54 protein-coding genes, 2 tRNA genes, 1 other RNA gene and 1 other annotated feature (1 of these 58 running past the window's edge) are annotated in these 57,671 nt (G+C 54.7%); of the genes, 48 read left to right on the top strand and 9 right to left on the bottom strand.

Annotated features, from left to right (window positions below):
• Nucleotides 1-48: 48 nt before the first annotated feature.
• The 3 genes from ACTUHY_RS06790 to rlmD form a co-directional block, all read right to left on the bottom strand.
• Nucleotides 49-591, bottom strand: coding sequence for an SLC13 family permease (locus ACTUHY_RS06790; RefSeq protein ID WP_442827110.1), 543 nt, complete (start codon nt 589-591; stop codon nt 49-51).
• 275 nt (nt 592-866) lie between these two features.
• The gene (locus ACTUHY_RS06795; RefSeq protein WP_442827111.1) at nt 867-1,790 is read right to left on the bottom strand and encodes an AraC family transcriptional regulator; all 924 of its coding nucleotides are present in this window, start codon (nt 1,788-1,790) and stop codon (nt 867-869) included.
• 15 nt (nt 1,791-1,805) lie between these two features.
• The gene (rlmD, locus tag ACTUHY_RS06800; protein WP_442827112.1) at nt 1,806-3,182 is read right to left on the bottom strand and encodes a 23S rRNA (uracil(1939)-C(5))-methyltransferase RlmD; all 1,377 of its coding nucleotides are present in this window, start codon (nt 3,180-3,182) and stop codon (nt 1,806-1,808) included.
• 267 nt (nt 3,183-3,449) lie between these two features.
• Between rlmD and ACTUHY_RS06805 the strand changes: the two genes are divergently transcribed.
• Nucleotides 3,450-3,842, top strand: a complete 393-nt coding sequence (locus ACTUHY_RS06805; protein ID WP_278673845.1) for a fluoride efflux transporter FluC — start codon at nt 3,450-3,452, stop codon at nt 3,840-3,842.
• A 30-nt stretch (nt 3,843-3,872) separates the two neighbouring features.
• A complete protein-coding gene (locus ACTUHY_RS06810) occupies nt 3,873-4,940 on the top strand; it encodes a metallophosphoesterase (RefSeq protein WP_442827113.1) in 1,068 nt (355 codons plus the stop codon).
• A gap of 9 nt (nt 4,941-4,949) precedes the next feature.
• Here ACTUHY_RS06810 and ACTUHY_RS06815 read toward each other — a convergent pair whose 3' ends face one another.
• Both ACTUHY_RS06815 and ACTUHY_RS06820 read right to left on the bottom strand, forming a co-directional pair.
• Complete coding sequence (locus ACTUHY_RS06815) at nt 4,950-5,618, bottom strand: uracil-DNA glycosylase family protein (RefSeq protein ID WP_442827114.1); 669 nt, start codon at nt 5,616-5,618, stop codon at nt 4,950-4,952.
• Between the two features lie 85 nt (nt 5,619-5,703).
• The gene (locus ACTUHY_RS06820; RefSeq protein ID WP_278673842.1) at nt 5,704-6,366 is read right to left on the bottom strand and encodes a Crp/Fnr family transcriptional regulator; all 663 of its coding nucleotides are present in this window, start codon (nt 6,364-6,366) and stop codon (nt 5,704-5,706) included.
• 129 nt (nt 6,367-6,495) lie between these two features.
• Nucleotides 6,496-6,727 (top strand) — a binding site (T-box leader).
• 44 nt (nt 6,728-6,771) lie between these two features.
• On the opposite strand from ACTUHY_RS06820, the gene ACTUHY_RS06825 reads away from it, so the two are divergent.
• The 4 genes from ACTUHY_RS06825 (at nt 6,772) to ACTUHY_RS06840 (ending at nt 9,783) form a co-directional block, all read left to right on the top strand.
• On the top strand, nt 6,772-7,695 hold the full coding sequence (locus ACTUHY_RS06825; protein WP_278673841.1) for a homoserine O-succinyltransferase: 924 nt from the start codon (nt 6,772-6,774) through the stop codon (nt 7,693-7,695).
• Between the two features lie 11 nt (nt 7,696-7,706).
• Nucleotides 7,707-8,186, top strand: coding sequence for a tRNA adenosine(34) deaminase TadA (gene tadA / locus ACTUHY_RS06830; RefSeq protein ID WP_278673840.1), 480 nt, complete (start codon nt 7,707-7,709; stop codon nt 8,184-8,186).
• Nucleotides 8,187-8,209: 23 nt separating this feature from the next.
• Nucleotides 8,210-8,297, top strand: a tRNA-Ser gene (locus ACTUHY_RS06835).
• An 85-nt stretch (nt 8,298-8,382) separates the two neighbouring features.
• Nucleotides 8,383-9,783 carry an FAD-binding oxidoreductase gene (locus tag ACTUHY_RS06840; RefSeq protein ID WP_442827115.1) on the top strand — a complete coding sequence of 467 codons (1,401 nt, stop codon included), beginning with the start codon at nt 8,383-8,385 and terminating at the stop codon, nt 9,781-9,783.
• A 233-nt stretch (nt 9,784-10,016) separates the two neighbouring features.
• Here ACTUHY_RS06840 and ffs read toward each other — a convergent pair.
• An RNA gene (gene ffs / locus ACTUHY_RS06845) (signal recognition particle sRNA small type) lies at nt 10,017-10,116 on the bottom strand.
• Between the two features lie 52 nt (nt 10,117-10,168).
• A tRNA-Ser gene (locus ACTUHY_RS06850) sits at nt 10,169-10,259 on the bottom strand.
• Between the two features lie 186 nt (nt 10,260-10,445).
• Here ACTUHY_RS06850 and dnaX point away from each other — a divergent pair.
• From dnaX to ACTUHY_RS06890, 8 genes are read left to right on the top strand one after another with little or no spacing between them, the layout of a single operon-like run.
• The gene (dnaX, locus tag ACTUHY_RS06855) at nt 10,446-12,431 is read left to right on the top strand and encodes a DNA polymerase III subunit gamma/tau (protein ID WP_442827116.1); all 1,986 of its coding nucleotides are present in this window, start codon (nt 10,446-10,448) and stop codon (nt 12,429-12,431) included.
• A 34-nt stretch (nt 12,432-12,465) separates the two neighbouring features.
• Nucleotides 12,466-12,798, top strand: a complete 333-nt coding sequence (locus ACTUHY_RS06860) for a YbaB/EbfC family nucleoid-associated protein (RefSeq protein WP_022487406.1) — start codon at nt 12,466-12,468, stop codon at nt 12,796-12,798.
• Between the two features lie 15 nt (nt 12,799-12,813).
• Nucleotides 12,814-13,410, top strand: coding sequence for a recombination mediator RecR (recR, locus tag ACTUHY_RS06865; protein WP_442827117.1), 597 nt, complete (start codon nt 12,814-12,816; stop codon nt 13,408-13,410).
• A 52-nt stretch (nt 13,411-13,462) separates the two neighbouring features.
• Entirely contained in the window at nt 13,463-13,708 is a 246-nt protein-coding gene (locus ACTUHY_RS06870) for a pro-sigmaK processing inhibitor BofA family protein (RefSeq protein WP_442827118.1), read from the top strand.
• Nucleotide 13,709: 1 nt separating this feature from the next.
• Nucleotides 13,710-14,108 (top strand): GtrA family protein, encoded by a 399-nt coding sequence (locus ACTUHY_RS06875; protein WP_278673834.1) that lies wholly within the window; start codon nt 13,710-13,712, stop codon nt 14,106-14,108.
• Between the two features lie 22 nt (nt 14,109-14,130).
• Nucleotides 14,131-15,075: a diacylglycerol/lipid kinase family protein gene (locus ACTUHY_RS06880; protein WP_442827119.1), complete on the top strand. Its 945-nt coding sequence runs from the start codon at nt 14,131-14,133 to the stop codon at nt 15,073-15,075.
• Nucleotides 15,076-15,085: 10 nt separating this feature from the next.
• Nucleotides 15,086-17,116: an LTA synthase family protein gene (locus ACTUHY_RS06885; RefSeq protein WP_442827120.1), complete on the top strand. Its 2,031-nt coding sequence runs from the start codon at nt 15,086-15,088 to the stop codon at nt 17,114-17,116.
• 20 nt (nt 17,117-17,136) lie between these two features.
• Entirely contained in the window at nt 17,137-18,495 is a 1,359-nt protein-coding gene (locus ACTUHY_RS06890) for an MATE family efflux transporter (protein ID WP_442827167.1), read from the top strand.
• An 83-nt stretch (nt 18,496-18,578) separates the two neighbouring features.
• Here ACTUHY_RS06890 and ACTUHY_RS06895 read toward each other — a convergent pair whose 3' ends face one another.
• Together ACTUHY_RS06895 and ACTUHY_RS06900 are read right to left on the bottom strand one after the other, a co-directional pair.
• The gene (locus tag ACTUHY_RS06895) at nt 18,579-19,151 is read right to left on the bottom strand and encodes a chromate transporter (RefSeq protein ID WP_442827121.1); all 573 of its coding nucleotides are present in this window, start codon (nt 19,149-19,151) and stop codon (nt 18,579-18,581) included.
• Complete coding sequence (locus ACTUHY_RS06900) at nt 19,151-19,690, bottom strand: chromate transporter (RefSeq protein ID WP_442827122.1); 540 nt, start codon at nt 19,688-19,690, stop codon at nt 19,151-19,153. The genes ACTUHY_RS06895 and ACTUHY_RS06900 overlap by 1 nt, the downstream gene beginning before the upstream one ends.
• Before the next feature lie 236 nt (nt 19,691-19,926).
• On the opposite strand from ACTUHY_RS06900, the gene ACTUHY_RS06905 reads away from it, so the two are divergent.
• From ACTUHY_RS06905 to msbA, 34 genes are all read left to right on the top strand, one after another.
• Nucleotides 19,927-20,940 carry a glycosyltransferase family 4 protein gene (locus tag ACTUHY_RS06905; protein WP_442827123.1) on the top strand — a complete coding sequence of 338 codons (1,014 nt, stop codon included), beginning with the start codon at nt 19,927-19,929 and terminating at the stop codon, nt 20,938-20,940.
• Between the two features lie 17 nt (nt 20,941-20,957).
• Nucleotides 20,958-22,124, top strand: coding sequence for a non-hydrolyzing UDP-N-acetylglucosamine 2-epimerase (gene wecB / locus ACTUHY_RS06910; RefSeq protein ID WP_347567761.1), 1,167 nt, complete (start codon nt 20,958-20,960; stop codon nt 22,122-22,124).
• A 6-nt stretch (nt 22,125-22,130) separates the two neighbouring features.
• Nucleotides 22,131-22,571 (top strand): hypothetical protein, encoded by a 441-nt coding sequence (locus ACTUHY_RS06915; protein WP_442827124.1) that lies wholly within the window; start codon nt 22,131-22,133, stop codon nt 22,569-22,571.
• A gap of 27 nt (nt 22,572-22,598) precedes the next feature.
• Nucleotides 22,599-23,306 (top strand): F0F1 ATP synthase subunit A, encoded by a 708-nt coding sequence (gene atpB / locus ACTUHY_RS06920; protein ID WP_442827125.1) that lies wholly within the window; start codon nt 22,599-22,601, stop codon nt 23,304-23,306.
• A 28-nt stretch (nt 23,307-23,334) separates the two neighbouring features.
• On the top strand, nt 23,335-23,592 hold the full coding sequence (gene atpE, locus ACTUHY_RS06925; RefSeq protein ID WP_276690976.1) for an ATP synthase F0 subunit C: 258 nt from the start codon (nt 23,335-23,337) through the stop codon (nt 23,590-23,592).
• Between the two features lie 41 nt (nt 23,593-23,633).
• Nucleotides 23,634-24,125 (top strand): F0F1 ATP synthase subunit B, encoded by a 492-nt coding sequence (atpF, locus tag ACTUHY_RS06930; protein WP_442827126.1) that lies wholly within the window; start codon nt 23,634-23,636, stop codon nt 24,123-24,125.
• Between the two features lie 39 nt (nt 24,126-24,164).
• Nucleotides 24,165-26,021, top strand: coding sequence for a F0F1 ATP synthase subunit alpha (atpA, locus tag ACTUHY_RS06935; protein ID WP_442827127.1), 1,857 nt, complete (start codon nt 24,165-24,167; stop codon nt 26,019-26,021).
• A 15-nt stretch (nt 26,022-26,036) separates the two neighbouring features.
• On the top strand, nt 26,037-26,945 hold the full coding sequence (gene atpG / locus ACTUHY_RS06940; protein WP_442827128.1) for an ATP synthase F1 subunit gamma: 909 nt from the start codon (nt 26,037-26,039) through the stop codon (nt 26,943-26,945).
• A 38-nt stretch (nt 26,946-26,983) separates the two neighbouring features.
• Nucleotides 26,984-28,435 (top strand): F0F1 ATP synthase subunit beta, encoded by a 1,452-nt coding sequence (gene atpD, locus ACTUHY_RS06945; protein ID WP_347567752.1) that lies wholly within the window; start codon nt 26,984-26,986, stop codon nt 28,433-28,435.
• Nucleotide 28,436: 1 nt separating this feature from the next.
• Complete coding sequence (gene atpC, locus ACTUHY_RS06950) at nt 28,437-28,877, top strand: ATP synthase F1 subunit epsilon (protein ID WP_442827129.1); 441 nt, start codon at nt 28,437-28,439, stop codon at nt 28,875-28,877.
• Nucleotides 28,878-28,898: 21 nt separating this feature from the next.
• Nucleotides 28,899-29,117, top strand: a complete 219-nt coding sequence (locus ACTUHY_RS06955) for a hypothetical protein (RefSeq protein WP_442827130.1) — start codon at nt 28,899-28,901, stop codon at nt 29,115-29,117.
• 165 nt (nt 29,118-29,282) lie between these two features.
• A complete protein-coding gene (locus ACTUHY_RS06960) occupies nt 29,283-29,702 on the top strand; it encodes a hypothetical protein (protein WP_442827131.1) in 420 nt (139 codons plus the stop codon).
• A 59-nt stretch (nt 29,703-29,761) separates the two neighbouring features.
• Entirely contained in the window at nt 29,762-31,021 is a 1,260-nt protein-coding gene (gene murA, locus ACTUHY_RS06965) for a UDP-N-acetylglucosamine 1-carboxyvinyltransferase (protein ID WP_442827168.1), read from the top strand.
• A 6-nt stretch (nt 31,022-31,027) separates the two neighbouring features.
• Nucleotides 31,028-32,059, top strand: a complete 1,032-nt coding sequence (gene mreB, locus ACTUHY_RS06970) for a rod shape-determining protein (RefSeq protein WP_442827132.1) — start codon at nt 31,028-31,030, stop codon at nt 32,057-32,059.
• Nucleotides 32,060-32,155: 96 nt separating this feature from the next.
• Nucleotides 32,156-33,550: a phosphodiester glycosidase family protein gene (locus tag ACTUHY_RS06975; RefSeq protein ID WP_442827133.1), complete on the top strand. Its 1,395-nt coding sequence runs from the start codon at nt 32,156-32,158 to the stop codon at nt 33,548-33,550.
• A gap of 126 nt (nt 33,551-33,676) precedes the next feature.
• Nucleotides 33,677-33,967: a biotin/lipoyl attachment domain-containing protein gene (locus ACTUHY_RS06980; RefSeq protein WP_442827134.1), complete on the top strand. Its 291-nt coding sequence runs from the start codon at nt 33,677-33,679 to the stop codon at nt 33,965-33,967.
• Between the two features lie 84 nt (nt 33,968-34,051).
• Nucleotides 34,052-35,791 carry a SpoIVB peptidase S55 domain-containing protein gene (locus ACTUHY_RS06985; protein ID WP_442827135.1) on the top strand — a complete coding sequence of 580 codons (1,740 nt, stop codon included), beginning with the start codon at nt 34,052-34,054 and terminating at the stop codon, nt 35,789-35,791.
• 120 nt (nt 35,792-35,911) lie between these two features.
• Nucleotides 35,912-36,694, top strand: coding sequence for an MlaE family ABC transporter permease (locus ACTUHY_RS06990; protein ID WP_278673511.1), 783 nt, complete (start codon nt 35,912-35,914; stop codon nt 36,692-36,694).
• A 1-nt stretch (nt 36,695) separates the two neighbouring features.
• Entirely contained in the window at nt 36,696-37,448 is a 753-nt protein-coding gene (locus tag ACTUHY_RS06995; protein WP_442827136.1) for an ABC transporter ATP-binding protein, read from the top strand.
• 4 nt (nt 37,449-37,452) lie between these two features.
• Complete coding sequence (locus ACTUHY_RS07000) at nt 37,453-38,706, top strand: MlaD family protein (RefSeq protein ID WP_442827137.1); 1,254 nt, start codon at nt 37,453-37,455, stop codon at nt 38,704-38,706.
• A gap of 98 nt (nt 38,707-38,804) precedes the next feature.
• Nucleotides 38,805-40,097 (top strand): TolC family protein, encoded by a 1,293-nt coding sequence (locus ACTUHY_RS07005; protein WP_442827138.1) that lies wholly within the window; start codon nt 38,805-38,807, stop codon nt 40,095-40,097.
• A gap of 203 nt (nt 40,098-40,300) precedes the next feature.
• Nucleotides 40,301-44,626: a translocation/assembly module TamB domain-containing protein gene (locus ACTUHY_RS07010; protein ID WP_442827139.1), complete on the top strand. Its 4,326-nt coding sequence runs from the start codon at nt 40,301-40,303 to the stop codon at nt 44,624-44,626.
• A gap of 407 nt (nt 44,627-45,033) precedes the next feature.
• Nucleotides 45,034-47,250 (top strand): BamA/OMP85 family outer membrane protein, encoded by a 2,217-nt coding sequence (locus ACTUHY_RS07015; protein ID WP_442827140.1) that lies wholly within the window; start codon nt 45,034-45,036, stop codon nt 47,248-47,250.
• A 37-nt stretch (nt 47,251-47,287) separates the two neighbouring features.
• Nucleotides 47,288-47,767 (top strand): OmpH/Skp family outer membrane protein, encoded by a 480-nt coding sequence (locus ACTUHY_RS07020; protein ID WP_442827141.1) that lies wholly within the window; start codon nt 47,288-47,290, stop codon nt 47,765-47,767.
• 30 nt (nt 47,768-47,797) lie between these two features.
• Nucleotides 47,798-48,730 (top strand): coiled-coil domain-containing protein, encoded by a 933-nt coding sequence (locus tag ACTUHY_RS07025; protein WP_442827142.1) that lies wholly within the window; start codon nt 47,798-47,800, stop codon nt 48,728-48,730.
• A gap of 16 nt (nt 48,731-48,746) precedes the next feature.
• On the top strand, nt 48,747-49,151 hold the full coding sequence (locus tag ACTUHY_RS07030) for an OmpH/Skp family outer membrane protein (RefSeq protein ID WP_442827143.1): 405 nt from the start codon (nt 48,747-48,749) through the stop codon (nt 49,149-49,151).
• A gap of 69 nt (nt 49,152-49,220) precedes the next feature.
• Nucleotides 49,221-50,261 (top strand): UDP-3-O-(3-hydroxymyristoyl)glucosamine N-acyltransferase, encoded by a 1,041-nt coding sequence (gene lpxD, locus ACTUHY_RS07035; protein WP_442827144.1) that lies wholly within the window; start codon nt 49,221-49,223, stop codon nt 50,259-50,261.
• Nucleotides 50,258-50,866, top strand: coding sequence for a YjbH domain-containing protein (locus ACTUHY_RS07040; protein WP_442827145.1), 609 nt, complete (start codon nt 50,258-50,260; stop codon nt 50,864-50,866). The genes lpxD and ACTUHY_RS07040 overlap by 4 nt, the downstream gene beginning before the upstream one ends.
• A gap of 12 nt (nt 50,867-50,878) precedes the next feature.
• Nucleotides 50,879-51,778, top strand: coding sequence for a lysophospholipid acyltransferase family protein (locus ACTUHY_RS07045; protein WP_442827146.1), 900 nt, complete (start codon nt 50,879-50,881; stop codon nt 51,776-51,778).
• 3 nt (nt 51,779-51,781) lie between these two features.
• Nucleotides 51,782-53,119 carry a UDP-3-O-acyl-N-acetylglucosamine deacetylase gene (gene lpxC, locus ACTUHY_RS07050; protein WP_442827147.1) on the top strand — a complete coding sequence of 446 codons (1,338 nt, stop codon included), beginning with the start codon at nt 51,782-51,784 and terminating at the stop codon, nt 53,117-53,119.
• A gap of 15 nt (nt 53,120-53,134) precedes the next feature.
• Nucleotides 53,135-53,944, top strand: coding sequence for an acyl-ACP--UDP-N-acetylglucosamine O-acyltransferase (lpxA, locus tag ACTUHY_RS07055; RefSeq protein ID WP_278673498.1), 810 nt, complete (start codon nt 53,135-53,137; stop codon nt 53,942-53,944).
• 4 nt (nt 53,945-53,948) lie between these two features.
• Entirely contained in the window at nt 53,949-54,773 is an 825-nt protein-coding gene (locus ACTUHY_RS07060) for an LpxI family protein (protein ID WP_442827148.1), read from the top strand.
• Between the two features lie 220 nt (nt 54,774-54,993).
• Nucleotides 54,994-56,130: a lipid-A-disaccharide synthase gene (lpxB, locus tag ACTUHY_RS07065; protein WP_442827149.1), complete on the top strand. Its 1,137-nt coding sequence runs from the start codon at nt 54,994-54,996 to the stop codon at nt 56,128-56,130.
• On the top strand, nt 56,127-57,671 hold the 5' portion of the coding sequence (gene msbA / locus ACTUHY_RS07070) for a lipid A export permease/ATP-binding protein MsbA (RefSeq protein WP_442827150.1). The gene runs 240 nt beyond the window's last position; 1,545 of the gene's 1,785 nt are visible here — the first part of the coding sequence; it begins with the start codon at nt 56,127-56,129; the stop codon falls past the right edge of the window. The genes lpxB and msbA overlap by 4 nt, the downstream gene beginning before the upstream one ends.

The raw sequence follows: 57,671 nt of genomic DNA on the forward strand, positions 1-57,671 counted from the left end.
ATGCGGAGATGATGGCATCTAATACGCCGTCTGAACTGAGAAGAGCCGCTATCCGGCAGCAAAATATGGCGGCAGCATAGTGTTTTGAATACCTAAAGGAAATTTACACACAAATATGGACTTGACTGCACTCAATGGTAGGGCGCAGCAGCAGACTATGCAGACTACAGACAGAGGATACATAGTTTTTGAGGGACTGATGTGAAAAGATTCCGACATTACATAGCACATAGGAAAGACAATACTGAAAACCGCCAGAGGACTGTTGAGAAAATTAGTAAGCAAAAAGGCAATTAGCAAATAGCCTAGATAAGCTTTTTTAAAAGAACCACCGGAAATGCGAACAATATAAGCAGATAGACTATCAATGAAGCGGGTGCGGTTTAACCCAGCTGCTACAATGAACATTGTGATGATAACGATATTGTTGGCATTGCCAAAACCGGCCAGAGCATCTTTTGCTTTCAAGCAGCCGGTGAAGACTAGTATCATCATAGTGCTGAGGGCCGTGACACCCATAGGAAATTTATTCCAAGCAAAACATAACATGGACAGCACGAAGATGATGACACAGATAACTAGACTACTCATAGAAGACACCTCCCTGTTGATTGATGCTTCTATTATGCAAGGAAAGAACAAAAAATTCTTTTCATAACTTTACAAATTTATCAGAAATCATAGAAGATTATACTCAGCTCTTTAGTAAAAGATAAAGAAAAAAACTAAAAAATATACCACTTATTAGATAAAAATCCCAGCAAAAATAAAAGTTTGTCTGCTTTTGTTTTGAAAAAACAGACAAACTTTATCTAAAATATCGACTGGTATATTTTTTAGATTTTCTGAAATAATTTGTTTGCAGATTATTTATAACTTCGGAGTTTTTCCATGATTTCTAGGTCCGTATCTTCTACGTATTTTTTTTGATAGTTTTCTGTGTCTCGGAAAGTGACGTGCTGGAGAAAGTTACGGTAGTCAGAAGGGGAACGACCGAAAATTTCCCGGAAATAATTGTTGAAGGATTTTAGATTCTGAAAACCGTTGTCATAGGCGATTTCCATAATCTTTTTATCTGTCCGATCCAATTCTCGAGTAGCCTCCCGCAGTCGTTTACGGCGAAGGTAATCGTAAAAATTGAGCCCGATTGTCTTCTTGAAAAGCTGAGATACGTAACTAGGATTGTAGCCCCAAAATCGGGCTGCGCTTTCCAAGGAAATGTTTTCCCTGTAATGGGTGTTCAGATATTCCGTGAATTGGTGGAGTCTAGTCATATTACGAGATGTTATAGAAACGTTCTCTTTTGTATTGAAAGTGATAAAATGCTTGACTAGAAGTAGCATCAGATAGAAAAAATATCCGTCAAAATACAAGGAGAATGTGTTTGGTTCCTTATACTGGTGAAGTAGCATCTCTGCTAAAATTTTTCGGATTTCCAGAAATTTTTTTTTGTTTCTATTGGTGCTGTCCGTATAAAGGGCAAAAACCAAATGCTGAAATTCTGTTCCGTATTGGGTAAAAAAATCCGGATTGATATGGAGTAAAAGCGCAGTACTGTTCAAATCTCGAGCTAGCGTGGCGTGACCGGCTAAGGAATTGATAAGAAGAAGGTCATCTTCTTCCAAGGTATATAAATGACCGTTGCTACTCACATCTACTCGACCCTTTAAAATCAGCAACAGTTCGATTTCTTTATGCCAATTGTAGTGAAAAGAACCAATACGGTAAACGTATTCGCTACAGACTAGATTTCGTGAAGGAATTCTGTAGTCACAACAGAGAAGTGGCATAGCGGATTCCTCCCTTTACCGCAGCGTCAGCAGACAGACAGTTTCCACATGGCTGGTGTGGGGGAACATGTCCACGGGCTGGACCTTCCGGACCACAAAGCCTTTGTCCCGGAGAATGGCTGCATCCCGGGCCAGGGAGGCCGGATTGCAGGAAACGTACACCACCCGCTGGGGGCGGACTTTGGCAATGGCTTCCAACACCCGTTGTTCACAGCCGGCCCGGGGCGGATCCAGGACCACTACATCGGGACGGCTGCCCTGGCGGACCAGTTCCGGCATCTCTTTGGCTGCATCGCCACATAAAAAGTCCACATTGGCTACCTGATTGTCCCGGGCATTCTGCCGGGCATCCCGGATGGCCGGTTCCACGATTTCGATGCCCAGGGCCCGCTGGGCCTTCTGGGCCAGGAACAGAGTGATGGTGCCTGTGCCGCAGTAGGCGTCGATGACCTTCTCCTTTCCGGTAAGGGCTGCATACTGGAGGGCAGTTTCGTAAAGCTTTTCCGCCTGGAGGGTATTCACCTGGAAGAAGGAATGGGGCGAGATGGTGAAGGTGAATTTCCCCAGTTTGTCGTGGATCACTCCAGGACCCCAGATGATTTTGTTTTTCGGTCCCATGATCACATTGGTGTGGCGGGTATTGATGTTCTGGACCAGGGTGGTGAAGCCGGGGATTTCTTGGCGGAGCAAGGAGGTCAAGTCTTTCAGATGGGGGACCTGGGGTTCGTTGGTCACCAGTACGGCCATCACTTCCCCGGTCTGGACGCCGACCCGGCCCATGATGTGGCGGACGATGCCTCGGCGGGCATCTTCTTCCAATGCCGGGATCCGGTATTTTTCCATCCAGGACCGGACCGTTTGGACGATCCGGTTGTTGGCCTGCTGCTGGATCAGGCAGTCCTTCACATCGATGACCCGATGGGTGCCCTGGGCATAGCAGCCGATGGCCAAGGTATGGTTCCGTCCCTGGGCGGCTGGTACCTGCATTTTATTCCGGTAATGCCAAGGGTCTTCTGCCCCTAAGGTTTCCTGGACACTGAGCTTGGTGAAATGGCCGATCCGTTCCAGAGCATCTACTACGGTCTGGCGTTTCAGGGCCAGCTGGGCTGGATAGGACAGATGCTGGAGCTGGCAGCCGCCACACTGGGCATAAACGGGACAAGGGGGCTTTACCCGATCAGGAGAGGGGACCAGCAGCTTCAGCAGCTTAGCCTGGCCGTAACTCTTTTTCAGCAGGGTCACCTGAGCTTGGATCCGTTCCCCGGGAAGAGCGCCGGGGACAAAGAAGGTAAAGCCGCTGACTTTGCCCACTCCTTCCCCTGAGCTGCCCAATCCGGTGACGGTCAGTTCGATATTTTCTTTGAGTTTGAAGGGTATCTTATTTTCTTTCATAATACTGTCATTATACCGTTGTCCCCGGTCAGGCGCAATGTTTCCAGGGGAAAAGTCCTTAAATAGCAGGAAAGAACAGGAAAAGTCAGAAAGTCAATCAATCCTGCAGATAATCAAATGAATTGACAAAATACATCGTTTTTACTATCATAATAATATAGAAGGACGCTGGGAATGGATTCAGCGCCCGTTTTTTCAAATCAGGGGAAAAAGGGTGCAGCTGGGAGGCGTGATTTTTACTGGTATTTTTATGAGGGGGACAAGTTTATGATGTGGAAACAAGATGCACTGCTGCTGCTTTATGTGGCCCTGGGGGGTGCCCTGGGGTCTGTGGCCAGATACCTGGTGGCCGCAGCCCTGAAAGGAGTCTGGAGCAATCATTTTCCTTGGGAAATGGTCTTCGTGAATACCTTCGGCTGTATCCTGGTGGGGTTCTTTGCCGCCTTTCTGTATACTAAATTCCCGCATCCTCGGTGGGCCATGCTGCTGTATTGGGGATTCATCGGCGGCTTCACGGCCTTTTCTTCCTTTATCAAGGAAGGACTGCATTTCTTTCTCCACGGGGATCATATGACGGGGTTCTTGTATCTGCTGCTCCAGAACACCTTGGGCCTTGTGGCAGCCAGTGTGTCTTTCTGGGCAGGGAAAACTTTTTTCTAAAGGGATGATCGTAGGGTGAAATCTTTTTTCATGACGCTGCTCCTTATAGGCCTGGGCGGTTCGGCGGCTATTTGGGCCATGTACCGGACAGGCCTGTCTTTTTTGCGTCCCTTCTGGACTCTTGGGGTATTCCTGCTGATGCCACTATGTTTCGTCCTCAGCAATGTATATCTCCATGCCCTGCCTCGGCCAGCTATCCGTTTCCTGGCCTGGACCGGCGGCCTTTGGATGGGCTTCCTCTATTATTCGGTGCTGGGGCTGTGTCTGTTCCTGCCGGCTCTGCTGCTGGGGAAACTGGGCCGCTGGCCGCTGTTGGCCCCTCGGGTGGTGCAGGTCCTTTCTGTAGGCATAGTCTGCCTGATCCTGGGAGGCTGCTGGCAGGCTCTCCATCCAGTGGTCAGGAATTTGGAGTATGTGACGGATAAACCCATTCCGGATCCTTACCGGATCGTCTTTGTGTCGGACCTCCATTTCGGCGGTCTTTTCGGGACATCCTATGGAGAAACCCTGGTCCGGAGGATCAACGGCCTGGAGCCTGACCTGGTCCTTTTGGGAGGGGATATGGTGGACGGCGACCTTCCTTTTCTCCAGCAGGAAGGCAGCCTGGCTCCTTTGGCCCGGCTCCAGAGCCGGGACGGGGTGTACGCTGTTTATGGCAACCATGATAAGAGGATGGGGACGGAAATGGTGGAGCGGGTTCTTCTGGAATCGGAAGGCATCCGTTTTGCCGTGGATGAGAACCGGGCGGTGAATCCTTGGCTCAGCCTGACTGGGATGGATGATTATCTGTTCGGGGACCGAAAGGCTGCTTTCCAGCCGGAAAAGGGCAAATTCAATGTCTTTATGGAACATGAACCCCGGCGGATCCAGGACGCGGCCGACCAGGGATATGACCTGTATTTCGCCGGCCATACCCATGCAGGGCAGATGGCTCCCAATCGGCTGATCACCCGGAAAATGTACTTCCTGGATTACGGTTCCGAAATGGTAGGACGGATGCTGGCTACGGTGTCCAGCGGCTATGGCCTCTGGGGCGTCCCCATCCGCATCGGTCCCAAACCGGAAATCGTCGTTGTGGACATCAAAAAAGCAGATTGAGCGGCATGCTCAATCTGCTTTTTTCTTTTGGCCGCTGACAGTTGACCATTGACTGCTGACCGGCGGTGCTGCCTGGAGCAGCACCGCCCCATACATCTCCGCCTTCTTCTCCAGCTTCATGGGATAGGCCCGGGAGGTGGAAGGCAGGCGGGTCAGGAGCAGTTCCCGTCCATCCAGGACAATGGGAAGGGAGGTCCCGGTCCGGGGCAGTTTAGGGGGATTGATGCATTGGTGGAGGACGATTTCTGTGGCTTTTTCTCCGGTGGTGATCAGCTGATGGCAGCTGGAAATCTGCTGGAGCATGGCGGCCAGCGGCGCTTCTTCCACCACATGGAGGAATTTATCCGAGGCATTGCCCTTTTGCCGCTGGGCCCGGAGCACAGTGGGCCCCAGGGCGATCCCGGCTTGGCTTAGGAAGGCCTTGATCTTTGCGGCATCAAAAGCCTTGGCCTGCCCTTTCCGGAAGTGGTCCGGGTCTTTGAAATACACCATTCCTATGATCCGCCATATGTCATTCTGGAAATTGGGGTAATAGAAATCCATAGCCCGTTTTTCCGCTGCAGGAGGAAAAGTCCCCAGGATCAGCACCCGGGCCCCTGCCGGCAGGAAAGGCGGAAAAGGATGCACCTCCACCGGGATCCCCGGCAGGATTTCTCCTGTAAGCTCCATTTGTTTCATGACAATATCGCTCCTTTTCATTCAGCGCCGGCAGAACAGAAAGCCGGCATCCAGCGGCCATTGATCATTGACCATTGACAGCATTTTACTCCTCTTTCAGCAGCTTGAAGCTTTCCTTGTGGTATTCCAGGATGCCCTCTTTCTGCATCTTGCTCAGTTCGTTGCTGAGAGCACTCCGGTCTACGCTCAGATAGTCCGCCATCTGCTGCCGGTTGAAGGGGACCGTGATGATTTTTTTCTTCTGCTGGGCAGCTAGGAAAGACAGGTAGGAAAGCACCCGTCCCCGGATGGATTTGGAAGAAGTATGGAGGATCCGCCGGGAAAGGGACAGATTCTTCCGGGCCAGGATGTGGAGCAGGTTGTCGCTGATCTGCTGGTGCTGGGGACAGCTGCGGGAACAGGTGTGGAACACCTTGGAAAGGTCCATCATCAGGACAGTGGTATCTTCTGCTGCCAGCACATTGATCAGCAGAGGTTCGTTTTCTGCGCAGGCATAGGCTTCCGCAAAGAGCTCACCGGGGCCGATCTGTCCTAGGAGATTCCGGTTGCCCCATAGATCATCGTTTTCAATGATGACTTTCCCGGAAAGGACCATACTGACCGTATGGACTACATCTCCCGCATAGTGGATGTAGGAACCTTTTTGATAAGAACGGACCGTACCGCCCAGACAGTGCATCCGGACTTCGATCTCTGTGGGGGGGACATTTTTAAATAAGGCCGTTTGGGCCAGGAATGCAGTATCCATCATTTTCCTCCGTTGTTATAACAACATAAATACTACCCTCAGTATACGGCTGATCCTCTGGAAATGCAAGGGGAGGAAAAACTTGACGAATGGATTTTTCTGTGATAAATTGAAAGCAATTTAACAGACAGACCTGCGATGAAAAGAAGAGTACCTTTTGCAAGCCGGCACAGAGAGCTTCCACCTGGGTGCAAGGAAGAGCGGCGGAAAAGGGGAACATGGCCTTGGAGCAGATGATTGAACAGCAGTAGGTCATCCGGGAGTGCCCGTTACCGCACTGGAGCATCCGAATCTTCGTGTGCTCGAGAGGCCTGGTTCGCCAGGCGAAGCCGGGTGGTACCACGATGCTTTCGTCCCTGCAGGGGCGGGAGCTTTTTTTTATGGATGAATAAAGGAGTGAGCGCAATGCCAATCAAAATCGACAGCCACCTTTCCGCTAAGGAAAAACTGCGGGAAGAGAATATCATCACCATTGATAACGACCGGGCCATGACCCAGGACATCCGTCCTTTGAAAATCCTGATCCTGAACCTGATGCCCTTGAAAAAGCCTACGGAACTGCAGCTGCTGCGCCTTTTGGGCAACTCTCCCCTGCAGCTGGAAATCGACTTCTGCCGGCCGGTGAGCCGGGTGGGGACCCATACGGATAATTCCTACCTGGAATCCGCCTATCTGGAATTCAGCGATGTCCAGGATCGGTATTACGATGGTCTCATCGTTACCGGGGCCCCTGTGGAAAAAATGGAATTCGAAGAGGTGGAATACTGGGGAGAAATCGAAGAATACCTGGAATGGGCCCGGACTCATGTGTATTCCGTGCTCCATTACTGTTGGGGCGCCCAGGCCGGCTTGTACTATTATTATGACGTACCAAAGATCATGTTCCCCCAGAAACTCTGTGGTATCTATCCCTATGGCCTGACTGTCCGGAACCATCCGTTGCTCCGGGGCTTCGATGACCGCTATTTCATTCCTCAATCCCGGTATACCACGGTGGACGACGCCAAAGTGTACAGCACCTCGGATCTCCAGGTGCTCAGCCGCAGCGTGGAAAACGGCATCAACATCTGTGCTACAGCCGATCTGCGCCGGATCTTCGTCATGGGTCATTTCGAATACGATCGGATGACTCTGCGGGATGAATACGTCCGGGATCGGGAGAAAGGACTGGAACCGTCTCTGCCCAAACATTACTATCCCACCGACGATACCACCCAGGAACCTCTGTTCAAATGGTGCAGCTATGCCCATCTGTTCTACCTGAACTGGCTGAACGTGGTGTACCAGGATACGCCTTATGACCTGCACAAGCTGACCAAGAGGGAGTAGGAGGGATTAGGATGGACCGGATCACAGGGAGCTGCCTAGCTGCGCGCTCAGATGTGCACTTCATGGAAATGGCTCTGGAAGAAGCCCGGCAGGCGGCCCGGGAAGGAGAAATCCCCGTGGGGGCCGTCTTGGTCCGGGAGGGGCAGGTGCTGGCCCAGGATCACAACCGCAGGGAACAGGACCGGGATGCCACGGCCCATGCAGAGATCCTGGTAATCCGGCAAGCCTGCCAGCTGCTCCAGCGCTGGCGGCTCAGTGATGTCACTCTGTATGTGACCTTGGAACCCTGTCCCATGTGCGCCGGAGCCATCTGGAATGCCCGCCTGGGACGGGTGGTATATGGGGCCTGGGACAGTGCAGCAGGGGCTTGCGGGTCCCAGTTCAACCTGCCGGCCCATGGGTCCCTGAATTTCCGGACGGAGGTCACGGCAGGGGTTCTGGAATCGGATTGCCGAAAAATTTTACAGGATTTTTTGAAAGCACGGCGCTAAGTATGGTATAATAAAACTCTCATGGATGGGTGTCCGAGTGGTCGAAGGTGCTTGACTCGAAATCAAGTGTACCGCAAGGTACCGAGGGTTCGAATCCCTCCCCATCCGCCAGCCATGGGGGCTGCTGCGCATGCAGCAGCCCCTTTTTACTATAAAAAATGCAGGGGCCATTGGCTCGCAAAGGAAGGAAAGAAGCATGAAAACGTATCAACCCATTACCGGGGAAGTCCTGGCTGAACTGCGCAGCATTGTAGGAGAGAAGTATGTCTGGACGGATCCGGAACATCTGGAACAATATAAAACCGACGAAGAGACCGATCCCCGGAAGTTCCATCTGCCAGAAGCGGTGGTTTCCCCTGGCTCCACAGAAGAAATCGCTGAAATCCTGAAACTGGCCAACCGGGAACAGTTCCCGGTAACGCCTCGGAGCGGAGGGACCAGCGTGTCCGACGGAGCCATCCCCGTGTGTGGAGGACTGGTGCTCCTGATGGAACGGATGGATAAGATCCTCAAAGTGGATCCGGAGGGCATGTATCTGGTAGCCCAGGCTGGCGTCCGTACCCTGGATGTCCAGCGGGCCGCCAGGGAAAAGGGCCTTTTCTATGCCGGGGATCCCTGCAGTGCTGACAGCTGCCTGATCGGGGGCAACCTGGCTACCAATGCTGGCGGCGACAAGGCCGTACGCTATGGCACTACCCGGAGTCAGGTCCACGCTGTCGAAGTGGTGTTGCCCAACGGGCAGATCGCCCGCCTGGGGACCCGGTGCAAAAAGAACTCCACTGGTTACTGTCTGGATCAGCTGGTGATCGGCAGTGAAGGGACCCTGGGAATCATCACGGAAGTGACCTTGAAACTGCTGCCTCTGGCTCCCTATAAAGCCGATGTGCTGGCCATCTTCACTGATCAGGCCAAGGCTACGGGCATCGTACCTGTCCTGCTGCGGGAAGGGCTGGACCCCACCAGCGTAGAATTCATGGATAATGCCTTTGTCCGGTCTGCCAGCGACTATTCCCAGCTGAACCTAGGCCATTACGAGGATGGCTCCTATGTGATACTGACCTTGGAATGTTTTGACGAAGAGGAACTGGACAAAAAACTGCTCAAATTGGACGGACTGTGCCGGAGCCATGGGGCAGCGGATGTGCGGGTGGCCGATGACCGGGTATGGACCCTGCGGAAGAATTGTCTGGAATCTACCCGGGTGCTGAGCAAAGTCATGACCAGCGATGATTTCGTGGTCCCTCTGGATAAAATCGCCCAGGCCATCGATGCCCTGTCCGCGGAAGCCAATAAATACCCCTTCCGAGTGTTCACCCTGGCCCATGCAGGGGACGGGAATCTCCACTTCGCTATCTTGAAGGGAGAACTGTCCGATACGGAATGGGAACAGGCTCTGGGGGCTTTCCATGAAAAAGCCTATCAGTACATCTATGCCATGGGCGGGAAACTCAGCGGAGAACATGGTATCGGGGCCAAGAAAGTGGAGCAGCTGGCCCGGCTGGCGGATCCGGGAGAGCTGTATATGATGGAAACCATCAAAAAGGCTCTGGATCCGCTGGATATCCTGAATCCCGGAAAGGTATTGGAAGTGTACTAAAAAAGGGGGTGTGAAAGAATTCACACCCCCAGTCACGGGCCGCGAGTCACGGGTCACGAGCTTGGAAGTTCAACCCGGTTGTTCCTTTTCTATAGAATGATAAGGGAAAATCGAATGAAATTTGGAAAACCGGATCTTTGGGCTGTAGCAACAAGCCCGCGACTCACGGCCCGCGACAAAAAAAGACTGTTGCGCGGGCAACAGTCTTTTTTCTTTATTTTCCCGGCGGGCTGCAGGGGCAGGCACCCCTGCGGCACATGGGGGTATCTGCTTATTGCTGCTTCCTTCCGGACCTGACAAGATTCACAGGCCTCCATTGCGCAGGACCCACTCCTGCAGTCCGCCGGAAAAATAAAAGCCGCACGACGCAGCTGATTGGATAAAATGGCGGAGAGTGAGGGATTCGAACCCTCGATACGGTTACCCCGTATACACGCTTTCCAGGCGTGCTCCTTCAACCACTCGGACAACTCTCCAGGTTGAATTGCTGATGTACAGCTATTCAGTTTGTACAGCCGTCTGAACGACAACCGCGAGTAACAGTATATCGAATTTACAATCTGTTGTCAAGATGTTTTTTGGGAGATTTTCAGAATCTAGTTGAAGTCCCAGCCAAAAACAAGGTATAATAGCAAAGGATCAAAACAGAAAGGATGGGAAAGATGGCTTACGTTGCATTATACCGTACCTGGCGTCCCCAGGATTTCGATGATCTGGTGGGACAGGCTCCCATCAAGAAAGCCCTGACCAATGCCCTGGAAACAGGGAGGATTTCCCATGCTTATCTGTTTGCCGGCCCGCGGGGCACCGGAAAGACCAGTACGGCGCGGATCCTGGCAAAAGCCCTGAACTGTGAGAAGGGGCCTACACCCCATCCCTGCAACCAGTGTGAGAACTGCCGGGAAATCACGGAGGGGACATCAGGCGATGTCATCGAAATCGATGCGGCCTCCAACCGGGGTATCGATGAGATCCGGAAGATCCGGGAACAAGTCTATTTTGCGCCGGTTTCCAGCCGGTACAAAGTGTACATCATCGATGAAGTCCATATGATCACCACCGATGCTTTCAATGCCCTGCTGAAGACCCTGGAAGAGCCCCCGGAACATGTGGTATTCATCCTGGCTACCACGGAGCCCCAGAAGATCCTCAATACCATCCTGTCCCGGTGCCAGCGGTTCGATTTCCGCCGGGCTACGGTGGATGAGATCGCGGCTCATTTGGCCAAAGTGGCCGAGGGCAGCCATATCCAGGCGGAACCGGAAGCCCTGCGCCTGATGGCCATCCAGGCAGACGGAGGACTGCGGGATGCCCTGAGCCTTTTGGACCAGTGCAGCATCATGGCCGATCGGGTGACGGAAGAGACGGTCCGCCAGGTCCTGGGCCTGGTAGGGCGGGAAAAGCTCCGGGAATTGATCATCCGGATCGGCCATAAGGACTTGGCCGGCGCCTTGGATACGCTGGGGCAGCTCTTGGAACAGGGAAAGGAAACGGAGCAGATCTTGGGGGAAATGATGGAATACTTCCGTGCCCTGCTGCTGTTCCAGGCAGACCGGGAATACCAGGAAATCTATCTGACGGATACCCGGGAAGCCTTGGAACAGACGGCGTCCCTTTTTACTTCCAGCCAAATCATCGCTGCTGTGGAGCGGCTCCATGAAGCCGTGAAAGAAAGCAAGTATTCCCTGCGGAAAAAGATCGTGGGAGAACTGTGTCTGTTCGATCTGTGTCAGAATCGAGGGAATACCGAAGCAGCTCTCCTGGCTCGGATCGACAGCCTGGAAAAACAGGTGGCGGCTTTGGAACAGGGAGGGCTTCCAGTGGCGCCGGCAGTCCGTCAAGCTGTCCCCGTCCAATCCGCTCCGGCTCCTATGGCCGTCCAGCCGGCGCCAGCAGCACGCTCTGCTTCTCCGGTTCGCCGGGAACCTGTCCCGGCTGCTGCGCAGCAGTCCAAGGATCCACGGGCTGCCTTTGCCCGGATGGCGGCTGCAGTCCGAAAGGAAGAAAAAAGGCCCAGCCAGCCGGCTGCTCCGGCGGCAGGGGTTCCGGCTTCCCGCCCGGCTCCGGTCTCCCGCCCCGGACTGGCAGCCACTGGACCCGATACTGGCCAGGGACCCTGCTTCGACGGCAGTGGCCGGGCTTTGGGAGAACAGCTCTGGCAGCAGGTGCTCCAGGGCTTGAAGCGGCGGCGGAAACGGACCTTCTTGGTCTATGCAGAAATGGCTCGGGTGGCCGATTATCAGGACCGGGAACTGCTCCTGGCGGTCAATTCTTCCTTCGAAAAGGAAAGATTGGAGGACTCGGCTTTCAAGACACTGATCCAAGACATCCTGAAAGAAACTACGGGAGAGGCTGTCCGGCTCCAGGTGGTTCAGCAGGAGGGGGAAATCTCTCTGCATAAACCCAGGGAAAAGGCTCCTGCTCCTGCAGAGACGGTATCGTATCCGACAGCTTCTCCGGAAGAGAGCATCCCCTTGCCCTCCGAACCGCCGGTCGAAGCGGAACCTCCCCTGGCATCGGGCAGCCAGGAACCCCAGATAGCAGCTACAGCAGCCGATCCCACCCCACAGCCTGTAAAGAAAAGGGAACTCCCTGAAGGCGTGAAAAAAGCCATGCAGGTCTTTGGCGGTGAAGTCTATAAAGAGTAAGAAAAAACGATAGGAACTATGAGGAGGAAACAGAATGTTTAAAGGTGGAATGGCTATGAACGGCATGCAGGGCATGTTGAAAAAAGTCCAGAAGATGCAGAGCGAGATGACGAAACTCCAGGAAGAACTGAAAGAACGGGAAGTGGAAGGTACTGCCGGCGGAGAGGCTGTCAAAGCCGTGGTCAACGGGAACAAGAACCTGGTCAGTCTGACCCTGTCCCCGGACGCCGTGGATCCAGAAGATGTGGAAATGCTCCAAGACCTGATCGTCACGGCTGTCAATGATGCCATGAAAAAAGTAGATGAAATGACGGAAAAAGAACTGGGCAAAGTCACCGGAGGACTGAAACTGCCCGGGATGTTCTAAAGGACGGTTCCGGGCATGCGGATGGTAAAACCTCTGGCACGGCTCCATGAACTGCTGCGGAAACTGCCGGGAATCGGTTCCAAATCGGCCCTCCGTCTGGCCTATCATGTGCTGGATATGAAGCGGGAAGATGTGGAAGCCCTGGCTCATGCCCTGCTGGATGTGAAGGACCATGTCCATCTCTGCCACCAGTGTTTCGACTTGTGCGAAGGGGATCTGTGCGAAATCTGTCAGGACAAGGAAAGGGACCGGAGCCTGGTGTGCGTGGTGGAACAGCCTCAGGATGTAGCGGCCATGGAACGGACCCGGGGGTACCAGGGCCTGTACCATGTGCTCCATGGGGTCCTGTCTCCTTTGGATGGCGTGGGACCGGATCAGCTGAAGATCCGGGAGCTGCTGCTCCGGCTCCAGAAGGGCGATGTAAAGGAAGTCATCATTGCCACCAATTCTGATGTGGAAGGAGAGGCTACGGCCAATTATCTGGCGGGGCTGATCCGTCCTACGGGAATCACAGTGAGCCGGATCGCTCACGGACTTCCGGTGGGCGGCGATTTGGAGTACGCTGACGAACTGACCTTGTACAAGGCTCTGGAGAACCGGCGGGAAATCTAATCCTTCCAAGGCAGCCGCAAGACGGCAAATTCTGGAAAGGCGGTCGAATATCATGGAAATATGGCTGGCAGGAGGGGCAGCACTGGTTGTCCTGTTCCTGGTCATCAATATGTTTTCTCTTTCCCTGAAGCTGTTGTGGAACGGTATCTGCGGGGTGGTCCTGCTGTGGATGTTCAACCTGCTGGGTGGAATCTTCGGCATTACGATCCCCATCCATTTCATCTCCGCTCTGGTGGCCGGCTTTTTTGGCGTCCCTGGGGTGGTGCTGATGCTGCTCTACCAGCTGATGGGGCACTGAAATGCTGCAAAAATCAAAGAATGAAAAGATCCGTGTCCTCTGTTATCTATGCATCGGGGGCACGGCTGCTTTGTTTGAGTGGGGACTGGTCTATCTGTTCAACCGCTGCTGGGGGTGGAACTATCTCCTGGCAACAGCAGCGGCCTATCTCTGCTCTACAGTATGTCACTATGTGGCTACGAATATCTGGGTCTTTACCAGCGGAGTGCGGTACAGCAAAAGCAAGGAATTCTCATTGGTCCTGGTGGTTTCTACCCTGGGGCTGGTATTTAATGTGCTGCTGATGCGGATCTTTGTGGGAGGGCTGGGCTTCCCGGTGATGGAGTCAAAGGTGGCAGCTTCAGCGCTGGTGACCATTTGGAACTATTTTTCCAGGAAGAAATGGATTTATGCTAAATAAAAGGAAATCATAGGAGATCATCATGCTGCGTCATAAAGTAGATATCAACGCTTTCCAAAGAGTCATCCTGGTCCACAACCATAATTCTGGAAAGCAGAATTTTTTCAACGGGATCCACAACAATGTGGAAAGCATTGCCCGGCAGCTCATGCGGCTGTATGGGTCAGAACGTTTCCAGTACGTGACGGTGGGTACTTTTGCAGAAACCCAGGCTGTAGGGAAAAAAATCTGTGCCGAAAAGATCCAGTGGGTCATCGTAGCCGGTGGGGATGGAACCCTTCGGGCTCTAGTGGAAGAATGTGTGGATCAGGATTATTGGCCTTATGTGAGCATTTATCCGGCTGGTACGGTGAATCTGGTGGCCAAGGAACTAATGCAGAAAACCGACGTCCACAACTGGATGTACCGGGTCTCCAAAGGGGTGACTACGCCGGTCTGCCTAGGGCGGGCCAACGACCGGATATTCCTGACAGTAGCCGGGATCGGGGTGGATTCCATGGTGGTGCAGCAGGTGACCCCCAAAGAGAAGAAATACCTTTCTACTTTGGCCTATGTGCGCCAGAGCGGACGGGTGCTGGGGAATGAAATGCTCCTCCACAACTGGAAATACCGGTTCCAGGTGATGATCAACGGAGATGGGGTCTGGCATCAGGCCAGCTCGGTCATCGTGACCAAGAGCCGGTATTATGCGGGACGTTTTTCTCTGGTCAATGGCGGGTCTCTGTCCAATCCCACCATGCATGTTTGTCTCTTCACCAAGGGCAGATGTGTGGATTTCCTCCGATATACGGCGCTGATCGCCGCAGATATGCTGACCTTGGACAAAAGTGTGGAAATCTATCCGGCGCAACAGGTGGATATCCGCTGCAATGTGAAGAAATTCGCAGCAGAGCTGGATGGGGATGCAGTGGTCAATTCTCCCCTGTCCCTGATGCTGCTACCTAAATCCTTAGAGTTTATTTCTTGAGAGGCTGCCAGTGAAGAAGAAAGTGATTTATGGAGTGATCCTGCTCCTGTGTTTTGCAGCGGAAGCCTATTACCGCTGGAATTTCCTCAAAGAGATTGTCCCATTTCCCTGGGCTGAATTCTGGTATCATACCCTGAACTATTTCTGCCGGGATCTGCTGCTTTCCTGGGTGGTGATCTTCCTGTATGTCCAGCACCGGAGAATCCGGGACCGGGTGAAACGGTATTTCCCTGTGGTGGTCACGGGAGTCCTGTATCTAGCAGATGCCTTCTTCATGGTATCTTATCTGGAACTAGATCCTGGTTTCATGACGACTCTTTCCGTGTTGGCCGGACTGTTCAATAACATCGTACTGGTGCTCCTGGCGGCCATGTGCTACCATCACTGGCCCAACCGGATCCTGAAGGCCGTCTATTTCCTGGTCTACTATGTGACTTGTATCTTGATCCTGGGGGACGGGATCTATTTCTGGAATACCTCCATGCATGTGGAGAGCGTCTTATTCGACAACTTGAATATCTATGCTGCCAAAGGGATCCTGAGCACTACAGAGAATTGGCAGCTGGGGCTGATCGGAGCGGTCTTGCTGGCGTTCATCCCCTTGTTCCGGGTCAGCCGGCCCCGGCGGCAGAAACCCAATCTGCCCTGGTCCCTTTTGTGCGTGGTGCTGTTTGCCCTGGGACTCAACGGATCCTACCTGCTGCTGGCGGAAGGGGTCTACCATGCGGCGGACAGTGTGAGCGGACTGGATATCGAAGTGGATATGGAAAAAAGCCGGAAGCCCACCCGGGCCATGGTGGCCTATCCCATCAACGTGAACTTCTTCCACAAAGCTTTCTTCAAAACCGACAAGGTGGTCCATGATCCCTGGAAATACCAGGAACGGACCCTGTCGGAGAAGGACAAGGCTGCTCTGGAAGAACTGGGGATCCTGCCCAAACAGAAAATCGTACCCCGGAAGCAGTCGGCTTACGACCGGGTGGTGATGCTGATCCTGGAAAGCGTCCACCGTGACTACCTCCATCATTACAACCCCAGCATCCCGGCGGATGCTACGCCTTATCTGGATTCCCTGCTGAAAAAATATCCCCGGATCGATCATTATTATTCCTCTGCTGTACCTACCACCCAGGGACTCAATGCTACTTTCCGGTCCCAGCTGGTCTACGACAAGGACTTGCCCGGCGAGCGGCAGCCCTCCCTGTTCCGGAGCCTCCAGCAGGCCGGTTATGCAGGGTATTTCATCAATGCTTCCAGCCGGTACTATGCCAATGAATACCGGGAATATCCTGCCCAGTTTGGGATGGAACACTATCTGGCGAAAGAAGATCTGGGGAACATGGGGTACAAGGGGGCCAGCGGCTGGGGCTTCCACAACGACGTCATGTATGATGTGGCCCTGAAGACCCTGGCGGAACATCGTGGCCAGAAGCTGTTCCTGGTGTGCAAGACCCTGGACATGCATCAGCCCTATCCCTATTACGGATATACCTATGCGGAGATGCCGGAAGATGTACGGGATAACGGGACTGCTACCGTTTGCGGCATGTACTGGGTGGATAAGACCATCCAACATTTCTTCGAAGAAGCTTCCAAACAGGGGCTGATGGATGACCGGACCTTGTTCATCGTGACAGCTGACCACAATCCCCATTCTGGCGGGGAATATAAGACCCTGGTGAGCAATCCTCAGGACAAGCAGAGCGTGGCCCCCATTCCGGTGATCTTCATTTCGAAGAACCTGGCGCCGCTGGCAGAACTGGACGGATCCATGTATGCCAGCCAGCAGGATATGGCTCCTACTCTGCTGACCCTGCTGGGGCAGCCGGTGCCTCCGGAATTTTTGGGGCGGGACCTGCTCCAGACAGTGCCTCATCCCTATGCTCTGGGGTATTTTGGCGGCAAAGCTTATTATTATTCGGCTGACCGGAGTTTCGTGGCTACCCTGGATGAAGAGAAGCCGGATACGGAAGAAAAGGATGCCCTGGCCAACTACATCATGTACGGCTATGTAAAGAGGCATATCGAGTTTATGAGGTAGGAGTTGATTGGTTGACTGCAATGACGTTTACGGGAACCGGTACTTTCCGTTCCCGTCTGAAGAAGATCCTGGGAGTGATGATCCCCATCCTGATCACCCAGCTCTGTATCACGGGGATGAGCCTTTTCGATACGGTGATGAGCGGCCATGCCGGGACCTCTGAACTGGCCGGGGTAGCCATCGGCACCAATGTGTGGATGCCGGTGTTCACCGGGCTCAATGGGATCCTCCAGGCTTTGACCCCTATCGTGGCCAACTACCGGGGAGCACGGCAGTTCCAGAAGATTTCCGGAGCTGTGGCCAGTGGTCTGGCCCTGGCCTGTGCCCTGGCCGTGACGGTGATCGGGGCCGGTTCCCAGTTGCTGCCTAGGATTCTGGACACCATGAGCCTGGATCCGGAAGTCAGGACGGTAGCTTTCCGGTACCTAGGCTTCGTAGCCTGGGGCATCCTACCTTTATTCTGTGCCAATATCCTCCGTTCCTTTGTGGACACCATGGGATATACCCAGATGACCATGCGGCTCTTCATCTTGACCATGCCGGTGAATACCTGTATGAACTATATCTTTATCTTCGGCAAAATGGGAGCTCCGGCCCTGGGAGGTCCGGGAGCCGGAGTAGGGACGGCCATCACCTGCTGGCTGCTCTTCCTCTCCTTCGCTTTCCTGGTGATCCGGTTGCAGGTATTCCGAGATTTTCATGTATTCCGGACTTCCGGTTTTTCATTCCGCCATATCCGGGAACATCTGCGCATCGGCATCCCCATGGGGTTAGCCATCTTCTTGGAAACCAGCTTCTTCGGAGTGGAATGCCTGCTGGTATCCCGGTTCGGGACCGTGGTGGTGGCAGCCAACCAGGCGGCCATGAGTTTCTGCAATATGCTGTACATGGTGCCCCTGAGTTTTTCCCTGTCACTGACCATCATCGTAGGAGCCTATGTGGGAGCCCGGGATTTTGTTCAGGCCAAGGCCTATGCAGATACGGGACGGCTGTCTAACATCCTGATCGGGGCTTTCTTCGGCTGCTGTCTGTTCCTGGGCAGAGGGCTGATTGCCCGGCTCTATACGGCGGATCTGAATCTGATGGATCCCATCATGCACTTCCTGACCTTTGCCGTAGCCTTCCAATTCTTTGACAGCACGGCTGCGCCCATCCAGGGTGTCCTCCGGGGCTACAAGGATGTAAAGGCCACTTTTTATTCCGCTTTGGCGGCTTATTGGGGCATTGCCCTGCCCTTTGGGTTGTTCCTGGACCACGGGCTCCACAAGGGCCCGGACGGTTATTGGCTGGGGCTCATCACCGGTATTTTCTTCTCCGCCGCCTTCCTGAGCCTGCGGCTGCGGTATATGGAACGCAAAAAAAAGGAGGCTGTTGCATAAGCAACAGCCTGTCATAAAGCGCATGACGACTGACGTATGACGAAGGGGATGTTGCACAAGACATGCAACATCCCCTCTTTTCCTTACCCCGCAAAATGGAATACCACCCCTACCACAGCCGAAGCGGCCAGGAAGGCGATGGGATGGATTTTTTTGTATCGGTTGGTGAGCAGGAACAGGATCACAGCCAGCAAGATGGAGGGCAGGTTCAGCAGCCCAGCCATGTTTCCCGTTTTCCAGGCTTCGGGATGGAGCAGGGTGACCCGGGCGACCAGGAACCCGGCTGCAGCGATCAGACCGGCGGAAGCGGCCCGCAGTCCGTACATTACGGCTTTGACATATTTGCTGTCTCCGAATTTCTTCAAGAACTGGGAAACGATGATGATCACGATGACGGAAGGAGTGATAAGGCCCAAGGTTGCGATCACAGCCCCGGAAAGGCCGGTGATATGATACCCTACATAGGTAGCCGTATTGACTCCGATGGGACCAGGTGTGGATTCAGAGACGGCGATCATGTTCAGCAGGTCCGTCTCTGTGAACCAGCCCGTAGCAGCTGAGAGTTTAGTCAGGAACGGGATAGTAGCCATGCCTCCGCCGATGGCGAACAGCCCGATCTTAAAAAATTCACAAAAAAGGTGGAAGAAAAGCCCCATTACAATGCACCTCCTGCTTTTTTTGCTGCCAGGCCAACCATTCCGGAAAAGACAACCAGCCAGGCAGGAGAAAGGGTGGAGAATAAGTTGATCCCCATGACCGCTAGGAACAGCAGACAGGTCAGTTTATCCACCAGGGCTCCTTTAGCCAGCTTCTTGATAGCATTGAAGATCAGCACACAGACGCAGACCCGGATGCCGGCAAAGGCATCTTTGACGAATTGGATCTGGGAAAAATTGGAAAGGAAAGCAGCAATCACCGTGATGATCACCAGAGAAGGGAAGACTACGCCTAAGGTAGCGACGATCCCGCCAGGGATCCCTCTTTTCTTCATCCCGATGAAAGTGGCCGTATTGACGGCGATGACGCCAGGGGTACACTGTCCCACAGCATAATAATCGGCTAGTTCCTCCTCGGTAGCCCAATGGTATTTTTCCACGACCTCTGCCTGGAGAATGGGGAGCATGGCATAGCCCCCTCCGAATGTGACGGCTCCGATACGGGCAAATACCGTGAACAGCTGGATCAGTTCATCCATAGAAACACCTCCGATGGTCTTCAGTTTATCACGTGACAGAAGGACTGTAAACCGAAATGACAGGATTGAAACAAGAAAATATGGTAAAATTGTCCCCAAGGAGCAGGGGAAGAAATTGTAGATTTTCCCAAACTGTACTATAATAAATCTGTATGAGTGAAAAAGTAGGATAATATCACCGAGAAAAGGGAAAATAGATTTTCCCTGGGCGGGAAATCCGCAGAAAGGCTTGTTTTGTGAAGACATATTTACTGGCATTGAGCATATCGCTGATCATCAGCTGGGTCCTGACACCCTTTGTGAAGAAACTGGCATTCCGCATCGGAGCAGTGGACCGCCCCAATGCACGGAAAGTCCATCATCGGATCATGCCACGGATGGGAGGCCTGGCTATTTATCTTGGGTTCATGGCAGCTGCTGTCGTCAGCATGGAATTGACCCGGGATGTGGTGGGGATCTTGTTGGGCGGCACGGTGATCGCCATCGTAGGGATTTTGGATGATATGTTCCAGCTGGCAGCGAAAGTCAAGCTGGTCGGCCAAATTGTGGCAGCCTTGGTCCCGGTCTGCTTCGGGATCCGGATCGAGTGGCTCAACAATCCCTGGGGCGGCTATTTTTATTTGAATTATCTTTCCATCCCTTTTACCGTGTTCTGGATCGTCAGCTTTACCAACGTGGTGAATCTGATCGATGGACTGGATGGCCTGGCAGCCGGTGTATCTGCCATTGCCTCTGTCACCATCATCATGGTGGCCCTGCAGCAGGGGCTGTATCCGGTGGCTGTCCTGACGGCGGCTCTGGCGGGGGGCATCATCGGCTTCATCCGGTATAATTTCAATCCGGCTACCATTTTCATGGGGGACACAGGGAGCCTTTTCCTGGGGTATATGCTGGCGGCCATCTCCATTTTTGGAGCGGTGAAGAGTGCAGCTACCATTGCCCTGCTGGTCCCTGCCATTGCGTTGGGCCTTCCCATCATGGATACAGCGTTTGCCATTGTACGCCGTTATAAAAACGGGCGGCCGATCTTCAGCCCGGATAAAGGCCATATCCATCATCGTCTGCTGGCCATGGGCTTCAGTCAGCGGCAGGCTGTGATTTTCATGTATTTGATCAGTGCAGGGCTCTGCCTTACGGCGGTGCTCCTGACAGAAATGGAGGGGATCTATGCCATTGCGCTGCTGGTATTCCTGCTGGCAGTGATTTTCATTGGTGCTCGGAAAATAGGAATTTTACAGGATAGATCATGAAATAGGGGCGAAGGAAAATGAACAAATTGAAAGTCATGACGATTTTTGGTACCCGTCCGGAAGCCATCAAGATGTGCCCGCTGGTACTGGAAATGAAAAAGTATCCGGATATGCTGGAGCCCATCGTTGCGGTGACAGCCCAGCACCGGGAAATGCTGGATCAAGTGCTGGACTTGTTCCAGATCAAACCGGATTATGATCTGAACATCATGACCGCAGGCCAGACTTTGTATGATGTGACCAGCCGGGCCTTGATGGGCCTGAAGGAAGTCCTGGAACAGGCACAGCCTGATCTGGTCCTGGTCCATGGGGATACCACGACTACTTTTGTGGGTGCGCTGGCTTCTTTCTACAAGCAGATCCCTGTGGGCCATGTGGAAGCGGGGCTCCGGACGGGGAACAAATATTCTCCGTTCCCGGAAGAGATGAACCGGAAACTAACGGCAGCCATCACAGACTTCCATTTTGCACCGACGGCTAATGCCAAGGCCAATCTCCTGAAGGAAAATATCAAAGAGGATAGTATCTATGTAACCGGGAATACGGTGATCGACGCCCTCCAGGCTACGGTGAAGGATTCTTTCGACTTCCATAATCCCAAACTGGAGGAAGCCATCCGTTCTGACCATAAACTGATCCTCATGACTACCCATCGGAGAGAGAATCTGGGCGCGCCCATGCGCCATGTTTACCAGGCCTTGAAAGAAGTCCTGAAGGACAATCCCCAGGCGGAAGCCATCTTCCCCATGCACAAGAATCCCAAAGTGCGGGAAGTAGCAGAAGCGGTCTTGGGGAAAATGGATCGGGTCCATCTGCTGGAACCTATGGAGTATGAACCTTTTGCCAACCTGATGGCCCGGGTAGATATTGTTTTGACGGATTCCGGCGGCATCCAGGAAGAGGCTCCTGCTTTGGGCAAACCAGTCCTGGTGCTGCGCAGTACAACGGAACGCCCGGAGGCTGTTGCCGCCGGTACAGTGAAACTGATCGGCACTGGGAAGGAAGATGTGTATGCTGCCACCTGCCGTCTTCTGAACGATGAAAAATATTACCGGTCCATGGCAGAAGCTGTCAATCCCTATGGGGATGGGCAGGCTGCCAGCCGGATCGTCACCTATCTGCTCCATACCCATGGGTATCCTGTGGAACTGATGCCGGAATTCCATGGGGGACAGCAAGAGTAGCCGGAAATGGATTTCCGGAAAGCAGTTCCGGGAACTCCCGACGGGAATCTGCTCCAGCTCTTGGGAGGACAGCTTCGGAGCCTCTTCCGGAAACAGGCGGTACTGGCCGGCTGCTTCCTGGTCCTGGCTCTGGTGTCAGGAGGGGATGGCCGAGGGGCCGTTTTGGGAACGGCTGCCGGGCTGTCCGATACATTCCTGGTGCTGTGGGGAATCCACCGGGGCATGCGGAAGGAGCCTGGAAAAGCGGCCCTTGCCATGCACCGGACCATGTTTTGCCGCATTGCCGTCCTCCTGTGCTGGACACTGCTGGCCCTGCGGTACCGGTGGCAGTCGGTGCTGGTCATGGCCGGTTTCCTGATCTTGAATGTGGGGTTGATCATCCAGATGGCCCGGTGCCGTCTTGGATGCCGGGAACCCTGGATGTCCAGAGTTTCCGATAAAAAATAAAAATCTTGTAAAGGAAGTGATACGTATATGGGAATTGCAGAAGCTGCAAGTTCGGAAGTCATCCATTATGGGACTACAGAAGTCCTGCCGGGGATCAGCCTGAATATGCAGACCCTCTATATGTCCTGGCTCACCATGCTGATCGTGGCCGCAATCGTCTTTGCCGCCACCCGCCGGGTGCGGGAGATTCCCTATGGAATCCAGAATTTGGTGGAGATGATCGTTGAGTGGCTGGAGAAATTGATGGATGCCAACCTTGGGGTAGAAGGACGCCGGGTGGCCACGCCTTTTGTCCTGACGCTGTTCCTGTACATCTTTGTGGGGAACGAGCTGGGGCTGATGCCTTCTGTGGGCGTGCATCTGTCTTCACCGACCAATGACATCAACGTGGCACTGGGACTTTCCATTACGGTCGCCGTTGCCACCTATATCATTGGGGTCATCCAGCAGGGGCCCAGATACTTCAAACATCTGGTTTCTCCCTTTGCCCTGATGCTCCCGCTGAACATCATCGAAGAACTGGCCAAACCGCTGACCATGGCTCTGCGTCTTTTCGGGAATATCCTGGCAGGGGAAATCCTGCTGGCTGTGCTGTATATGCTGGTACCTTGGGTGGTACCGAACCTGTGGATCGGTTTCAGCCTGATCATAGGTTTTCTCCAGGCTTTCATCTTTACGATGCTGACCGTGATTGCCCTGGCTCCGATTTTTAAGCAAGTCCATTCCAACAAATAAAAGTCTGGAAAAAGAAAGGATGTAAAAAATGATAGACAACAATACCCTGATCATCATCGCTTCTATTTTGGGCGCAGCCTTAATTGGCGTAGGTGCTTCTTTCGCGGCTACCCGAGGGGACTCCACCGTTGCCTCCAAAGCCTTGGAATGTATGGCCCGGCAGCCGGAACAGGCCGGCAGCTTCCAGGTGAACATGCTGATCGGTATCGGCTTGGTCGAATCCATCCCCATCATTGCTTCCGTTATCGCTATCGTCCTGGTATTCGCCAATCCTTTTGTTAAATAAAAGAATGGGGAGAACCGTGGGGAGAAAGGAAGTGGTCGGGAATGGTAAGTATTAACTATACACTGATTGCCCAGGTGGTGAACTTCATCATCCTGCTGTGGGTGCTGGCGAAGTTTGCCTATAAGCCTCTTTTGAAGGCTATGGATGACCGCCGGACGAAGATCGTCAAGGATATGGACCAGGCGGATCATGCCCGGAAAGAGGCTGAGGAACTGAAGGCGGAATATGTCACCCAGCTGAAGAATGCCAAGAAAGAAGCCAACGATATCATTTCCAAAGCCAATGCTATGGCCCAGGAGCTCCATGATGAAGCGCTGGCCAATGCCCAGAAGGAGCGGGAGGAACTGCTGGCCTCCGGACGGCAGACTGTGGAAATCGAAAAGAAAAAAGCCCTGCTGGATGTCCGGGAACAGATCATCGCTCTGAGTACGGAAATCGCCGGACGGGTACTGCAGGAAAAACTGACTTCAGCAGAAGATCAGCAGCTGGTTGCCAGGATCACCGATGAAACCCTGGCTGCACAGAAAAAATAAGAAGTCCCTGCAAAGGAACTGTGGAGGCAGTTACAACCTATGAACAGCAAAAGCAAGGAAGCTCTGTGGAAGCAGATCCTGGAACGAGTGACCCTTACCCAGGATGACGAGACTCTATTTGAAGGGGAAGATATCCTGCCGCTAACGGTCACCACGGCCCGTCCTCTGGATGCAGAGGAGGCAGGACTGCTGAAGGAACTGCTGACAGAGAAATTCCAGAAACCTGTAGAACTGCAGGCAAAAAAGGTGGATCCCAGCGTGGTCGGCGGCGTACTGATCCAGTACGGAGACCACATTTTTGATGCCACCATGAAACGTCAGCTGGAAAAGATGGATGCCATCATGAAAGCCATCCATCTGGATGACCAAGATCTGGACCATACGGAAAAAATGACCGATGCCTTGGCCCAGGGGGTCAAATCGTTCCACAATGATGTAGATTTGGAAGAAATCGGAGTGGTGGAAAAAGTCGGCGACGGCATTTGCACGGCTTCCGGTTTGGGCGGTGCCATGAGCGGCGAACTGGTGGCCCTCCATGACGGAGTCTATGGGATGGTCCAGAACCTCCGGGAAAATGAAGTGGGGATCGTGCTGCTGGGCGGCGCCACGGAAATCAAAGAAGGAGATATGGTGCGCCGGACCGGTGAAATCATGGAAATCCCTGTAGGAGATGCCATGCTGGGACGGATCGTCAGCCCCCTGGGGCTTCCCTTGGATGGTAAAGGGGCCATCAAGACACAGGTCAAGTATCCCATTGAACATCAGGCTCCGGGAATCGCTGCCCGCCAGCCGGTGGATGTCCCGCTCCAGACCGGGCTCAAGGCTGTAGATGCCCTGGTACCCATTGGCCGGGGCCAGCGGGAACTGATCATCGGAGACCGGGGAACTGGAAAGACCGCCATTGCCGTCGATACCATCCTGAACCAGAAGGGCAAGGATGTGATCTGTATCTATGTCGCTATCGGACAGAAAGCTTCGTCCGTAGCTCGGCTGTACCATACTTTTGAACAATACGGTGCCACCGCCTATACCATGATCGTGGCGGCGACGGCTGCCGATACAGCTCCTATGCAGTATCTGGCTCCTTATGCCGGGGCTGCTGTGGGGGAATATTTCATGGATCAGGGAAAAGATGTGCTGATCGTCTATGACGACTTGAGCAAACACGCCGTGGCCTACCGGGCCATGAGCCTGCTGCTCCGCCGTCCGCCGGGACGGGAAGCGTATCCTGGGGATGTGTTCTACCTCCATTCCCGGCTCTTGGAACGGGCCTGCCGCCGGAATGAACGGCATGGGGGCGGTTCCATGACGGCCCTGCCCATTATCGAGACCCAGGCAGGGGATGTGAGCGGCTATATCCCTACCAACGTGATTTCCATTACGGACGGTCAGATCTATCTGGAAACGGACCTGTTCAACTCCGGTGTCCGTCCGGCTTTGAACTCTGGGCTTTCTGTTTCCCGGGTAGGGGGCGCGGCCCAGACCAAAGCTATGAAAAGCGTAGCGGGGACATTGCGGCTTTCCCTGGCCCAATACCGGGAACTGGCGGCTTTTGCCCAATTTGGATCCGATCTGGACCGGGAGACCAAGGCTCAGCTGGACCGTGGGGCACGGGTGACGGAAATGCTGAAACAGGGGCAGTACCAGCCCCTTTCCATGGCCCAGGAAGTCATTTCCCTCTATGCGGTGAACAATGGATTCCTGGATGAAATCCCGGTGGAAGAGGTGACCCGGTATGCCCATGAGATGCTGGGGTATCTGAACAATCACTGCTCCATTATCCTGACCCGGCTGGAAAAAGAACAGAAACTCTCTGATGACCTGAAGGAAGAGCTGGACGAGGCCCTGGATGACTTCGGGAAACTGTTTTCGCCTGGCTCGGCAAGCAGCATGTAAGGCAGGTGATCCTGGATGGCAAATACCAGTGGGATCCGTGCCCATATGAAAACGGTAGGCAGCATCAGCAAGATCACGGGAGCCATGCAGATGGTGGCCTCGGCCCGGATGCATCAGGCCCAGCAGCGGGCTGATGCCAGCCTGCCCTATGCAGAAAAACTGAAAAGCATCCTCCAGGAAGCGGTCAGCGATCCGTCGGTGATGGCTCATCTGGATATGAAGGCCAATCCGCTCCTGGAAAAACGGCCGGTGTATAAGACCGCCTATGTGGTCATCGGGTCGGATAAGGGGCTGGCCGGTCCTTATAATAACAATGTCGTCAAATATACCGGAGTAGAGCTCAGGGGCAAAGAGGATTCGCCGCTTTTGGCAGTGGGCAAGCAGATGAAGATCAGCCTCAATCATTGGGGCTATCATATCGCCAAAAGCTGGTCAGGATTTTCGGAAAAACCGACTTTTGAGGCGGCGGAAGAAATCGCCGATTATGTGGAATCCCTTTTCGTCCACCGGGAAGTGGATGAAGTGGATATCATCTTCACCTATTTCAAATCCGCCATGATCCAGATCCCTAAGACGGTGCCGCTGCTGCCGGTGCAGCCGAAAGCAAAGAATGCGTTGGAAGTCCGTTCCCAGGAGGTCTGGGAGGAAGATGATCCTACGGATTACACCACGCTGATCTTCGAACCGGAACCAGCCAAGATGCTTTCCTACCTGGCTCATTACTATCTGCGCAGCCAGATCTTTACAGCGCTCATCCAAAGTTCGGCCTGCGAACTGGCTTCTCGGATGACGGCTATGAGTACAGCTACGGACAACGCCCAGAATCTTTTGGGAAAGCTGCAGGTTTACTATCAGAAGGTGCGGCAGGCCAGCATCACTACGGAAATCAATGAAATCGTCAGCGGCGCAGAAGCGTTGAAATAAGGGAGGCACGAATCGTGTCGGAAGAGCAGAAACAAGCAATCGACAAGGCCGTTGCCCGTCTCTCTGCCAAAGCCAGAGGGCATGTGGGCAGAGTGGTCCAAGTGATGGGGCCCGTAGTGGATATCCGTTTCCCGGATAAAGAACTGCCGGCCATTTACAATGCCATTGAGATCGATGCCAGGGCGTCGAAGGACATCCATGTGCATTTGACCGCTGAAGTGGTCCAACATATCGGGGATGATGTAGTCCGCACCGTGGCTATGAGTTCCACTGATGGACTGACCCGGAACATGGAAGCGATGGATACAGGCAAACCCATTACGGTGCCTGTGGGAAAAGGGTGCCTAGGACGGGTATTCAATGTCCTGGGAGAAACGGTGGACGATGATCCTACCCCGGTCCAGGCCGCCGCTTATTGGCCCATCCACCGGCCAGCTCCGGATCTGGCGGACCAGTCCACGGAAACCAAGATCATGGAAACAGGCATCAAAGTAGTGGATCTGATCGCTCCGTATGCCTTGGGAGGAAAAATCGGTCTTTTCGGCGGCGCCGGCGTGGGTAAGACGGTGCTGATTATGGAACTGATTCACAATGTGGCTACCAACCACGGAGGATATTCCGTATTTTCCGGAGTCGGCGAACGGACTCGGGAAGGGAATGACCTGTGGGGTGAAATGAAAGAATCCGGGGTCATCGACAAGACAGCTCTGGTCTACGGCCAGATGAATGAACCGCCGGGAGCCCGTATGCGGGTGGGGCTCACCGGTCTTACCATGGCGGAATATTTCCGGGATGTAGGAGGGCAGGATGTCCTGCTGTTCATTGACAACATCTTCCGGTTCATCCAGGCCGGTTCTGAAGTCTCCGCCCTTCTGGGGCGCATGCCCTCTGCAGTAGGGTACCAGCCCACCCTGGCCAATGAAATGGGAGCTCTGGAAGAGCGGATCACTTCCACCCGGAGCGGATCCATCACTTCCGTACAGGCAGTCTACGTCCCTGCCGACGACCTGACGGATCCGGCTCCAGCGGCGACCTTTGCCCATTTGGATGCGACCACAGTGCTGTCCCGTGAAATCGTGGAATTGGGGATCTATCCGGCAGTGGATCCACTGGCTTCTACCAGCCGGATCTTGGATCCACTGGTGATCGGAAAAGAACACTATGAAGTGGCCCGGGGCGTCCAGAAGATCCTCCAGCGCTATAAGGAACTCCAGGATATCATTGCCATCCTGGGCATGGAAGAATTGAACGAACAGGATAAACTGACCGTATCCAGGGCCAGGAAGGTCCAGCGGTTCCTGAGCCAGCCTTTTTTCGTGGCCCAGCAGTTCACCGGCCAGCCTGGGAAATACGTCCCTCTGTCGGAAACCATCCGGGGCTTCAAAGAAATCCTGGAAGGGAAACATGATGATTTGCCAGAGAGCGCTTTCTACATGGTGGGATCCATCGATGAGGCGGTGGCCAAGGGCAAGAAACTGAAGGGCGAATGATATGGCCAAGTTAATGAAACTGGAAGTCCTCACCCCTGAAAAACTTTTGGTCAAGAGGGAGGATATTTCCTATGTGTTGTTGAATACAGTAAATGGAGGCGTCGGGATCTTAGCCAATCACAGTCCGATGATTGCTGTGCTTGGGGAAGGGACCCTGAAAGTACAGGATAAAGAGGATCAAGTGATCCTGGTCTACGTAGAAGGGGGATTTGCGGAGGTCAGGGACAATCAGGTGGTCATCCTGACACCCAGGGCCCAGAAAGCCGAGAACATCGATGTAGCCAAATACCAGAAGATCCGGCAGGAAGCCTTGGCCAGACTGGACCATCCAGACGCCCTGACGGACGTAGAACATACTGAAAAGATCCTGCGCAGGGCGGAAGCACGGCTGAAGACAGCCTCGTTGGCAGGCAAGGTGCCACCTTATCCAGTAGATAAATAAACCTGGCAGGAGAAAAGGTCATTGCAGCAGGCAGAGGGGGGATCCGCTGTGGACTTTATCAGCAAGATGGCTGCCAGCAAAATGGGGCAGCTGCGCCTGGAACTGGTCGAACTCAATGAACGGCTGGCAGGAACCACCAATGAAGAACAGATCCGTGAGCTCCGGAAAACCATTCAGGAAAAAGAAGTATACTACAATATCCTGGCGGACCGCCTGCGGACCCATACGAGAAATTTCTGAAAAAAGGGGCTGTTGCATGGGCAACAGCCCCTTTTTCCATTTCCCTCTATGGAAAACAGAATGTTCTATGGTATAATAATCTAGTTATCAAATGGACATGGAAGCTGGAATCGTAAAATTGGAAGTTCCGTAGACATTAAGGGGGTGCCGTACGGCTTGTCCAATATGATTGCGCTGGTAGTTTGCTGTCTGGTGACGTGGGTGATCTTCCTGGACAGCCACAGCATTGGGATGAAACACAAAAATCTCTGGGTAGTGGGGACGTTCCTGCTCATGCCACTGGTGGTTCCGGTTTATCTGATCCGGCGTGCACAATTCCTGCATCAGCATCAGCTGACACCTCGGCAGCAGGCAGAGGCGAGGGCCAGGGAGGTTTCTCGGAAACGCCGGGAAAAGGCGGAACGAGAAAAACAACACTGGGAAGAAAAAAAGAGGAAACAGGCCATAGAAAATCCGGCGGAAACCGCTCGGAAAAAGAGCCTGCAGGAAAAAGAACAGAATGAGATGCGCCTGCGCCTGGCTGAGCAGCTGGACAATCAGCAGAAACGGCGTGCCAAGCTGTGGGGCATCCATAATCATCCATGAATAAAAGAAGAAAGAGAAGCAGGACTTCTCTTCCAGCAAGGAAAGGTGTGGAATCAGGAGTGGAGAAACTGGTGGTAAAGGGTGGTCATCACCTGAAGGGTACGGTACGGGTCAGCGGTGCCAAAAATGCGGTATTGCCCATCATTGCAGCTTCTGTCCTGGGGACGGAAGGCAGTACGATTCTGGAAGTCCCTGAATTGGAAGATGTCAGCACCATCTGCAAAGTACTGGAATGTCTGGGGCTGAAAGTGGATCATTCCACCCCCCATGTTCTGAAAATCGACAGCCGGAATGTGACTGGATGGGAAGCCCCCTATGATTTGGTGAGTACCATGCGGGCTTCGTTTTTGGTCATGGGCTCCCTGCTGGCACGGATCGGACGGGCCAAGATATCCCTGCCGGGGGGCTGTGCCATCGGGACCCGGCCCATCGATATCCATCTGAAGGGATTTGAGGCCCTGGGCGCAAAAATCGAACAGGGGCATGGCTATATCGAGGCCTTTGCTCCCCATGGACTGGTAGGGACTACGATCTACCTGGATTTCCCCAGTGTAGGCGCTACAGAAAATCTCATGATGGCAGCTTCCATGGCGAAAGGGACCACCCTCATTGAAAATGCGGCTCAGGAACCGGAAATCGTCGACCTGGCCAACTACATCAATGTAATGGGCGGCAAGGTCCGGGGCGCTGGGACCACGGCCATCCGGATCGACGGCGTGGAAAGCATGAAGGGCGGGGAGCACACCGTGATCCCCGATCGGATCGAAGCGGGGACTTTCATGGTAGCTGGAGCCATGACCCAGGGAGATATCCTGGTGGATAATGTACTCTGTGAGCATATGAAACCTTTGATTGCCAAGCTGCGGGAAGCAGGCGCCGTAGTGGAAGAAGGCATCAATGATGTCCATGTGGTAGGCCCTCGGGAACTCCAGGCCATTACCATCAAGACGCTGCCCTATCCAGGCTTCCCTACGGATATGCAGGCTCAGGTCATGGCCATGATGTGCATTGCCAAGGGCCAGAGTTCTGTCTTGGAAACGGTATTTGAGAACCGGTTCATGCATGTGGATGAACTGCTCCGGATGGGGGCCAATATCCGGACCAGCGGCGGAAGAGCAGCTATTGTGGAAGGCGTTCCCAAGCTCTATGGCTGCCAGGTACGGGCAACGGACCTGCGGGCTGGGGCTGCCATGGTCCTGGCCGGATTGGTGGCCGATGGGGTGACGGAGATCACGGATATTTTCCATATCGATCGAGGTTACGAAAATCTGGTCGCGAAACTGACTGGACTGGGAGCCGACATCCAGCGGGTTGGCTGATGGGCCATGAAACATACGGAAAAAAGTTGGCTTTCCCGGCTGTTCAATCCGGTAGATGTGGGAATCGATTTGGGGACGGCTTCTACCAGGGTGTTCATGAAGAATCGGGGAATCGTCTTAGAGGAACCTACTGTCGTGGCACTGGATCCCAATACCGGGAAAACGGCAGCTATCGGATCCAAAGCACGGGAAATGACGGGGAAGGGACAGTGGGAAGTTGTCTGGCCCTTGGAAAATGGCGTCATAGCGGATTTTGATGGATCAGTGGGACTGTTGGAAACCGTCTTGGACCGGGTGGTGGGGAGGAATCTATTCTTCAAGCCCCGGGTGATGATCTGTGTCCCGACTGGAGTCACAGGCGTGGAACGGCGGGCGGTGACGGAAGCGGCGCTCCTGGCTGGAGCGGCCAAAACCTTTTTGATTGAAGGGCCTTTGGCGGCGGCGCTGGGGGCCGGTCTTCCTATCCAGGAACCCAAAGGCCGGATGGTGGTGGACATCGGAAGCGGCACCACCAGTGCTGCGGTGCTGAGTATGGGACGGATCATCCAGGCAGCTTCTCTCCGGATGGGAGGCGAGGCGTTCAATGAAGGATTGGTCCGGCATCTGCGGGATGCGCTGAATATCCAGATTGAAGGATCGTTGGCGGAAGAAATCAAACTGGATATCGGGACAGTGAGCCGCAGGGGGCGTCGAAGCACCAAAATCATCCATGGCAGAGACAATATCACCGCTCTGCCTACCTCTTTGCGTCTTTCCTCCCAGGATACCGTGCGGGGCCTGGGGGAACCTATCGGTCCCATCCTGGCCTGTATCCACAGTGTTTTGGAGAAAACACCGCCAGAACTGGCCGCGGATCTATTGGAAACGGGAATCGTCCTGACGGGAGGCGGCGCACTGCTGGAAGGCCTGGATGAGTGCATCGAAGCAGGGACCCATGTCAGGACCCGGGTAGCTGATCATCCCCGGGAATGTGTGGCTAAAGGAGCCGGCATGGCGCTGGATGATTCTGCATTGCTGGAAATATTGGAAGGAAAATAAGGGGGCTGTTGCAGGGGCAACGCCCTCTTTTTCTGTGAAAGGATTTGAAAATATACCATGAATCACAGTGGCAGACAATGGATAGTGCGATTTTTCTTGGCGGGACTGCTGCTGTCGGCTTCACTGCCGGCAGTCCAGGCAGCTAAGGTCGGTTCCCTGCGGGGCGGGGTGACACCCCAAAGGGCCCGGGTGGTGATGGACCTCGATGTTCCGCTGTCCTATACTTCTCGGGTGGCGGGGAATCAACTGATCATCGATTTGAAAGGGAAGGCAGAGCGGACGGAAATGGTCCGGCTTCGGGATCCCCGGATCCAGAAAGCGTATCTGGAGCCCCAGGGGAAGGATAGCCGTCTGGTGGTCGTATTCCGGAAAACCGTGCCCGTCTACAAAATCTTCCTGTTGAAGAATCCCCAGCGCCTGGTAGTAGATTTTCCCCGTTCCGGGAGTCCAGGGGGCCGTACCGCTAAACCAGCAGTGGGGAGGTCCCAATGGCTGGGCAAAGGGCTGACCTACCGGGAGAGTACGGTGGACCTGGGGGCTGGACAAGTGAAGACATATCTCCTGACCTTGGCACCATCCAGTGATTTCCAGCTGGATTTCATCCCCGGCTATGGCAAGACCATCCAGCGGGGGACCCTGTCCATGATCCAGAAACGTTCGGGAGCTGTGGCACTGGTGAATGCTTCCTATTTTGATAGCGACATCTGGGTGGTAGGGAACTTGAAGATCCAGGACAAATGGCTGGGGATGGAAAGTACCCCCCGGACCGGTCTGGTGATTCCCCAGACGGGGGCCCCTTCCATCCAGCGTGGATTGGCCTACCAGGGGACGGTCACCCGGCCGGACGGAAAAAACTTTGCCATCAGCGGAGTGGACCGGATGCGGTTGGCCAATGAATTGATCCTGTATAACGATGGATATGATGATACCACCGATACCAATGTTTATGGCACAGAGGTCCGGCTGGCCAATGGAGTGGTCCGGGAAATCCGGAAGGGCGCCGGCAGTATGGTTCTCACTCCCGGAACTACAGTGCTTTCGGGAAACGGGGCTGCTGCCTCCTTCTTGAACAGGCTGCGGACAGGAGACCGAGTGGCAGTGACCCAGACCCTGGGGAACCCTGCTGCTGACAGTGCTCCTTCTGTAGGCTCCGCCGGTCCCCAGCTGGTCTGGGATGGGCAGGTCAGGGTGACCAGTGACGAGGAAGAGATCGCCGACGATATTGCCCGAGGAAGAGCTCCTCGGACAGGGGTAGGCATCAAGAAAGATGGTACGGTACTGATCCTGGTGGCGGACGGCCGGTCCGATGACAGTGTGGGGATGTCCCTGCAGGAATTTGGCCGGTATTTCGTCCAGCTGGGAGCCGATCGAGCCATGAATTTCGACGGAGGAGGGTCCAGTGAAATGGTGGTCAACGGAAAGATCATGAACGATCCCAGTGACGGAACTGAGCGTCCAGTAAGAGTGGCGCTGGGGGTGTTCAGAAAATAAGAGAAAGAGATGTCACTGGTCAAAATGTCACTGGCAGCCGTTCCCTCCCCTCTTGCATCTCCCCGCTCCTTCGGTATATAATAAACAAACGAAAGAAAAGAGGTGCTGATCATGTTACACAAAATCTTGAAAAACAGAAAAATATGGGCAGCAGCCTTGCTGATGGTATTGCTAGCCCTGGGCGTGGCCCAGGCAGCCGGGGTGCAGCCCCAGAAGAGCAGTTTGTCCGGCCAGGTGGCAACGGTGGTTTCTGTAGGCACCCAGGTATCGGAAGGTTCTGTACTGGTGACGGTGAAGACATTGACCGGAACGGCACCGGCAGCCCGCGCCAACTGCAGCGGAAAAGTGATTTCCGTGGAAGTGGCTCCCGGCAGCCAGATCGCAGCGGATCAGGTTGTGGCTACCATCCAGCCTTAAGAGGCGGAAGCAGGCTTTTGAAAAATGACAGGGACCAGAGGGTGTGAAGACACAAATCACACCCTCTTTTTTACAGGAGGAAATATGGATCATTTGAAGTGGAAACGGCTTCTGGTGCTGACCTTGGGAAGCCTTTTGGCACTGGTTTCCCTAGTGAGCGCTGCCATTCCCACCATCGCGGTGGAAGAATTGAAGCCGGGGATGAAAGGGTATGGAAAGACCGTGATCCGGGGCGCAGACATCGAAACTTTCGATGTGGAGGTCTTGGGAGTCACCGGCACGGATACCGGGGGCTATAATATCCTGATCAAGGCTTCCGGACCGCTGCTGAAGGAAAGCGGAGGCATCGCCCAGGGCATGAGCGGGAGCCCGGTGTATATCGATGGCCGTCTGGCAGGAGCGGTAGCCTATGGCCAAGCTTTTTCTGACCCCAATTACTGCTTCCTGACGCCTATCAATGAAATGCTCCGGCTCTTTGATGAGACCGATCCCCGGCCTTCCGTTTTCCTGCCCAAAAGCACTCCGCTGATGGTCAGCGGCTTCACCGCCGACGGGGTGGCCCATCTCAACGAGGAACTGTCTCCCTTTGGTCTTACTTCTTATGCTGTACCTGGGGGTACGGAAGCCCTGGATAATGTGAAGCTGGAACCGGGCAGTTCTGTGGGGGTTTCCCTGGTCCGGGGGGATATGGTCATCGGGGCTATCGGTACCGTGACCTGGACCGACGAGGAAGGCCGGATTCTGGCTTTCGGCCATCCCTTCCTCCAGCACGGAGATTCTAACTATTTCATGACCAATGCCTGGATCTTTGCTTCCGTCCCCAATATCCAGAGTGCCTTCAAAGTGGGGACCTTGGGGAAGACACTGGGACGGATCAGTCAGGATAGGCTCAGCGGGATTGCTGGGAAAGAAGGAGAAAATGCTCCCATCATCCCCATGTACGTATCTGTCACTGACAAGGACCGGGGGCTACACAAGAGCAGCAATGTCCAGCTGATCACCGATGAGGATCTGGTTCCTACCCTGGTGGATGGCGTCACCTACAATACGGTGAGCATGGCCAAAGACAGGAAGGGAGGGGGGACTTCCCGGATCCGGTTCACCGTTACGGCAGAAGGAGAAAAAGAAGGCCCTATCCGACTGCGCCGGGAAAACATGTTCTACAGTGCCACGGATATCGGGAAGCTGACGGATTCAGAGCTGAATGTGGCTACGGATATGCTGATGAACAATCGGTTCGACAAAGTGACCATCCAGGACATCAATGTGGATGTGGAGACTACCTCTGGCTGTGAAGTGGCCGAAATGGTAGGAGCTTCCGCGCCTTCTACCGCTGTCCAGGGAGGTACCCTGCCCATTACCCTGACTTTCAAGCCCTACCGTTCGGAGGAAATCACCCGGACGGTCAATTTCAAAGTACCGGATAAACAGCCGGCCGGACCCATGAACTTGATCGTCCGCAGCGGCAACGCTACGGCCTGGCTCAGCAAAGCACTGTCTAAGAAAAACAACAGGAACGGGACACCGGATGGCGGGGATGGGAGCAGCGAAGATGAGAATGCTATGTTCCAGTCTTCCCAGCGACAGTTCAGGGATTTCCTGACGGAATTCAATGACATGGATGCCAATAACGAAGTCATTGTAGATCTGATGCCCACCTATGGGGACGAACGGCCCAGCCGAAGAGTTGCGGCTCGGTCTGTCGCAGGGGGCGGAAGTTCCCTGACCGGCTTGCTGAAGGGCAGCAAGTATAAGCAGAAATTCCCGATGGATTTCATCATCACTGGAGAAAGCAATATCATAGTGGATGTGCAGAAGAGATAGAAAAGAGAGGGTTGTTGCACGTGTGAAAACCATACACGTGCAACAACCCTTTTTTCTACAAATTTTCATCTGGATAGGGTATAATAATCTGTATACCATAATGAGGAAGGAGCTGTTTCCATGGGATGCCAAGAGATTTGCCGCTGGGTTGGCCGGAAAATGGTGGATCTATGTGCTCGTACCGGGCGTGTGGTCAATCTGTTCCTGGAGGCCAGCCGGGCAGCCAGGAACGCAGACCGGCGGGAAGTCCTGAGGCAGATGGCCCGGCTGGGGGCTGATTCCCTGCCCATCGTCAGCATGACCATCCTGTGCACTGGTATGGTCATGTCCGTCCAGACGGCCAAGGAATTCGTCCGTTTCGGGGCGGCAGATTCTGTAGGGGGCATTGTGGCCATCGCTATGGGCCGGGAACTGTCTCCCATCCTTACCGGAGTAGTTGTGGCTGGCCGGATCGGGGCGGCCATTGCGGCGGAAATCGGCACCATGAAGGTCACGGAGCAGATTGATGCCCTGCGGGTGATGGCGGTCAGTCCCATCCGGTTCCTGGTGACACCTCGTCTCTTGGCCATTGTCCTGATGATGCCCGTACTGGTGGTCTATGCCAACTTGGTGGGGGATGTAGGAGGCTGGTTCGTGGCGGAAAACTATGCTGGCATCAGTTCCCACATGTTCCTGGAAAGCATCCGGGGTTTCATCGAGCCCTGGGACATCATCGGCGGCCTGATCAAAGGGGCCGTGTTCGGAGCCATCATCGCCACCATCGGCTGCCACAAGGGCCTCAACGCCCAGCAAGGGGCCGAAGGGGTGGGGATGGCCACTACCAAATCCGTGGTGCTGTCCATTATCCTGATCTTTATCGCCAATTATTTCCTGTCGGTGATCCTGTATGTCCATGGAGGCTGAGATGGAACAACCTGTGATTGAATTCCGGAATGTGGAAATGCATTTCGGCCCCAAGACGGTCCTGGACCGGGTCAGCTTTTCTGTAGCCAAAGGGGAGACCCTGGCGGTGCTCGGTCCTTCCGGGACCGGGAAAAGTACCGTGCTGAAGCTGCTCATCGGTCTGCTGAAGCCCCAAGGGGGACAGGTGCTGATCCAGGGCCAGCCAGTGGGAAATTATACGGAAGCCCAATGGAACCAGCTGCGCCAGCATATGGGCATGGTGTTCCAGTATTCTGCCCTGTTCGATTTCCTGGATGTGGGCGAAAATGTGGCCTTTGGACTGCGCCAGCATACCAGCCTGTCGGAAGCAGCTATCCAGAAGCGGGTGAAGGACCTTCTGGAAGCGGTGGGCCTTTCCGGCAATGAACATGTGTATCCGGCCCAGCTGTCCGGGGGGATGCAGAAACGGGTGGGACTGGCCCGGGCCCTGGCTCTGCAGCCGGACATCATCCTCTATGACGAACCTACTGCGGGACTGGATCCCATTATGGCCACCAACATCAGCCAGCTGATCCTGGACACCAAGAAAAAACTGGGCATCACCTCTGTGCTGGTGACCCATGACATGGCCTCCGCCTTTCTCTGTGCGGACAGGATCCTGATGCTGAGCCACGGTCACATCGTTTTTTCCGGTACCGTGGAAGAAGCCAGACATACCCGGGAACCCCTGGTGCGGGCGTTTTTGCGCAGTGATATTTTGGAAGACAAGGAGTAAGAGCATGAAAGCAGATGAAGTCAAAGTCGGTGCTGTCACCCTGGGGGGCATCGTGATCTTGGCCCTGATGTTGACCTTTCTGGGGGTGTTCAGCTTTGCCGGCCGGACCTATAAACTGAATGTGATGTTCGACGATGTGAACGGCCTGAAAGTGGGTAACGAAGTCCGTTTTGCAGGAGTCCCTGTAGGGAAAGTGGATGACATCGTGGTGGACGGGTCCAAGGTCAAAGTGGTCATGAAGATGGATGAGAAGCAAAAGATCCCCCGCAATTCCCAGTTCGCCATTGGCATGGACGGGGTCATGGGGACCAAATTCGTCACCATTGCTCCACCGAAAATCGCCACCGGCCTGGTTTTCAAAGCCGGAGAGACCATTACGGGGCAACAGGCAGGAGGCATCGATAAACTGATGGATTCTTCCGGCAAGGTCCTGGACAAGCTGGAAGTGGTGGTGGACGCCTTCAGCAATGTATTCGGGGACAAGAAGGTGCAGAAATCCATGCGGGAAGGCTTCGTCCAGACCGGGGAAGTGGCCAAGAACATGAATGACTTCACCAAAGCCCTGGCCACTATGGCCCAGCAGAACCAGGGAGACATCCATGCCATGGTAGGGCAGATGAAGGAAATGAGCATCCATATGAATAACATCATGGATAAGGCGGATGCCAATGGGGCCACAGGACAGAATGTAGCCGCTATGGCAGCCAATATGGCGGATGCCAGCCAGAAGATCCGGAATACGGCGGAAGCCCTCCAAAATGTAGTCACCGATCCCCAGACCCAGCAGGATCTGAAGGAGACCATCCATCATGCCAAATCCACTTCCGTAAAGGCAGACAAGATCCTGGGTGTAGTCACCGATGCTCAGGTCCAGGCGGATGTGCTGTACAATGATAAAAAAGGCAAATGGCGGACGGATATGGGCGTGAAGCTGCCCTTGAAGGAAGATGCCTATGCTTTCCTGGGAGTTTCCGACATCGGGGACCGGGACAAACTGGATTTCCATTACAACAAGAAGCTGAATAAATTTATCTGGGGACGGGCCGGGGTCATGGAAGGCCAGTTCGGTGTAGGGGCCGATTGGATCCTGTCTCCGAAATTCAAGCTGTTCACCGATTTTTATGATTTCGATGATGCCAAACTGAAAGTGGGGGCAGAATATGCCTTTACTCCCAAATTGTCCCTGATCGGGGAGAGTATGGATGTGCTGGATCATGGGGCCGATACAGCTTATGTGGGGCTCCGGGCCAGATTCTGATCAAAAAGTTCAAAAAGTCATTGGTTGACTTTACTTTTTCAACTGATTATAATAATAAAAGCTGACTAGGTAGTCAGAAAGTACAGGAGGGTCCGATTGTGAAGCATTTCCATACCAAAAGCATGATTCTGAGCGCTGTGATCCTGAGCGCCCTTTCTATCCATACAGCCGGAGCGGCTGCTCCGGAAACCGTGAACCTGGACCTGGGGAAAACCGTCCGCATGGCCCTGGATAACAATTCCAGCGTGAAGATCTCTGCGGCGGAACTGGACGCCGCCAAGGCCAACCTGGACCAGGCCAAAGGAGCCCGGTGGGGGAGCATTGATTTCTCTCATACCAGCGGCCGTACAGAAAGATACCAGTCCAATGTTATTGGCAATAACCATTCCAATTCTGTGAGCATCACGGTTCCTATCTATACCGGCGGACGGCTGGAAGGGGCCATCGATCAGGCCAAAAAGAATCTGGATTACTACCAGTACGGTATGAGCAGTTCCTACCAAACCACCCGGTACAATGCGGAAAAGGGCTACTACGATGTGCTCCAGGCCGCCAACACCGTGAACCTGGACAAGGAAACCGTGGACCGGCTGGATGAACACCTGAAGAACACCCAGGCCCAGTTTGCCGTGGGCGTGGTAGCCAAGGCTGATGTGCTCCGGTCCCAGGTAGAACTAGTGAATGCCCAGCAGACCCTGACCCAGGCGGAAAACAACTATGAAGTGGCTGTTTCCTCCCTGAACAATGTGATCGGGCTGCCTACTGCTACCCGGCTGAACCTGAGCCAGGGATTGGAATACAAACCCAATGATTATACCCTGGACAACTGCGTGACCTACGCCATGGCCAACCGGCCGGAGATCCACCAGGCGGAAGCCTCTGTGGGCATGGCCCAGGCCGCTCAGAAAATGGCCAACGCCGGCAGCTTGCCTCAGGTGAGCCTGGGCGCTTCCAATGCCTGGAGCAATGATACTTTCCCTGGACAGGACCGGGACAACTGGACTGTAGGACTGAACATTACCCAGAATATCTGGGACTATGGTGTCAATGCCGCTAAAGTCCGGGAAGCCAAGGCCAATGTGGTAAAGGCCCAGGAAAGCTACCGGCAGATCAGTGATCAGGTGCGGTTGGCAGTACGGACCAGCTATCTGAGCATGCGGGAAGCAGAAAAACGGATCAAGACCACGGAAGTGGCCGTGGCCCAGGCGGAAGAAGATTATCGCATCGCCCAGCTCCGGTACCGGGCCGGCGTGGGGACCAACACCGACGTCATGGATGCGTCTGTGGCCCTGACCACCGCCAAGAACAACTATATCCAGGCCCTGTACGACTACAATACTTCCACCGCGTTGCTGGAACAGAGCATGGGTGTGCCTGTGGAAAACGAATAAAATTGATACTGACCCAAGAGTCTGCGCTTGCAGGCTCTTTTCTTTTACCCTCCATTCCTGCTATACTAATACTGTGTATGAATAGTGCATCAATTCCCGCCATCTGCGGCAGTCTTTGCAAAGGGGCGTGCGCAGCATGGTGGTGGGTTCCACGATGGACGACCAACGATGAACGATGAACGACCAACGATACGGAGGCCCTCATGGGTACCAAAGGAAAAAAACGGCTGGGCATTCTGGCCGGGGTCCTGGTCCTGCTGTACCTGGTCCTGTGGAAAGTGATCCTTCCTGCAGGGCTGGAGCGGGCCATCCCCTTGGTAGAAAATACCGCCGGCGAATACATCAACGGTCAATTGCAGATGGAGACTATGGAAGTGAGCCCGGACCTGACTTTTACAGCCCGGAACTTGCGGCTGGAAGATCAGAGAGGACAGCTGGTGGCAGAAGTCCCTTCTCTTTCCCTGCAACTGGACCCTCTGAAGGTCCTTACGGGCAGTGGGTCTGTAGGGATGATCACCCGGGTCATCGTGGAACAGCCTCAGGTATATCTGGTCCAGGATGAACAGCAGGAATGGAATATCGCCCATTTGCTGAAGGAAAGCCAGAGTTCCAGCACTGACTTCAAAGGACTCATTTCCATCCAGGATGGGTCGGTGGAACTGCGTCTGCCTTATGGCACCTGGCAGGCGGGGGTGGAAGGGACCATCGATCCTTCTCGGAATCCGGATTTCGCCCTGGATCTGACAGTTACCCGGAAGGGCCAGACCATCCATGTGGCCGGGAATCTGGATACGGACCGGCAGGGTACCCTGACAGCTCGGACAGACCTGCTGGCTCTCCGGGATTTCAGTTCTCTGGCTGGGCATTTCCTGCCGGTGACGGACCTTTCAGGAGCTTTTTCAGATGCGTCCATTACCTGGACAAACAATGCCTCCGGCAGCCAGCTTTCGGGCAAAGCCCTGCTGCGCCAGGTAGGTGCGGTTTATGACTGGGAAGGGAAGAAACTAGCTCTGGGCGCCGACGGGGAACTGTCCTTTGACCAGATGCGGCTGAAGGCCCGGGAACTGGATGTTGCTGTTGACGGGCAGAAAGTGCGGCTTTCCGGAGGTCTGGATCTGACGGATCTGGAGAACCCCCGGGCGGAAAAACTCCAAGCGGATGTGGATGGATTCGACTTGTCCGCCCTGCCCCTGGATCTTCCCGTTTCTGGGACACTCAGTGGCAGCTTGGCTATAGACGGAACCAAAGACAGCTTGACCGGCAGCGGCACCTTCACCAGCCCAGCGCTGACTTTCCAGGGCTATGAAGCGGATCAAGTGACATTGCCCTTCTCCTTCCAGAATCACCGGGTAGAGACCGATGGCGCCAAGGTGTCCCTGGGCGGTGGCTCGGCAACCATGAAGGCTTCTTATGACTGGGAGGCACAGGACGGGCAGCTGGCCCTGAATGTGGACCATGTGGACGCCGGCACCTTCCTGCCCCGGCTGGGCAGTCTGGTCTTGGATGGGACCGTGTATGCCGTAGGGCAGTACAGGGACGGCCGGCTCCAGGGAGAAACGGCTTCCAGCGATCTGTCCTTGGCTTGGGGGAACCTGAAGCTCCAGCGGATCGCTTTGGATGGGGTCATGGAGGGCGGCAATCTGACCCTCAGCCGGATTTCCGCCTATACAGAAGACGGGGGCGCCTTGGCCGGCAGCGGCAGCCTGAAAGCCGGTCAGCTCCAAGGAGACCTGTATGTTACGGATCTGCCGGTGGATCCCCTGCTGGCAGCTGTGGGCCAGGAAGGCAAGGGACTTTTGTCCACCCATCTCCTCCTCAGCGGTACCGAGGACGACCCCCAGGCCTTCGGAGCCTTCTCCTTCCGGGAGGGAGAAATCCTGGGAGAGACCATCCAGGAAGCCCACGGGGCATTGGAATGGAAGGAACGGAAAGCTGGCTTCCACAAAGTGGAAATCAAACTGGATAAGGGGACCCATATCCTGGATGGTACAGCGGATCTGTCCGGCAGCGAACCGATGCTGGATCTGACCCTGGAGACCCAGGGTGTCCGGCTGGAACCTTTCAGCGAGGCCTTCCAGTCTCCCTGGCCTGTCACGGGGAACCTGACGAACACCATTACAGTGAAAGGACCCCTGTCCAATCCTTCCTTCACCGGTCATGTCCATGGCTGGGACGGTTCTGTAAACAAATTCCTGGTGGACGAAGTGGACGGGGATTATGCCTATGACGGCAAGCTCCTCCATCTGAGCAATTTCCGGGTCCAGGCCCTGACCTGCCAGGCCCAGTTCAGCGGCACCGTCAGCCGGGATGGATTCCTGGACCTTGGCATCGATGCCAAGAACATCAACCTGCTGCGACTGCCCTGGCTGAAGGACAGCGTAGATCTGGAAGGCCTTGTGAACTTCAGTGGCAGCATCACCGGCCACACCAGCCGTCCCCTGTTCCAGGGGGTGCTGTCTTCTGATTCCGTCCTGATCAACGGGGTAGAATTCACTGGACTGGCCCTGTCCTTCCAGAGCCAGGGAGGCCATGTGAATACCTTCCAAGGCACCTTCCAGCAGAAGACCGGCGGGGACTATGCCCTGAAAGCTAAATTCGACTTCGACCGGAAACTGTTCCAGTGGACGGTGGACGTAAACCGGGGCAATGTACGCTCCCTGCTAGAGATGGGGGGCATCCAGGCGGATGTGGACGGGTATCTTTCCGGCCGCATCGAAGCGAACCCTGACGGTCCCCGCACGGGCATGACCGTCATCGGCAAGGTGGAAGACGGGAAAGTGGCAGGAGTGCCCTTTGCCTCGGCAGATTTCGACATTTACACCCATCTGGGACTGTGGAAGATCCGGAAACTCCAGGCAAAGGAAAGCGGCGGCGGACTCATTGCCGCCCAGGGGAACATCGACCTACGGAAGCGGACCATCGATCTGGAACTGGCCACCAGTGAGGCCAATGCCAAACTCCTTACCGTGGCCCTGGACAATCCGCCGGAAGTCAGAGGCAAGCTGAACATCGTGGCCCAGCTCAAGGGGAAACTGGATGACCCCAACGGGAACTTCTCTCTGGAAATGAAGGCCGGGAGCATCAGCGGGGTAGCTTTCGACAGCCTGTATGGCATGGTCACCCTGCGGGATGACATGTTCCACCTGGATCAGTTCCTGATCCAGCGGGATGTGTACAAGATCAGTGCCTACGGCACCTTCCCCATGGATCTGCTCCGGGCGGCCGGGAAACGGAAAAATCCGGATGCCCGGATGAACCTGGAAGTCCATCTGGACAATGGGAACCTGGCCATCCTGCCCACCCTGACCAAATGGGTCCAATGGGCGGACGGTCCCACCAGCGGCCGGGTTTCCGTAACCGGTACTTTGGAAGACTACAATCTGAACGGTTCCATAGACCTGGATGGAGGGACCGTGAAATTCCGGGGCCTGGACAACACCTTTGACAATGTGAAGTTCCATGCCGGTTTCAGTGGCAAGACTATCACCCTGAAAGAATTTTCCACTACCACCGGGAAAAAGGGCAGCATCACTGCCTCTGGATCCTACCGGCTCGATGATGCTTCTGGCAAACCCTATCACCTGGATATGGCTATCCGGGATGTAGAACTGGTTTCCTCCAGCATAAAGGGAAAGCTCAATGGGAAATTCGACCTGGAACACAAAAAAGGCAAACCCTTCCTGTCTGGGAACCTGAAGCTGGACAAGGGCTATCTGGGGATTTCCTCCATCCCAGAATTTGGGGAAGGAGGTTCGGACATCGGCCTGGACATCGATGTAGACCTGGGGAACAACCTGCATCTATATAATGCGGCCTTCATGGACCTGTGGCTGAAGGGGCAGTTCCACATCTTAGGCAGCACCGCCTTCCCCCAGATCAACGGCAGCATCCGGGTGAATCGGGGCAGCCGGCTGAAATACCTGGGGACCCCCTTCAATATCGGGTTCGGGGAAATCTACTGGCCCCGCCCGGGTACCTTTATCCCCAATGTGAACATGGCGGCCTTTACCCGGCTGGGACAGTACAATATCCTGGCCAAAGCCAGCGGGCCTTTGAGCCTGGATGATATCGTCATCAAACTGTCCAGCGATCCGCCTCAGGATGAGAATACCCTGAAACGGTTCCTGACCCTGAAGACCGATGATGCCAGCTTGAGAGACGATGCCTGGAAGAGCTTGGTGGATGCGGGGCTCCAGATGACCTTCCTGGCAGATGTGGAAGATGCCATCAAACAAGCCCTGGGGCTGGACGAACTGCGGATCTACAGCGGCAATGTCCAGAACACAGTGGCCTTTTCAGCGGACACCAATCGGGCCAATGAGGCTGTTGGTCAGGAACGGCGCCAGTACAATGTGCTGCTGAGCCGGTATTTCGGCCGGAAGGTGCTGATCGGCTACACCACCAGCTTTGACGGAGAAGAACACAACCTGTATGCTGGGTTCCGGATCGCTCCCAAGGTCCACGTGGGGATCGCCACCGATCAGGACAACAATCACTGGTACGGCGTCCAGTACCGGACACGGTTCTGACAGCTGATAAAAAAGGGACTGTTGCATGCGCAACAGTCCCTGTCACTTGTCCTTGGTCACTGGCCTCTGGAAGGAACCCGGAATGCGGGTTCCCCAGATAATATAAGACCAGTAATGTACTGAAAGTAGGAATAATGGTTTTATCAGCAGAAAAACAGCTTTTGTACAATCAAAAATTTGCTTGCAAATTTTAGCCTTCAACCAGTGACAAGAGACCAGTGACGGGCAGCTTTGCTGCCCCTAGACAGAGGGGGTGTTGCACGCAATGTGCAACACCCCCTTTTTTCACACTCCAGGACTGGAAATCTCAGTCCATAGAAGGTATAATAAACAAGATATGATATGGATAAGGATAAACAGTAGAAAATCTGACAGCCGATGATAACAACCTGTATAGGGGGTACTCTATGAAAAAACATGTTAACTGGCGGCAGCTGTCCGTCGCCGTCCTGGCTTCCCTGGCGATGACCACTCCGGTTTACGCCGCAGAAGTCACCCACAGCCAGGAAGTGGAATTGGGAAATCATAAGACTGTTTCCAAAGAAGGACAGGGTGTCGGGACCATCGAAGTGGTTCCGGAAAACCAGGCCGCCGTACAGCCGAAGAGCACTGAAGCAGCGGCTGGTGCAGCAACGGAGGATGAACAGCCCAAATACCGGGAGGTCCGGCGCAACGGTGTCACCTACATCGAAAAAGTAGGCAAGAAGAAACTGGAACAGGAAAAGGAGAAGGCCCAGGCTGATGAAGAGCAGTTGGAAGCCCGGATGACCCAGCAGAAGGAAATCCAGGAAGCCCAGAACAAACAGCTTCCCGGCCGGAGTATCCTCCAGCAGTCCGTCCTGTCCGATTATGATATCAGCACCCAGGAAGACCAGTATGCCAAGATTGCCAAGGAATCTACGCCGTTCATCGGCCAGACTGTGACAAAGGTCACCTTGGAAGGAGCGGCCCACGAAGATGCGAACAAACTGGCGGATGTGCTGAAGATGCCCGCTGGGACCAAGTTCACCAAAGAAGGCCTTCAGGACGATATCCGGGCCCTGTATGAAACCGGCTGGTTCTACGATATCCGTCCGGTGTTCACCAAAGTGCCGGAAGGGGTCCAGATCAAATATCAGCTGGAAGAAAATCCTGTGCTGACAGATCTGGATATCGAAGGGAATACAGTGATATCTACCGGAGATATCAAAAAAGCCCTGGATCTGCCTGTGGGCAAGGTCCTGAATTCTCGGGACGTGAACATCGGAGCCCGGAAAGTAGAGAGCCTGTATAACCAGCAAGGCTATATCCTGGCCAAAGTAGCTGATGTGCGGATGCAGCCCGACGGCCGGCTGATCGTCCAGGTGGCGGAAGGTGTCATCGAAGATTTCCGGGTCAAGGGGAATACCAAGACCAAGGATTATGTGGTCATCCGGGAAATGCGCATGAAGAAAGGGGAACCTTTCAATGCCAAGAAAGCCCGCCGGGCCATGCAGAAGATCTACAACCTGGGCTTCTTCGAAGATGTGAACATCCGTCTGAATCCAGGCCAGATGCCCAATACGGTTTCTGTAGAAGTTTCCGTGGTGGAAACCAGCACCGGTACCTTCGGCATTGGCGCCGGCTACAGCGATGCCGACGGGTTCCTGGGCATGGTCAGCATCGGGGACAAGAACTTCATGGGGACCGGGGACAGCGTCAGCGCCCGTTGGGAATTCGGCGGCGACTCCGAAACCAAGGCCAACTTCGAAGTCTCCTATGTGAAGCCTTGGATCGACGACAAGGAAACCACCGCTGGCTTCACCTTCTACAACATGACCAACGAGTACGTGGACTACAACCGGGACGGGGATGAAATCGCCCGGTACTATAAGAAACGTACGGGTGAGGAGCTGTTCTTCAGCCGGGTCACCGACAACGAATTCATCACCAACAGCATCACTCTGAAGAACCGGGATGATAAATACAAGAAACCGGTGAGTGGCTACAGCACCCAGTGGTTCGAAGCAGGCGAGAACGGATATGACCTGATCCATGAATATCCGGACGACTATGATTGGGATAAACACGAACGGATGAAGAAGAACTTCGGGATCACCCGGAGCATCACCTTGGCCCGTACCCTGGATACCCGGGACAACATCTACGATCCCCGGGAAGGGAAACGGACAGCCTATTCTGTGGAAGTGGCCAACTTCGGCGGGGACTTCAACTTCCAGAAATACCAGGCCGACTATCGGTACTATTACCGGATGGGTAAGGACAATGTGTGGGCTCTCAATCTGGGGGCCGGTTATGCCAACGGGGATATGCCTCTGTCCCAGCGCTTCAGCGTGGGCGGCAGCGATATTCTCCGCGGGTATAAGGATGATCAGTTCAAGGGCAACAGCATGGTGAAGGGTTCTTTAGAATTCCGGTATCCCATCATCAAGAAGGTCCAGGGCGTGTTCTTTACAGATGCCGGTTACGCATGGAGCAAGGAATACGACGAATCCAACTTCGATATGGGCAAGATCAAGAACTCTGTGGGTATCGGTCTCCGGATCAATTCCCCGCTGGGTCCTATCAAGCTGGACTATGGATACCGGCTGGAAAGCAGCGACCGTGGCGGACGCTTCCACTTCAGCTTCGGCGGTCAGTTCTGATAAATAAATTGCATAACAAGGAAGCAGGGATAGTAAAATGATGGAATTGGCCCACAAGAAAAATGTTAAGGTCATTTCTCTGGCCATTGCGGCCATTATGGTAGTGGGGGTATTCGTCCTGGCCGTCCAGGGCAAGAACCTGGGAACCGGGGATACCACCATGAATTCAGCCATCGGCAAGGTCAATTACAACCAGGTGATGGCAGCGGCCCCTGGTCTGGCAGATGCCCAGACCCAGCTGCAGCAGGCTGCCGAGGACAGCCGCAAGGAGTTCGAAGAGAAAAGCAAGGATATGAGCGACGCGGACAAGCAGAAACTGGCTGCGGACTACCAGAAGAAACTGGAAGACAAGCAGAAAGAACTGATCGAGCCCGTGAAGAAAGAAGTGGATGATGCCATCGTGGCCGTGGGCAAGACCAAGGGCCTGACGGTGGTGGTCAACCAGGGCGCTGTGGTCTATGGCGGTCTGGACGTGACTGCAGATGTGACTGCACAGCTGAAAAAAGCCAAGAAGTAAGGATCCGTCAGGAGACAGGAGGGATGACCCATGGCCAGATGGCTCAGTCTTCTGCTGATCGGGCTCTTCCTCCTGTCTGGCTGCGGTTTTTCCTGGGGGAGGCTTCCCTTTCGGCAGGAAAAACCTCGGTTTGCCGTGGTGGACTGGGACCGGCTGGTGGAACAGCATCCCAAATACAAGGAATGGAAACGCCAGAAGGAACAGTTGGAAACGGCTCGCTGGCTGCGGGATCGGCAGAAGGAAAACGGCCAGCAGCAGCTGGATCTGCTGAAGAAAATGAAGCAGGTCCGGGAAGCCGGCAAAGGCCAGTTCCAATCCGCCCAGTGGTCCGCTAAAGTGGCGGAGAAGCGAGCCCAGGAGCAGGACCGTCTCCGGAAGAAACGGGAAGCCCTGGAAGCAGAAGCGGAAGAACGGGTGAAAGCAGACCGGGATGCCGTGGAAGAGAAGTACCGGATCCCCCTGTTCAACCTGCGGCTGAAACTGGGCAGCGTGAAAATGGACGAGGCAGCCCAGAAGGCCCTGCTCCAGGAACAGCAGGAATTACTGGATAAACGGCAGAAGGACCGGGCCGAGGTAGACGCAGAAAAAGAACAGTGGCTCCAGCAGCAGCTGGCGGCCGATGTTGCAGCATCTCAGGCACGGCTCCAGGCTTTTTCGAAAGAACTGGCCGGCCAGGCGGTCCAGGATCAAACGGGTCTTCCTCTCTTGGAGAAGGGCAGTCGGAACCAAGAGGGACAGCCGGAACTGGACAAATTGATCCAATCCATGGATCAGCAGATCCAGAAACAGGAAGACAAAGAAAAACGGTTGCGGGAAGAAATCGACAGTGACATCCTCAGTGCCATCAAGAAAGTCAACCTGAGCCGGAAATATACGCTGGTATTCCGGAATCCGAGAGCGAATATCAGCGCGGACGACATCACTGATGAAGTGGATGCGGTCGTCCAACAAATTGTTTATTAAGAGGGATGGAAACGATATGAAAAAAACGATGATTCTCTGTATTGCAGCAGCAGCGATGCTGTCCTTTGGCTGTGGGCGGAATGCCCAGTTCGGTGTGGTAGACATGAATAAAGTCCAGACGGAGAGCCAAGTGTTCAAGGATGCCACCAAAGACCTCCAGACCAAGGGGAAAGCTATGGAAGAAGAACTGAACCAGGAAACGGCCGGCAAGAGCCAGGAAGAAGCCCAGAAGATCCTGACAGAAAAGAGCCAGAAAATGCACAGCCTCCAGGCGGAAGCCCAGGCCAAGGTCAAAGGCAGCTTCGACGCAGCGGCGGCTTCTGTGGCGAAAGAGAAGAACTTGAGCGCCATCCTCGTCAAAGAAGCCGTCCCTCAGGGCGGCGTGGACGTCACGGACGACATCATCAAAGCAATGAAATAAGATTCGATAAGGGCGGACCAGGGTTCGCCCTTTTTCCCGTACCATCATGAAATGGAAAGGATGCTGGAAATGGAAAAAACATTACAGGAACTGGCAACATTGTTGAAAGGGGAAATCCTCCAGGGTGACCCGGATATGGTCCTTAAAGGAGTCAATGGCCTGGAAGAAGCCCAGGCGGACCAGATTTCCTTTGCGGTCCCTCCCTATCTGGAAGTGGCAGGACAGTCCCGTGCCGGGGCCATCATGATTCCCCGGGGCGCTGCCCTGAAGGGAGATCAGGCTGTCCTGGCTGTAGAGAATCCCCGGGCAGCTTTTGCTGTCCTGCTGCAGCTTTTCCGTCCGCCGGAAGCGGTCAAAAAAGGCATCAGCCAATACGCCTTTATCCATCCTTCTGCAAAAGTAGGGAAAAATGTGGCCATCCTGCCCTTTGCCTATGTGGCAGAAGACGCGGAAATCGGCGATGATACGGTGATCTACCCCCATGTATATGTGGGACGCCATGTAAAGATCGGCTGTGGCTGCACCCTCTATTCCAATGTGACGGTACGGGAAGATTGCATCCTGGGCGACCGGGTGATCCTCCAGGCCGGCTGCGTCATCGGCGGGGACGGCTTCGGCTACATCACGGCTGACGGCAAACACACCAAAGTACTCCAGACCGGGAACGTGGTCCTAGGAGACGATGTGGAGATCGGCTGCAACAGCTGCATCGATCGGGCCACTGTGGACAGCACGGTCATCGGCAAAGGCACGAAAATCGACAATCTGGTCCATGTGGGGCATAATGATGTCATCGGAGAAAACTGCATCCTGGTAGCCCATGTGGGCATCAGCGGCAGTGTCACCATCGGGAACAACTGTACTTTTGGCGGACAGGCAGCGACTGCCGGCCATCTGAAAATCGGCAGCAACTGCACCTTTGCCGGCCGTACCGGGATCATCAGCGACGTGCCGGACAATGTGGTATGGGCCGGCTTCCCAGCACAGCCCCATGTGGATTGGCTGCGGCAGACCGCCAATGAACGGAAATTGGGCGGCCTGCTGAAACGGCTCCGCCAACTGGAGAAAACGGTAGAAAAACTGGAAAATGGAAAAAAGGAGGAGCCATGAGGAAGCGACTGACTGCCGCCCTGCTCTGCGGCATGGCCCTGCTGCCGCTTGCAGCAGAAGCCAAGACTACGCCCAGCGGTACCAGCGGGATCATCAATGCCCCTTCCGGGTATGTACGGATGCCTGGCCATGTATCCGCCGGGTTGGATTGGACTAAGGAAGGCCGGAACGTACGGGGCAATATCGCCCTGCCTTTGGGCATTGAAATCGCAGGCAGCCATGTGGATACCAAACATGACGGGTCCTACGGCACGGTCAGTGCCAAGCTCCAGATCCTTCGGGAAACGCCGGTGACTCCTGCCATCGCCATCGGAGTGGAAGATATCGGCGACCGGAACGACCGTCGGGGCTATGCGACCGTAAGCAAGGCTTTAATGGGCGGCTGGAAGCTCCATGCAGGTATAGGTACCGGGGAACAGTACAAACACGGATTCTATGCCGTGGAAAAAGAGACGAGACTCCTGGGGCTTTCCATGAACCTGATGGGAGAATATGATGGCAGCCATTTCAACTATGGCGCCGGCATTCCGGTGGGAAAATTCATCCAGGCCCAGGTGGGTGTGAGAGATCATCGCCTGTACGGGGGCATGGATCTGACTTTCTAAGGAGGAAGGGAAATGGCTGCGTACAAGCTCATGCAGTTCGTCAGCTGGCTGGTCTGCCATCAGCCGGACTGCCTGAACCATGCCCTGGCTTGGGTGCTGGGACATTTGGGCTGGCGGGTGGTCCCTGCCTGGCGCCGGTATATGGCCAAAGAGAATATCAAGGACTGCCTGGGCGTGGATGAGGCAGAAGCGGAAAGAATCGCCCGGGAAAGCGTCTGGCGTTTTGGCCGGATGCTCATCGAAGTCTTGAAGTATCCCTTGATCACCCCAGACAACTTCCGGCAACTGGTCCATTTTGAGGGGCTGGAGAATCTGGAAAAAGCCTATGCGGAAGATAAGGGCGTGATCATGTGCACCGCCCATTATGGCAACTGGGAAATGCTGGGTGCTTCCATGGCCCTCTTAGGGTATCCCATATTGTCCATTACCCGGAAACAGAACAACGGGGCCATGGATCGGTTCATCAACGACTATCGGAGGATGGTGGGACAGCATGTGACCTATAATCACGGAGAAAACAGCATGCTGGCCATCGGCCGGTATCTAAAAAAGAAGCATCTGGTGGGGATCCTCTATGATCAGGATTCTGCCCATACCGGCGAACATCTGCTGTTTTTCGGGAAGCCTTCCCGGGTCCCCCAGGGAGCGGCCCATCTGTCCCGGATGTTCGGATCTCCCATCGTGCCTCTTTTCATGCATAATAATCCAGACGGGACACTGACCGCCCGGATCTATCCAGCCATCCATACAGGGAAAACGGCTAACCGTTCTGAGGATGTACGTGTTATAATGGAAGCACTGGTGGTCATTGCAGAACGGGAGATCCGGCTGGACCCTGCCATGTGGTTCTGGGTCCATGATCGCTGGAAAGATGGCCGCAAACGGTATAATGAATATAAGAAAGGCGTGTGATTTATGACCAGTGAAAGACAGCACACCCTGAAACAGGCAGCATCCTGTGACGGGATCGGGCTCCATTCCGGAAAACTGGTGGAAATGACCCTGCGCCCGGCTCCGGTGGATACGGGGATCGTGTTCATTCGGACGGATATGGAAGGACGGCCCCAGGTCCATGCTGTGGCCGCCAATATTACCGCCACCACCCGGGCCACGACATTGACGGAAAATGGGGCCAGTGTCACTACCATCGAACATCTCATGGCCGCCCTGGCCATCCTGAAGATCGATAACTGCTATGTGGAGATGTCGTCTGCGGAACCGCCCGTAGGGGATGGATCCGCCCAGGCCTTCATCGATCAGATCTTGAAAGCCGGGATCGTGGAACAGGATGGGGAACGGAATGTGTACCATGTGGACCGCTTCTTCTCCCATTACGACGGAGACCGCTCCATCGTGGTCCTGCCCTATGAAGGCTTCCGGATCACCTTTACCTCCATCAATCCCCATCCCCTCCTGGGTACCCAGGTCATGGACGTGGAAGACAAGGGAGACTGCTTCCTGAAGGAAGTGGCTGCCGCCCGGACCGTGGCTTTTGAAGATGAAATCGCCCAGCTGCGGAAAATGGGCCTGGGGCTGGGAGGCAATCTGGACAATGTGGTGGTGTTCGGGAAGGATAAGATCCTTTCTACACCACGTTTCCCGGACGAACTGATCCGGCACAAGATCCTGGACGTAATCGGCGACATGTATCTCCTGGGCCCCATCCATGCCCACATCATCTGCATGAAGAGCGGCCACGCCTTCAATGACAACGTGTCCCGCCAGATCGATGAATACCGGAGACTCCACGAATATCATCCCAGACAGACTCCGATTGCTGGACAAGAGAAAAAAGAAGTAAGGAGCAAGGATATGATTACATTAGACATTCAGGAAATCCAAAAGATTCTGCCCCACCGCTACCCCATGCTGCTGGTGGATCGGATCATTGAACTGGAACCCATGAAACGGGCGGTGGGTATCAAGAACATCACCATGAACGAGCCTCAGTTTATCGGCCATTTCCCCGGGAACCCCATTATGCCGGGGGTCCTGCTGATCGAAGCCATGGCCCAGGTGGGTGGCGTTACCTTGCTGTATCCGGAAGAGAACCGGGGCAAGATTGCCGTCTTCGGGAAAATCGACAAAGTGCGTTTCCGCCGGCCCATCAAACCGGGGGATCAGCTGGTCACCACGGCGATCATCACCAAGATTAAAGGCAATATGGGTGTGGCCCACTGTGAAGGCACTGTAGACGGCGAACCGGCCTGCGAAGGGGATTTCTTCTTTGCACTGGCAGAAAATAAACAATAAAGGTGGAGTGAAAACATGACAGCAGATTCTACTTTGATACATGAGACAGCCATCATTGCACCGGGTGCGGAAATCGGCCCCAACGTGAAAATTGGCCCGTACTCTGTGATCGGTGAACATGTCAAGATCGGTGAAGGTACCGTGATTCACCCCCACGTCGTGATCACCGGCCGGACCACCATCGGGAAGAACTGCGAATTCTTCCAGGGTGCCAGCATCGGTGAGGTCCCCCAGGACCTGAAATATAAAGGCGAAGATACGGCGACCATCATCGGGGACCATGTGACCATCCGGGAATGTGCTACGGTCCATCGGGCTGTAGGAGAAGGCAATGAGACCCGGATTGGCAACAACGTGCTGATGATGGCCTATACCCACGTGGCCCATAATTGCATCGTGGGCAACAACGTGATCATGAGCAATGTAGCCACATTGGCCGGCCATGTGATCGTGGAAGACCGGGCGGTGATCGGCGGCCTTACCGCTGTGCACCAGTTCACCAAGATCGGCCGGAACTGCATGTGCGGCGGCATGAGCCGGATTTCCCAAGATGTGCCTCCCTTCGTGATCGTGGCTGGGAACCCAGCCTATGTGGCCGGACTCAACAGCGTAGGCATTTCCCGGGCCGGCATTCCTATGGAAGTCCGCCGGGAACTGAAGAAAGCCTATAAGATCCTCTACAAGAGAGGCCTTTCCCTGTCCGATGCCATTGCAACCATGGAACAGGAATTGGACAGCTACGAAGAAGTGGAACATTTCATGCGTTTCCTGCGCACTGTGGAAAGAGGCATCTGCCGGGCATCCGCCCACGGCATCCGGGAGTAAGCCTATGGGGAAGACCTTAGGGGTACTGGCCGGGGTGGGGCACCTGCCGGTGGATGTGGTCCGGGGCGCCAAAAAGGCCGGCTGCCGTACGGTGGCCATTGCCCTGGTGCCAGGCACCCATGAAGACCTGGAAAAGGAAGCGGACGCCTTTTACGCCATCAACATCGGCAAAGTGGGCAAGATCTTCAAGACCTTGAAGCAGGAAGGGGTGGACGAGGTCACCATGATCGGCAAGGTGACCAAGGAAATCCTCTATTCCGGAGGCATCCTGGTCCCAGACTGGCAGGCCATCAAGATCCTCATGTCCCTGCCGGACCGGCATGATGACACCATCATGAACGCCTTGGTGGCCAAGTTGGAGGACATGGGGATCCATGTAATGGATCAGACCCTGTTCCTCACCGACCTGATGCCCCAGGAAGGGGTGCTGAGCAAACGGCATCCCACACCGGAAGAATGGGAAGATATGAAATATGGGTTTGCCATGGCGAAAAAAATCGGCGGATTGGACATCGGCCAGACTGTGGTGGTGAAGAACAAGGCCATCCTGGCTGTGGAAGCCATCGAGGGCACCGATGCCTGCATCCTCCGGGGCGGCCAATTGGGCAAGGGTGCCATTGTGGCCAAAACCGCCAAGCCCGCCCAGGACAACCGGTTCGATATGCCGGGAGTAGGTGTGAAGACTATGGAATCCATGATTGGATCCGGTTGTGCCGGTATCGTCATGGAAGCTGGCCGGACCCTCCTGGTGGAACGGGAAAAGGCACTGGACTTGGCTAACCGCCACAAACTGGTGGTCGTGGCCATGAAGGATCCGGAAGCAAAATAAAAATGGGCTTGTTAGTGCAGTCCAAAGACCCAGCTTTTCTGATTCCAGTGGATTTTGCCTTATCATTCTATAGAAAACGAACAAAACATTTAAACGTCCGAGCTCGCGACCCGCGAGCCGCGACCCATGACCGGGGGTGTGAATTTTTTCACACCCCCTTTTTTGTTATGTGATATAATAAACTGTACACTTATGTTCAGATGAGAGAGGAGACACCAGGGTGACAAAAGTTTTCATTTCTGCGGGAGAGGCATCCGGCGATTTGCATGCCGCTGCCCTGACCCGCGCCATCCTGCAGCAGGACCCTGCGGCCCAGGTCTTTGGCATGGGCGGTGATGCCCTGGCAGCAGCTGGCGGCGAAGTGGTGTTCGATTATAAAGAGTACAGCGTCATGGGATTTGTGGAAGTCCTCCAGTCCCTGCCTCGGCTTTTTGGCCTGAAAAAAGCTTTCCGCCGGATCATGGAGGATCGGAAGCCGGATGTGTTCGTCACGGTGGATTATCCGGATTTCAATATGCGGGTGGCCAAAGAGGCTAAAGCACTGGGCATCCCGGTGTTTTCCTATATCCCGCCTTCTGCCTGGGCCTGGCGCCGGGGACGGGCCAAAGAGGTGGCCCGGCTGGCCACGAAAGTAGCCTGTATCTATCCTTTTGCGGCAGACGTCTATCAAGCGGCCGGAGCCCCGGTGGAATTTGTCGGAAATCCTCTGGTAGATATCGTACAGCCCAGCCTGAGCCCTCAGGAAGGGGAAGCTTTCATCGGCAAACGGCCCGGCCGTCCCGTAGTGCTCCTGCTGCCCGGCAGCCGGGTCAAGGAAATCACCGGGGTCCTGCCGGTGATGCTCCAGGCCCTGCCCTTGATCCGGGCCCAGCGGCCGGAGGTGGATTTTGTCCTCCAGAAGGCACCGTCCATCGATGGGGCCCTGCTCCAGGGCATCTTGGCCGCCAGTCCAGTATCTGTAAAGGTGGTGGAAGGGCACAATTACGATGTAATGACCGCCTGTGATGTGGCCCTGGCCACCAGCGGCACCGTCACCCTGGAAGCAGCCCTCTGTGGACTGCCCAGCGTCATCTGTTACACCGCCAGTCCACTCAGCATGTGGATCGCCAAGCATATGGTCTATGTGAAATACATCGGCCTTCCCAATATCCTGGCCGGGAAAGAGATCCTGCCCGAACTGATCCAGGAAAACATGACCCCGGACCATATGGCCGCTTCCATCCTCCATTTCCTGGAACCAGAAACGGCAGCGGCGGTCCGGGAAGAAATGCGGCAGGCTGCAGCCAAATTGGGACAGCCGGGAGCCGTGGAACGGACAGCGAAACTGATCCTCGAAACAGCAAAGGAGAATCCATGAACCTGTATCTGCGAATCTTGCGCTTCATCAAACCCTATCTGCCCCGTCTGGCCGTGGCCGGTATCTGCACTGTGCTCACCTCTGCCGCCAACCTGTACGTCCCCTGGATCGTCCGGGATGTGATCGACAAGGTCTTCATCAACAATGATGCCCAGCTGCTGAATTTGATCGCCCTGGGTATCGTGGTGATCTTCTTTGCCCGGGGCATTACCTATTATGGGCAGAACTACCTGATGAATTACGTGGGGGAAAGTGTAGTCATCGATATCCGGGGCCTGGTGTTCAAGAAGATGATGGAACTGGATACCCGGTTCTATGATACCAACAAACTGGGCACCATCATGAGCTATGTGACCAACGATGTCCAGGCCATGCAGAGCGCCATGGTGGACAATTCCGTAGAAATCATCACGGAAACCTCCGTCCTCATCGGTTCCATCTGCGCCATGGTCTACCTGGACTGGAAACTGACCCTTTTCGCTTTCTGCACCTTCCCGGTGGTGCTGTTCTTCATGGATTTCTTCGGCAAGAAGATCCGCAAGACCGGCCATCGGATCCAGCAGGCTACGGCCGACATCACTTCCGTGCTCCAAGAGACCCTGTCTTCCAGCCGAGTGGTGAAGTCCTTTGTCCGGGAGCCCTACGAAATCGCCCGGTTCGAACGGACCAACCGGCAGAATTTTGACGCCAACATGAAGAGTGTCCGGCTCATGGGCACCCTGTCCCCGGTGATCGAATTCATCGCGGCCCTGGGCGTCACGGCCATCATCTGGTTCGGGGGCCGGGGCGTCCTCAGCGGCGACATTACAGCCGGGTCCCTGATCGCTTTCCTGGTCTATGCGGTGAACATCTCCAATCCCATCAAGCGGATCGCCCGGGTGCTGGGGAATATCCAGAAAGCCCTGGCTGCGGCGGACCGGGTGTTCAGTATCCTGGATCTGGACGAAAAGATCCCGGAAAAAGCCGATGCCATCGCCCTGCCGCCTGTGAAAGGCAAAGTGGAATTCCGGGACGTGTCCTTCTCCTACAACCCGGATGAACCCATCCTGAAGCATCTGACTTTTGCTGCAGAGCCTGGCCAGGCCATTGCCCTGGTAGGTCCCAGCGGTGCAGGGAAATCCACCATCGCCAATCTGCTGCCCCGGTTCTATGATGTGACCGAAGGCGCTATCCTCATCGATGACCATGATATCCGGGATGTCACTGTGTCCTCTCTGCGGGAACAGGTAGGCATCGTGCCCCAGGAAACCAATCTGTTCAACGATACGGTCTATAATAACATCCTGTACGGGCGGCTGGATGCTACCCGGGAAGAAGTGCTGGCAGCGGCCAAAGCGGCCAATGCCGATGAATTCATCCAGAATCTGCCCCAGGGCTATGACACCTATCTGGGAGACCGGGGCATCAACGTATCCGGAGGGCAGCGGCAGCGCATCGCCATTGCCCGGGCCATCCTGAAGGATCCCCGGATCCTGATCCTGGACGAAGCTACCTCCGCCCTGGATACGGAAAGCGAACGAATCGTCCAGGAAGCCCTGGAC

The sequence above is a fragment of the Acidaminococcus nyctereutis genome (genome assembly GCF_052216985.1).
Classification (GTDB): Bacteria; Bacillota; Negativicutes; order Acidaminococcales; family Acidaminococcaceae; genus Acidaminococcus; species Acidaminococcus fermentans_A.

Coding starts and splice junctions, on each gene's coding strand:
- ACTUHY_RS07020 (WP_442827141.1), top strand. CDS start 47,288: ATGATGGAATTGGCCCACAAGAAAAATGTTAAGGTCATTTCTCTGGCC.
- ACTUHY_RS06810 (WP_442827113.1), top strand. CDS start 3,873: ATGACGCTGCTCCTTATAGGCCTGGGCGGTTCGGCGGCTATTTGGGCC.
- ACTUHY_RS06985 (WP_442827135.1), top strand. CDS start 34,052: ATGGATCATTTGAAGTGGAAACGGCTTCTGGTGCTGACCTTGGGAAGC.
- ACTUHY_RS07025 (WP_442827142.1), top strand. CDS start 47,798: ATGGCCAGATGGCTCAGTCTTCTGCTGATCGGGCTCTTCCTCCTGTCT.
- ACTUHY_RS07060 (WP_442827148.1), top strand. CDS start 53,949: ATGGGGAAGACCTTAGGGGTACTGGCCGGGGTGGGGCACCTGCCGGTG.
- rlmD (WP_442827112.1), bottom strand. CDS start 3,182: ATGAAAGAAAATAAGATACCCTTCAAACTCAAAGAAAATATCGAACTG.
- dnaX (WP_442827116.1), top strand. CDS start 10,446: ATGGCTTACGTTGCATTATACCGTACCTGGCGTCCCCAGGATTTCGAT.
- ACTUHY_RS06890 (WP_442827167.1), top strand. CDS start 17,137: ATGACGTTTACGGGAACCGGTACTTTCCGTTCCCGTCTGAAGAAGATC.
- ACTUHY_RS06880 (WP_442827119.1), top strand. CDS start 14,131: ATGCTGCGTCATAAAGTAGATATCAACGCTTTCCAAAGAGTCATCCTG.
- ACTUHY_RS06915 (WP_442827124.1), top strand. CDS start 22,131: ATGGATTTCCGGAAAGCAGTTCCGGGAACTCCCGACGGGAATCTGCTC.
- atpB (WP_442827125.1), top strand. CDS start 22,599: ATGGGAATTGCAGAAGCTGCAAGTTCGGAAGTCATCCATTATGGGACT.
- ACTUHY_RS06995 (WP_442827136.1), top strand. CDS start 36,696: ATGGAACAACCTGTGATTGAATTCCGGAATGTGGAAATGCATTTCGGC.
- ACTUHY_RS06825 (WP_278673841.1), top strand. CDS start 6,772: ATGCCAATCAAAATCGACAGCCACCTTTCCGCTAAGGAAAAACTGCGG.
- ACTUHY_RS07000 (WP_442827137.1), top strand. CDS start 37,453: ATGAAAGCAGATGAAGTCAAAGTCGGTGCTGTCACCCTGGGGGGCATC.
- ACTUHY_RS07015 (WP_442827140.1), top strand. CDS start 45,034: ATGAAAAAACATGTTAACTGGCGGCAGCTGTCCGTCGCCGTCCTGGCT.
- ACTUHY_RS06820 (WP_278673842.1), bottom strand. CDS start 6,366: ATGGATACTGCATTCCTGGCCCAAACGGCCTTATTTAAAAATGTCCCC.
- ACTUHY_RS07045 (WP_442827146.1), top strand. CDS start 50,879: ATGGCTGCGTACAAGCTCATGCAGTTCGTCAGCTGGCTGGTCTGCCAT.
- lpxC (WP_442827147.1), top strand. CDS start 51,782: ATGACCAGTGAAAGACAGCACACCCTGAAACAGGCAGCATCCTGTGAC.
- atpC (WP_442827129.1), top strand. CDS start 28,437: ATGGCCAAGTTAATGAAACTGGAAGTCCTCACCCCTGAAAAACTTTTG.
- ACTUHY_RS06840 (WP_442827115.1), top strand. CDS start 8,383: ATGAAAACGTATCAACCCATTACCGGGGAAGTCCTGGCTGAACTGCGC.
- ACTUHY_RS07030 (WP_442827143.1), top strand. CDS start 48,747: ATGAAAAAAACGATGATTCTCTGTATTGCAGCAGCAGCGATGCTGTCC.
- recR (WP_442827117.1), top strand. CDS start 12,814: ATGCGGATGGTAAAACCTCTGGCACGGCTCCATGAACTGCTGCGGAAA.
- ACTUHY_RS06875 (WP_278673834.1), top strand. CDS start 13,710: ATGCTGCAAAAATCAAAGAATGAAAAGATCCGTGTCCTCTGTTATCTA.
- ACTUHY_RS06790 (WP_442827110.1), bottom strand. CDS start 591: ATGAGTAGTCTAGTTATCTGTGTCATCATCTTCGTGCTGTCCATGTTA.
- ACTUHY_RS06860 (WP_022487406.1), top strand. CDS start 12,466: ATGTTTAAAGGTGGAATGGCTATGAACGGCATGCAGGGCATGTTGAAA.
- mreB (WP_442827132.1), top strand. CDS start 31,028: ATGAAACATACGGAAAAAAGTTGGCTTTCCCGGCTGTTCAATCCGGTA.
- ACTUHY_RS06895 (WP_442827121.1), bottom strand. CDS start 19,151: ATGGGGCTTTTCTTCCACCTTTTTTGTGAATTTTTTAAGATCGGGCTG.
- lpxD (WP_442827144.1), top strand. CDS start 49,221: ATGGAAAAAACATTACAGGAACTGGCAACATTGTTGAAAGGGGAAATC.
- ACTUHY_RS06960 (WP_442827131.1), top strand. CDS start 29,283: ATGATTGCGCTGGTAGTTTGCTGTCTGGTGACGTGGGTGATCTTCCTG.
- wecB (WP_347567761.1), top strand. CDS start 20,958: ATGAACAAATTGAAAGTCATGACGATTTTTGGTACCCGTCCGGAAGCC.
- atpE (WP_276690976.1), top strand. CDS start 23,335: ATGATAGACAACAATACCCTGATCATCATCGCTTCTATTTTGGGCGCA.
- ACTUHY_RS07010 (WP_442827139.1), top strand. CDS start 40,301: ATGGGTACCAAAGGAAAAAAACGGCTGGGCATTCTGGCCGGGGTCCTG.
- lpxA (WP_278673498.1), top strand. CDS start 53,135: ATGACAGCAGATTCTACTTTGATACATGAGACAGCCATCATTGCACCG.
- ACTUHY_RS06805 (WP_278673845.1), top strand. CDS start 3,450: ATGATGTGGAAACAAGATGCACTGCTGCTGCTTTATGTGGCCCTGGGG.
- ACTUHY_RS06795 (WP_442827111.1), bottom strand. CDS start 1,790: ATGCCACTTCTCTGTTGTGACTACAGAATTCCTTCACGAAATCTAGTC.
- ACTUHY_RS06815 (WP_442827114.1), bottom strand. CDS start 5,618: ATGAAACAAATGGAGCTTACAGGAGAAATCCTGCCGGGGATCCCGGTG.
- atpF (WP_442827126.1), top strand. CDS start 23,634: ATGGTAAGTATTAACTATACACTGATTGCCCAGGTGGTGAACTTCATC.
- ACTUHY_RS06990 (WP_278673511.1), top strand. CDS start 35,912: ATGGGATGCCAAGAGATTTGCCGCTGGGTTGGCCGGAAAATGGTGGAT.
- atpA (WP_442827127.1), top strand. CDS start 24,165: ATGAACAGCAAAAGCAAGGAAGCTCTGTGGAAGCAGATCCTGGAACGA.
- atpG (WP_442827128.1), top strand. CDS start 26,037: ATGGCAAATACCAGTGGGATCCGTGCCCATATGAAAACGGTAGGCAGC.
- ACTUHY_RS07040 (WP_442827145.1), top strand. CDS start 50,258: ATGAGGAAGCGACTGACTGCCGCCCTGCTCTGCGGCATGGCCCTGCTG.
- tadA (WP_278673840.1), top strand. CDS start 7,707: ATGGACCGGATCACAGGGAGCTGCCTAGCTGCGCGCTCAGATGTGCAC.
- ACTUHY_RS06900 (WP_442827122.1), bottom strand. CDS start 19,690: ATGGATGAACTGATCCAGCTGTTCACGGTATTTGCCCGTATCGGAGCC.
- ACTUHY_RS06870 (WP_442827118.1), top strand. CDS start 13,463: ATGGAAATATGGCTGGCAGGAGGGGCAGCACTGGTTGTCCTGTTCCTG.